Source organism: Pseudomonas sp. ok266, from assembly GCF_900110195.1.
Classification (GTDB): domain Bacteria; phylum Pseudomonadota; class Gammaproteobacteria; order Pseudomonadales; family Pseudomonadaceae; genus Aquipseudomonas; species Aquipseudomonas neuropathica.
Window position 1 is genome coordinate 1 of sequence record NZ_FOCU01000007.1, and the last position, 57,671, is coordinate 57,671.

General features: G+C 59.1%; 45 protein-coding genes and 1 rRNA gene. 26 read left to right on the forward strand and 20 right to left on the reverse strand.

The genetic code is table 11. From position 1 onward, the window contains the following. Positions 1 to 88: ribosomal RNA gene (gene rrf / locus BMY54_RS14030) — 5S ribosomal RNA — on the forward strand; the annotation flags it as partial. A 223-nt stretch (positions 89 to 311) separates the two neighbouring features. Further along, positions 312 to 2,204 (forward strand): penicillin-binding protein 2, encoded by a 1,893-nt coding sequence (mrdA, locus tag BMY54_RS14035; RefSeq protein WP_034156458.1) that lies wholly within the window; start codon positions 312 to 314, stop codon positions 2,202 to 2,204. 65 nt (positions 2,205 to 2,269) lie between these two features. Here the strand turns inward: mrdA and BMY54_RS14040 are convergent, their stop codons facing one another. The 5 genes from BMY54_RS14040 to BMY54_RS14065 all read right to left on the reverse strand — a co-directional run bounded on the left by BMY54_RS14040 (position 2,270) and on the right by BMY54_RS14065 (position 5,835). Next, entirely contained in the window at positions 2,270 to 2,941 is a 672-nt protein-coding gene (locus BMY54_RS14040) for a hypothetical protein (RefSeq protein WP_093433620.1), read from the reverse strand. Positions 2,942 to 3,026: 85 nt separating this feature from the next. Continuing rightward, a complete protein-coding gene (locus BMY54_RS14045) occupies positions 3,027 to 3,233 on the reverse strand; it encodes a helix-turn-helix domain-containing protein (RefSeq protein WP_007910409.1) in 207 nt (68 codons plus the stop codon). Between the two features lie 9 nt (positions 3,234 to 3,242). After that, on the reverse strand, positions 3,243 to 3,848 hold the full coding sequence (locus BMY54_RS14050) for a hypothetical protein (protein WP_093433623.1): 606 nt from the start codon (positions 3,846 to 3,848) through the stop codon (positions 3,243 to 3,245). A gap of 604 nt (positions 3,849 to 4,452) precedes the next feature. Continuing rightward, entirely contained in the window at positions 4,453 to 4,857 is a 405-nt protein-coding gene (locus tag BMY54_RS14060; protein ID WP_093433626.1) for a lysozyme inhibitor LprI family protein, read from the reverse strand. A 57-nt stretch (positions 4,858 to 4,914) separates the two neighbouring features. After that, positions 4,915 to 5,835, reverse strand: a complete 921-nt coding sequence (locus tag BMY54_RS14065) for an ADP-ribosylglycohydrolase family protein (RefSeq protein ID WP_093433629.1) — start codon at positions 5,833 to 5,835, stop codon at positions 4,915 to 4,917. Positions 5,836 to 6,031: 196 nt separating this feature from the next. Between BMY54_RS14065 and BMY54_RS14070 the strand changes: the two genes are divergently transcribed. Beyond that, entirely contained in the window at positions 6,032 to 6,520 is a 489-nt protein-coding gene (locus tag BMY54_RS14070) for an SRPBCC family protein (RefSeq protein ID WP_093433632.1), read from the forward strand. 443 nt (positions 6,521 to 6,963) lie between these two features. On the opposite strand, the gene acnA is transcribed toward BMY54_RS14070, so the two are convergent. After that, complete coding sequence (gene acnA, locus BMY54_RS14080) at positions 6,964 to 9,705, reverse strand: aconitate hydratase AcnA (protein WP_093433638.1); 2,742 nt, start codon at positions 9,703 to 9,705, stop codon at positions 6,964 to 6,966. A 222-nt stretch (positions 9,706 to 9,927) separates the two neighbouring features. On the opposite strand from acnA, the gene rlmM reads away from it, so the two are divergent. Both rlmM and tusA read left to right on the forward strand, forming a co-directional pair. After that, positions 9,928 to 11,001, forward strand: coding sequence for a 23S rRNA (cytidine(2498)-2'-O)-methyltransferase RlmM (gene rlmM / locus BMY54_RS14085; protein WP_093433641.1), 1,074 nt, complete (start codon positions 9,928 to 9,930; stop codon positions 10,999 to 11,001). Positions 11,002 to 11,182: 181 nt separating this feature from the next. Further along, complete coding sequence (gene tusA / locus BMY54_RS14090; protein WP_093433644.1) at positions 11,183 to 11,431, forward strand: sulfurtransferase TusA; 249 nt, start codon at positions 11,183 to 11,185, stop codon at positions 11,429 to 11,431. 49 nt (positions 11,432 to 11,480) lie between these two features. On the opposite strand, the gene BMY54_RS14095 is transcribed toward tusA, so the two are convergent. Beyond that, entirely contained in the window at positions 11,481 to 12,890 is a 1,410-nt protein-coding gene (locus BMY54_RS14095) for an MATE family efflux transporter (RefSeq protein WP_093433647.1), read from the reverse strand. Positions 12,891 to 13,049: 159 nt separating this feature from the next. On the opposite strand from BMY54_RS14095, the gene pdxB reads away from it, so the two are divergent. Next, entirely contained in the window at positions 13,050 to 14,192 is a 1,143-nt protein-coding gene (pdxB, locus tag BMY54_RS14100; protein WP_093433649.1) for a 4-phosphoerythronate dehydrogenase PdxB, read from the forward strand. Positions 14,193 to 14,361: 169 nt separating this feature from the next. On the opposite strand, the gene BMY54_RS14105 is transcribed toward pdxB, so the two are convergent. Continuing rightward, positions 14,362 to 14,541 (reverse strand): PA1571 family protein, encoded by a 180-nt coding sequence (locus BMY54_RS14105; protein ID WP_093433652.1) that lies wholly within the window; start codon positions 14,539 to 14,541, stop codon positions 14,362 to 14,364. A 256-nt stretch (positions 14,542 to 14,797) separates the two neighbouring features. Here BMY54_RS14105 and BMY54_RS14110 point away from each other — a divergent pair, with 256 nt between their 5' ends. After that, positions 14,798 to 16,603 carry an ABC transporter transmembrane domain-containing protein gene (locus BMY54_RS14110; protein ID WP_093433655.1) on the forward strand — a complete coding sequence of 602 codons (1,806 nt, stop codon included), beginning with the start codon at positions 14,798 to 14,800 and terminating at the stop codon, positions 16,601 to 16,603. Positions 16,604 to 16,685: 82 nt separating this feature from the next. Here the strand turns inward: BMY54_RS14110 and BMY54_RS14115 are convergent, their stop codons facing one another. Beyond that, positions 16,686 to 18,614: a transglycosylase SLT domain-containing protein gene (locus BMY54_RS14115; protein WP_093433658.1), complete on the reverse strand. Its 1,929-nt coding sequence runs from the start codon at positions 18,612 to 18,614 to the stop codon at positions 16,686 to 16,688. A 214-nt stretch (positions 18,615 to 18,828) separates the two neighbouring features. Here BMY54_RS14115 and BMY54_RS14120 point away from each other — a divergent pair, with 214 nt between their 5' ends. Beyond that, positions 18,829 to 20,751 carry an ATP-binding cassette domain-containing protein gene (locus BMY54_RS14120; RefSeq protein WP_093433660.1) on the forward strand — a complete coding sequence of 641 codons (1,923 nt, stop codon included), beginning with the start codon at positions 18,829 to 18,831 and terminating at the stop codon, positions 20,749 to 20,751. A 174-nt stretch (positions 20,752 to 20,925) separates the two neighbouring features. Here BMY54_RS14120 and BMY54_RS14125 read toward each other — a convergent pair whose 3' ends face one another. Further along, entirely contained in the window at positions 20,926 to 21,363 is a 438-nt protein-coding gene (locus tag BMY54_RS14125; RefSeq protein ID WP_093433662.1) for a universal stress protein, read from the reverse strand. Positions 21,364 to 21,465: 102 nt separating this feature from the next. Between BMY54_RS14125 and BMY54_RS14130 the strand changes: the two genes are divergently transcribed. The 7 genes from BMY54_RS14130 (at position 21,466) to BMY54_RS14165 (ending at position 29,865) form a co-directional block, all read left to right on the forward strand. Continuing rightward, on the forward strand, positions 21,466 to 21,903 hold the full coding sequence (locus BMY54_RS14130) for a hypothetical protein (protein WP_093433664.1): 438 nt from the start codon (positions 21,466 to 21,468) through the stop codon (positions 21,901 to 21,903). A 518-nt stretch (positions 21,904 to 22,421) separates the two neighbouring features. Continuing rightward, positions 22,422 to 24,569, forward strand: coding sequence for a fatty acid oxidation complex subunit alpha FadB (gene fadB, locus BMY54_RS14140; protein WP_093433666.1), 2,148 nt, complete (start codon positions 22,422 to 22,424; stop codon positions 24,567 to 24,569). 29 nt (positions 24,570 to 24,598) lie between these two features. Beyond that, positions 24,599 to 25,774 carry an acetyl-CoA C-acyltransferase FadA gene (gene fadA / locus BMY54_RS14145; RefSeq protein ID WP_007910465.1) on the forward strand — a complete coding sequence of 392 codons (1,176 nt, stop codon included), beginning with the start codon at positions 24,599 to 24,601 and terminating at the stop codon, positions 25,772 to 25,774. Positions 25,775 to 25,873: 99 nt separating this feature from the next. Next, positions 25,874 to 26,110, forward strand: coding sequence for a DUF1653 domain-containing protein (locus tag BMY54_RS14150; protein ID WP_007910467.1), 237 nt, complete (start codon positions 25,874 to 25,876; stop codon positions 26,108 to 26,110). Positions 26,111 to 26,224: 114 nt separating this feature from the next. Further along, complete coding sequence (gene topA, locus BMY54_RS14155) at positions 26,225 to 28,855, forward strand: type I DNA topoisomerase (protein WP_093433668.1); 2,631 nt, start codon at positions 26,225 to 26,227, stop codon at positions 28,853 to 28,855. Between the two features lie 145 nt (positions 28,856 to 29,000). Next, entirely contained in the window at positions 29,001 to 29,525 is a 525-nt protein-coding gene (locus BMY54_RS14160; protein WP_093433670.1) for a DUF6586 family protein, read from the forward strand. Between the two features lie 106 nt (positions 29,526 to 29,631). Next, positions 29,632 to 29,865 carry a hypothetical protein gene (locus BMY54_RS14165; protein WP_007910471.1) on the forward strand — a complete coding sequence of 78 codons (234 nt, stop codon included), beginning with the start codon at positions 29,632 to 29,634 and terminating at the stop codon, positions 29,863 to 29,865. A gap of 92 nt (positions 29,866 to 29,957) precedes the next feature. On the opposite strand, the gene sulA is transcribed toward BMY54_RS14165, so the two are convergent. Together sulA and lexA are read right to left on the reverse strand one after the other, a co-directional pair. Beyond that, a complete protein-coding gene (gene sulA, locus BMY54_RS14170; protein WP_093433672.1) occupies positions 29,958 to 30,431 on the reverse strand; it encodes an SOS-induced cell division inhibitor SulA in 474 nt (157 codons plus the stop codon). A 10-nt stretch (positions 30,432 to 30,441) separates the two neighbouring features. Further along, positions 30,442 to 31,050, reverse strand: a complete 609-nt coding sequence (lexA, locus tag BMY54_RS14175) for a transcriptional repressor LexA (protein ID WP_003226590.1) — start codon at positions 31,048 to 31,050, stop codon at positions 30,442 to 30,444. A 229-nt stretch (positions 31,051 to 31,279) separates the two neighbouring features. On the opposite strand from lexA, the gene BMY54_RS14180 reads away from it, so the two are divergent. The 4 genes from BMY54_RS14180 to BMY54_RS14195 all read left to right on the forward strand — a co-directional run bounded on the left by BMY54_RS14180 (position 31,280) and on the right by BMY54_RS14195 (position 37,208). Next, entirely contained in the window at positions 31,280 to 31,987 is a 708-nt protein-coding gene (locus tag BMY54_RS14180; protein ID WP_007910473.1) for a TetR/AcrR family transcriptional regulator, read from the forward strand. 158 nt (positions 31,988 to 32,145) lie between these two features. Then, positions 32,146 to 33,156 carry a beta-N-acetylhexosaminidase gene (gene nagZ, locus BMY54_RS14185; protein WP_093433674.1) on the forward strand — a complete coding sequence of 337 codons (1,011 nt, stop codon included), beginning with the start codon at positions 32,146 to 32,148 and terminating at the stop codon, positions 33,154 to 33,156. Between the two features lie 11 nt (positions 33,157 to 33,167). Then, positions 33,168 to 33,905, forward strand: a complete 738-nt coding sequence (locus BMY54_RS14190) for an S-methyl-5'-thioinosine phosphorylase (RefSeq protein ID WP_093433676.1) — start codon at positions 33,168 to 33,170, stop codon at positions 33,903 to 33,905. A gap of 9 nt (positions 33,906 to 33,914) precedes the next feature. Then, positions 33,915 to 37,208: a DEAD/DEAH box helicase gene (locus BMY54_RS14195; protein ID WP_093433681.1), complete on the forward strand. Its 3,294-nt coding sequence runs from the start codon at positions 33,915 to 33,917 to the stop codon at positions 37,206 to 37,208. 169 nt (positions 37,209 to 37,377) lie between these two features. On the opposite strand, the gene BMY54_RS14200 is transcribed toward BMY54_RS14195, so the two are convergent. The 3 genes from BMY54_RS14200 to mfd are packed head-to-tail and all read right to left on the reverse strand — an operon-like array spanning position 37,378 to position 44,106. Beyond that, positions 37,378 to 40,068: a DEAD/DEAH box helicase gene (locus tag BMY54_RS14200; RefSeq protein ID WP_093433684.1), complete on the reverse strand. Its 2,691-nt coding sequence runs from the start codon at positions 40,066 to 40,068 to the stop codon at positions 37,378 to 37,380. Positions 40,069 to 40,079: 11 nt separating this feature from the next. Continuing rightward, the gene (locus BMY54_RS14205) at positions 40,080 to 40,646 is read right to left on the reverse strand and encodes a CsiV family protein (protein ID WP_093433687.1); all 567 of its coding nucleotides are present in this window, start codon (positions 40,644 to 40,646) and stop codon (positions 40,080 to 40,082) included. A 10-nt stretch (positions 40,647 to 40,656) separates the two neighbouring features. Beyond that, positions 40,657 to 44,106 (reverse strand): transcription-repair coupling factor, encoded by a 3,450-nt coding sequence (gene mfd, locus BMY54_RS14210; protein ID WP_093433689.1) that lies wholly within the window; start codon positions 44,104 to 44,106, stop codon positions 40,657 to 40,659. A 354-nt stretch (positions 44,107 to 44,460) separates the two neighbouring features. Here mfd and BMY54_RS14215 point away from each other — a divergent pair, with 354 nt between their 5' ends. Beyond that, the gene (locus BMY54_RS14215) at positions 44,461 to 45,924 is read left to right on the forward strand and encodes a glyceraldehyde-3-phosphate dehydrogenase (protein WP_093433692.1); all 1,464 of its coding nucleotides are present in this window, start codon (positions 44,461 to 44,463) and stop codon (positions 45,922 to 45,924) included. A gap of 170 nt (positions 45,925 to 46,094) precedes the next feature. Here BMY54_RS14215 and BMY54_RS14220 read toward each other — a convergent pair whose 3' ends face one another. Beyond that, positions 46,095 to 47,396: an MFS transporter gene (locus BMY54_RS14220; RefSeq protein ID WP_093433694.1), complete on the reverse strand. Its 1,302-nt coding sequence runs from the start codon at positions 47,394 to 47,396 to the stop codon at positions 46,095 to 46,097. A 123-nt stretch (positions 47,397 to 47,519) separates the two neighbouring features. On the opposite strand from BMY54_RS14220, the gene BMY54_RS14225 reads away from it, so the two are divergent. Together BMY54_RS14225 and sthA are read left to right on the forward strand one after the other, a co-directional pair. Then, a complete protein-coding gene (locus tag BMY54_RS14225; RefSeq protein WP_175559609.1) occupies positions 47,520 to 48,503 on the forward strand; it encodes an FAD:protein FMN transferase in 984 nt (327 codons plus the stop codon). A gap of 197 nt (positions 48,504 to 48,700) precedes the next feature. Next, positions 48,701 to 50,095 carry a Si-specific NAD(P)(+) transhydrogenase gene (gene sthA / locus BMY54_RS14230; protein ID WP_064117858.1) on the forward strand — a complete coding sequence of 465 codons (1,395 nt, stop codon included), beginning with the start codon at positions 48,701 to 48,703 and terminating at the stop codon, positions 50,093 to 50,095. A gap of 42 nt (positions 50,096 to 50,137) precedes the next feature. On the opposite strand, the gene BMY54_RS14235 is transcribed toward sthA, so the two are convergent. Next, positions 50,138 to 50,860, reverse strand: a complete 723-nt coding sequence (locus BMY54_RS14235; RefSeq protein WP_007910500.1) for a glycerophosphodiester phosphodiesterase — start codon at positions 50,858 to 50,860, stop codon at positions 50,138 to 50,140. Between the two features lie 14 nt (positions 50,861 to 50,874). Further along, positions 50,875 to 51,456 carry a PilZ domain-containing protein gene (locus tag BMY54_RS14240; RefSeq protein ID WP_007910502.1) on the reverse strand — a complete coding sequence of 194 codons (582 nt, stop codon included), beginning with the start codon at positions 51,454 to 51,456 and terminating at the stop codon, positions 50,875 to 50,877. Positions 51,457 to 51,550: 94 nt separating this feature from the next. Here BMY54_RS14240 and BMY54_RS14245 point away from each other — a divergent pair, with 94 nt between their 5' ends. The 3 genes from BMY54_RS14245 to BMY54_RS14255 all read left to right on the forward strand — a co-directional run bounded on the left by BMY54_RS14245 (position 51,551) and on the right by BMY54_RS14255 (position 54,800). Next, the gene (locus tag BMY54_RS14245) at positions 51,551 to 52,801 is read left to right on the forward strand and encodes a lipoprotein-releasing ABC transporter permease subunit (protein WP_034156426.1); all 1,251 of its coding nucleotides are present in this window, start codon (positions 51,551 to 51,553) and stop codon (positions 52,799 to 52,801) included. After that, the gene (lolD, locus tag BMY54_RS14250; RefSeq protein WP_007910506.1) at positions 52,794 to 53,492 is read left to right on the forward strand and encodes a lipoprotein-releasing ABC transporter ATP-binding protein LolD; all 699 of its coding nucleotides are present in this window, start codon (positions 52,794 to 52,796) and stop codon (positions 53,490 to 53,492) included. Before BMY54_RS14245 ends, lolD begins: the two co-directional genes overlap by 8 nt. 63 nt (positions 53,493 to 53,555) lie before the next feature. Further along, on the forward strand, positions 53,556 to 54,800 hold the full coding sequence (locus tag BMY54_RS14255; RefSeq protein WP_093433700.1) for a lipoprotein-releasing ABC transporter permease subunit: 1,245 nt from the start codon (positions 53,556 to 53,558) through the stop codon (positions 54,798 to 54,800). Positions 54,801 to 54,908: 108 nt separating this feature from the next. On the opposite strand, the gene BMY54_RS14260 is transcribed toward BMY54_RS14255, so the two are convergent. Both BMY54_RS14260 and BMY54_RS14265 read right to left on the reverse strand, forming a co-directional pair. Continuing rightward, positions 54,909 to 56,258 (reverse strand): heavy metal sensor histidine kinase, encoded by a 1,350-nt coding sequence (locus BMY54_RS14260; protein ID WP_093433703.1) that lies wholly within the window; start codon positions 56,256 to 56,258, stop codon positions 54,909 to 54,911. Beyond that, positions 56,258 to 56,938 carry a heavy metal response regulator transcription factor gene (locus BMY54_RS14265; RefSeq protein ID WP_093433705.1) on the reverse strand — a complete coding sequence of 227 codons (681 nt, stop codon included), beginning with the start codon at positions 56,936 to 56,938 and terminating at the stop codon, positions 56,258 to 56,260. Before BMY54_RS14265 ends, BMY54_RS14260 begins: the two co-directional genes overlap by 1 nt. Positions 56,939 to 57,102: 164 nt before the next feature. Between BMY54_RS14265 and BMY54_RS14270 the strand changes: the two genes are divergently transcribed. Beyond that, positions 57,103 to 57,636: a copper-resistant cuproprotein CopI gene (locus tag BMY54_RS14270; RefSeq protein WP_093433708.1), complete on the forward strand. Its 534-nt coding sequence runs from the start codon at positions 57,103 to 57,105 to the stop codon at positions 57,634 to 57,636. Positions 57,637 to 57,671: the final 35 nt, after the last annotated feature.

Below are 57,671 nucleotides of genomic sequence, written 5' to 3' on the forward strand. Positions count from 1 at the left end.
CTGATCCCATCCCGAACTCAGCAGTGAAACGATGCATCGCCGATGGTAGTGTGGGGTTTCCCCATGTGAGAGTAGGTCATCGTCAAGATTAAATTCCGAAACCCCAATTGCGAAAGCAGTTGGGGTTTTGTTTTGCCCGCAGGAAAGTTTTCACAAGACAACGCTGTCCCAGCCGTCGCAAGAAATGGCCATTGGGGAAATTCCTTCTGAAATGACCGGGCAGTTTTTGGTATGGTGCAGCTCGTTTTTTTAACGGACTGATGTCATGCCCACGGATCGGTACTCATTTATGTCGAAGAGTTGCTGTAGAAATGCCTGAACCGATCCCGATCAAAGATCACGAAAAAGAGACGCGCCTGGTCAACAAACGTTTGATCGCCTGCGCCTTGTTCGTTTTCGCCATCAGCTGCGCCCTTGTCGTGCGCCTGTACATCCTCCAGGTGGTGGAGTTCGACTACCACTCCACGATCTCCGAAAACAACCGCGTCCACGTATTGCCGATCCCGCCGACACGCGGCTTGATCTACGACCGCAACGGCGTCTTGCTCGCCGATAACCGCCCCAGTTTCAACCTGACTATCACCCGCGAGCGCGCCACCGACGTCAATCAAGAACTGGACGAGGTCATCAACCTCCTGCACTTGCCTGCAGAAGATCGTACAGTCTTCGATAAAGCCATGAAGCAGTCCCGTCACCCGTTTACGCCGGTCACGCTGTTCTATGAGCTGACGGAAGAGCAAATTGCTGTATTGGCCGTCAATGAGTTCCGCCTCCCGGGCCTCGATGTCGAACCCCAGTTCGTCCGGCATTACCCGCTCGGCGCGCATTTCGCCCACTCGATCGGCTACGTCGGGCGGATCAATGAAAAAGAGTCGAAGAGCCTCGACTCGGTCGAATATCGCGGTACGCAATCCATCGGCAAAACCGGCATCGAACGCTTCTACGAGGCGCAACTACACGGCCACGTCGGTTACGAAGAAGTGGAGACCAACGCTCAAGGTCGCGTACTGCGTGTGCTCAAACATACCGACCCGGTCCCGGGCCAGAACATCGTCCTGAGCCTCGACATCAAACTGCAGGAAGCCGCCGAAGCCGCGCTGGGTGATCGTCGTGGTTCAGTGGTAGCGCTCGATCCGTCGACGGGCGAGGTATTGGCCATGGTCAGCAATCCGAGCTTCGATCCGAATCTGTTCGTCACCGGTATCAGCTCCAAGGAATACTCGGCACTGCGAGATTCGATCGACAGGCCGCTGTTCAACCGTGTGCTGCGCGGGCTCTACGCACCGGGCTCGACGATCAAGCCAGAAGTGGCAATCGCCGGCCTCGACGCCGGCGTCGTGACACCGCAGACGCGCGTCTTCGACCCCGGTTATTACCAACTCCCGGACTTCGATCACAAGTACCGCAACTGGAACCACAGTGGCGACGGCTGGGTGGACATGGACGCGGCGATCATGCGTTCCAATGACACCTATTTCTACGACCTTGCGCATAAGCTCGGCATCGATCGCCTGCACGATTACATGGCAATGTTCGGCTTGGGTGAGAAGGTCTCGCTGGACATGTTTGAAGAGTCGCCCGGCCTGATGCCATCGCAAGCGTGGAAGCGCGCGACCCGCCGTCAAGCCTGGTTCCCGGGCGAAACGGTCATCCTTGGCATCGGCCAGGGCTATATGCAGGTCACACCGCTGCAACTGGCTCAGGCCACGGCATTGATCGCCAACAAAGGTGTCTGGAACCGGCCGCACCTGGCCAAGACCGTCGACGGTGTCGCTCCTGTCGACGAACATCCGATGCCGAACATCCTGCTCAAGGATCCGCGAGACTGGGAGCAGGTCAATCACGGCATGCAGATGGTCATGCACGATGCGCGAGGCATTGCTCGTGCGGCCGCGGCCGGTGCGCAATATCGCATCGCTGGCAAGAGTGGTACCGCGCAAGTGGTGGCGATCAAGCAGGGCGAGCGCTACAACCGCGAGAAAACCCTGGAGCGCCACCGCGATAACGCCTTGTTCGTTGGCTTTGCGCCGGCCGAGCATCCGAAGATTGCGATTTCGGTGATGATCGAGAACGGCGAGGCCGGTGGTCGTGTTGCCGGCCCTGTGGTGCGGCAGATCATGGACGCCTGGCTGCTTGATCAGGACGGTCATCTCAAGCCGCAATACGCCGCGCCGACGAAAGCGCCGGGTGACCCGCACGTTTAACCTTCAACAGTTCACAATAGCGGCTCATGCGAGCTGAGCCGTTACTGTGATCTGTCTTGCAAAGCCTATTTGCAGCGGTAACCCTCGGGCATCGTGACGGTGTAGTTGCGCTGCACGCGATCCTCGAAGTTCAGGTTCTGCAAGCCCTGTTCTACCAGAAAGGCTTCAACCTTGGTGGATTGGCAGTCTTCGTTATAGGACGACGCGCGAAGCAGGTAGACCGGGCGCTTGCTGACTTCGTCGCGGGCAGTGGCAACGAAGGTGCTGAGCGTGGTGTAACCGGTGCGCTCCGAGGTCCCTACCGGTCCATAGGTGGTGTTCGGTTTACTTGTACAGGTCAGTCGGTCGTCTTTTTTCTTGCTGGTCTTGCACACGGTAGAGGTGCTGGTCGGCACTTGCCCATAGTCGGTGGCGGTATAGCGGTAAGTCACCTGTCGACTGCCAATATCGAGGCTGACAGTCATTTTTATCGGCGCGTGGTTCTTTGGCAGACTGGCGTCGGTATAGACCTCATGGAAACCCCTGTCTTTCAGCGCGTTAACCATGTCGCGAAGATAATAGCGGGCATTAAGAGCGTTTTCGTCGCTGCCACTCGCAGACGTCACCAGCACAGTCGCCTTTCGGTCAAAATGATAGTCCGGATCGGGTGTGGCATTTAGCGCGACGTCCATTTGCGTGGCGCAGCCGCTGATCAACGCTGTCAGTAAAAACAGCGCGCAAAGTAAAAACCGGGTCATGAGAAAGCCGCCTTACAAACTAAGGATTGAATAAGAGTTAAACGGTGTGGACTGGCGACAATTAACTTGCACGCCTGCGCAAGGCTCAGTCTTTCTGGTATTCCAGCAAATCGCCTGGCTGGCAATCGAGTGCTGCGCAGAGCTTGTCCAGAGTGGCCATCTTCACGCCCTTGACCTTGCCATTCTTCAGTAATGACAGATTGGCCTCGGTGATGCCCAGCAGGCTGGCCAACTCTTTCGAGCGAATTTTTTGCGTGGCCATGACAACGTCAAGGCGGACGATAATGGTCATTGTATTGTTCTATATGTATTGGCTTTGCTCATCGCTGAGTACTTTTGCATCGCGCATGATAATTGAAAACAAACAGAGCAATACGCCTTTGACAATCTCGTAGGCAGAAGTGGAAGACAGGCCGATCGAGAACTGAAAAATACGATCCCCTGGCGGCAGATCAATAGACAGGGCCAAACCTTGCAAGGTCTCTATCAGGGGGTAGGCGGCCGGAGAAATGATGCACAGAATCCCCACTCGCCATAACACCTTGATGTTGCGCTCGGTCCAGGTTTCGCCGCGGGACAAGCGCAGGAAAAACAACCCTGTCAGCCAGAGCACGTAGGTCGAAAGCAGGACGGGCAGGAAATCCAAAACGACGAGCAGCGCAGTGACCAGTGGCGAGAGCCATGTATCGGGGGCAAGCAGGGCACCTTCGACAAACGGGTCAAGTAATTGCGGCGAGTTTTCGGCGAAGGCGTAGAGCAGAGCCGCGAGCATTTCATCCGTTTGGAAGAACCAGATCGAAGCGTTGCCACCGACCTCGGTCACCGCTAAGACCCAGACAAGAATCGCTGCCAGTAATCCCACCCAATGCATGCGCTGCAGTGCCAATCCGTTGTTACGAGTACTCATGAAAAATCCTTGCGGTGTCATTGGGAATGACTAATTCTCGATGTTAAATTATCGAATGGCAATAATAAATTGTTCTTGTTTTGTGAAGGGCGTTGTTGGCATCGGACGCAGTGGTCATAGAGTGAACCTCAGTTCAATCGATTTGCGGGGATTTCTATGTCGATAGATTTTCGAGTTCGAAGCAAGTCGAGAGCAGGGGAGGGCCGCGACCTACGCGGTGGCCGCTGATATCGATGACGGGTTCTGCGAATGATTGGAGCGGGGGGCATGCGCCACAAGCATGCTTCAGTCCCCGCTCTAACCGGTCTTACTTGATCTCGGTAATGAAGTTTTCCCGCGAGCGCCGAACCTTTTTCAAGTTGACCAACCACTCTCCCTCAGTGGCTCTATGCCCTAGCGGCAGAATCACTACACTGCACAAGTTGCGGGCCGTGAGTCCGAGGATTTCATCGATGGCTGCCGGGTCGAAACCTTAGGTCTGATCAGTGTGCTCGTCATCAAATTCCGTAAAGGTGAAAGATGTTCTCCGCCCCCACATTTGAAATGCATTCCAATGTGGGAGCGAGCCTGCTCGCGAAGGATCCTCAAAGCCGCCGCAAAAAAATCAGGCCCCAGGCACCGGGCAGCTCATGTCACCTTCTTCACACTTCAAATACTGTTTCAGCGACTCAACCCGCAGCTTGGTCACCCCCGTCAGACAACTGCTGTAAACCCACGGATAAACGCTCCCGCCAGTAACTCCCGACGATGAAAACTTGCACTCGGCATCCCGAAACCCGAGCCACGCCCGCTGCGCGCTGACCAACAGCTTCTTGCCATCCGGGTTGTCCTTCAATCGCCCGATGATCTGTTGATACACGGTGTTCAACTCTTTGTCCGCCGCTTTGAAATCCTGCCCGGCGCACTGATTCATCGTCGCCTGATCGCTGGCATTGGCGCAGTCGACGGCGGCGTGGGCGAGGGGAGTGAACAGAAAGGGGGTGAGGGCCAGAAGCAGGCGTGGGGACATGGTCAAGTCTCGCTGTATCGAAGATAAGTGCCGAGCAGTGTAGCGGCTGCTTCGCACTTATTCAGGCAGGCGCATTCGGGAGGCGTCGAGCAAACGGTCGGCGATGGCCGCAATCTCTTCACCATCGTGCAGCCTTTCCAGCCAATGTGCAGGAATGCCCCGCACGCCGTAATAGGCGCCGGCCAACTGACCGGTGATCGCGGCGGTGGTATCGGCGTCATCACCCAGGTTGGCCGCTCGCAAAATGGCCGCTTCGAAGCTGTCCGTCTGGTGAAAGCACCACAGCGCCGCTTCCAGGGACTGCACGCTGTAGCCATTGCCTTTGATGTCCGTCTCGGACTGAACGAGGTATTCGCCACGCGCAATGGCGGCGACCTTGGATTGCGAGAAGCTGGCGGAAGGCAACTGACGCAGTTCTGCTTTGCTTGCGCCTTCAAGCGCTCTGGCAATCAACCCGGCCAACAATTGGCAGCATTCGATGGCTTCAGGTGCTGCGTGGGTGGTTCGCGAACTGTCGGCGGCAAAGCTCTGGATTTTCCGGGCATCGGGAAAGTAGAACAGCACCACCGGCACCAGACGCATCAGCGAACCGTTGCCGGCGCTGTACGGATCGGTCGAGCCGGCGAAGGGATCAGCGGTTTGTTGATACTGCGCGAGCGCCTGGCTGACGGTCATGCCGACATCGAAACATTCACCGGTCGAACTGAGGTAACCCCATTGCCACCAGTTGAGGTAGCGGCCCATCTGGTCGGCAGCGTTGAATCCATTCTTGTTCAGCAGGCTTTCTGCCAGACAGAGGGCCATGGAAGTGTCATCGGTCCACTGTCCTGGCTTGAGGTGGAACGGGCCACCGCCGACCATATCGGTCAATTGTGGGAATGATCCCCGTGGTTTGAACTCAACCGTAGTACCGACAGCGTCGCCGCACGCAAGACCGAGCAGGGCTCCGCGGTAACGTTCAGCGAGGGATGGCGGCATGATTCGTCCTTGTAGATTCAAATTCGCTGGAGAAGGTAACAGTTTCGTTGGGCAGAGGGTGCCTGGATCCATCACAGCAACGGTCAAAAAGTGCAGCTTGATGTGTCCTTGCCGATGAATGACTGCACCGCCTTGATACAACTTCACATTGGACATGTGGTCATACAGGCCTAGTGTTCAAAACAGGAGGTGACGTATGAAACCAGTACCCAATAGTTTCGAACGCAAAATCACGCTCAAGGCGCCGCGTTCGCATGTCTGGCGTGCATTGGTCGATGCCGAGGCGTTTGGCCAGTGGTTTGGGGTGGCGCTGGAGGGCAGGCGTTTTATTGCCGGTGAATGGACGCAAGGGCAGGTCACGTATCCGGGTTATGAACACGTGTTGTGGAACGTGCTGATCGAGCGGGTCGAGCCGCAGCAGTTGTTTTCGTTTCGCTGGCATCCGTATGCGGTCAATCCGAAGATCGACTACTCCCAGGAGCCGACTACGCTGGTCAGGTTCGAGCTGGAAGACTTCGAGAGCGGTACGTTGCTGAAAGTGTCCGAATCCGGCTTCGCGCACATTCCTGACATTCGCCAGAAAGAGGCGTATTACATGGACAGCCGTGGCTGGGAGGAGCAGTTGAGCCGGCTCGAACAGTTTCTTGCCGAGAGCGCCAAGGCCCGCGAGCGTGACGGTGGCTGAGACCTTCGAATCTTGCCTGAACGACAGCGACAGCCGGCCATGTGCACGGTGGTGCTGGAAACAGGCCCCAGGACAGCTGAACGTCGCGTAGATCGTGGCTTCCATGCTTGCTGCCTGACACGGCTAGGGGTTTTCGGAAGGGTTGCTATGGCGAATGTCCTACACGCGCTGGTAGCTTTTACGACTATTGGCGATTGGATCCACCGCGTAATCTACACACATCAACTGAGACACAGGGAGTGTTTCAGGATCAAGGATGATCGACCATTTGCAAGGATCGCTGCCGACAGGGAGTCGATAATGGTCTTGGGAAAAACCCGCTTCGGCGGGTTTTTTTTCGCCTGTATGTAGGAACTGCCGCAGGCTGCGATCTTTTGACTTTGGCTTTTAAAAGCAAGATCAAAAGATCGCAGCCTGCGGCAGCTCCTACTTTGGTTTGTGCGTTACGAGGCGATCAATTGGCGCAGGACGTAATGCAGGATCCCGCCCGATTTGAAGTACTCCACCTCATTCAACGTATCGATCCGGCACAACACCTCGATCTTCTCCTGGCGCCCGTCCTCACGGGTGATCAGCAGCGGCAGATTCATCCGCGGTGTCAGCTCGACGCCGGTCAGACCCTGGATTTCAAAGGTTTCCTTGCCGGTGAGATTGAGGCTCTTGCGGTTCTGATCAAGCTTGAACTGCAGCGGCAACACGCCCATGCCCACCAGATTGGAACGGTGAATTCGCTCGAAGCTTTCCGCGATCACCGCTTTGACCCCCAGCAGATTGGTGCCTTTGGCCGCCCAGTCACGGCTGGACCCGGTGCCATATTCTTGCCCGGCAACCACCACCAGCGGCGTTCCCGAAGCCTGATACTTCATCGCCGCGTCGTAGATCGCCAGTTTTTCGCCGGTCGGAATGTAGATCGTGTTGCCACCTTCTTCACCGCCGAGCATTTCGTTGCGAATACGGATGTTGGCGAAGGTGCCGCGCATCATCACTTCATGGTTGCCGCGCCGTGAACCGTAAGAATTGAAGTCCCGCGGCTCCACGCCTTTTTCGCGCAAATAACGCCCGGCCGGGCTGTCGGCCTTGATGTTGCCGGCGGGGGAGATATGGTCGGTGGTCACCGAATCACCCAGCAGGGCCAGCACCCGTGCACCTTTGACATCCTTGATTTCAGGCAACGGGCCGGAAATGTCGTCGAAAAATGGCGGATGCTGGATGTAAGTCGAATCGTCCTGCCACACATACGTCGCCGCTTGCGGCACTTCGATGGCTTGCCACTGTTCATCACCGGCGAACACTGCGGCGTATTCCTTGTGGAACATTGCCGTACTGACCTGATTGACCGCGTCGGCGATCTCTTTACTGGTCGGCCAGATATCGCGCAGGTACACCGGATTGCCTTGCTGATCTTCGCCCAGCGGTTCGCTGCTGATGTCGCTGCGCACGCTGCCGGCCAAGGCGTAGGCGACCACCAGCGGCGGTGAGGCCAGCCAGTTGGTTTTCACCAATGGATGCACGCGGCCTTCGAAGTTGCGGTTGCCGGAGAGCACCGAAGCGACGGTGAGGTCAGCTTTCTGGATGGCTTTCTCGATCGGCTCCGGCAGTGGCCCAGAGTTGCCGATGCAAGTGGTGCAGCCATAGCCGACCAGGGAAAAGCCGAGCTGATCGAGGTATTGCGTCAACCCCGCAGCCTTGTAGTAGTCGGTGACCACTTTCGAACCCGGTGCCAGCGAACTCTTCACCCAAGGTTTGCGGCTCAGGCCTTTCTCCACCGCTTTTTTCGCCAGCAGGCCGGCGGCCATCATCACGCTCGGGTTCGAGGTGTTGGTGCAGGACGTGATCGCGGCGATGACCACGGCGCCGTTTTTCAGGCGATAAGTGTGGCCTTCATATTCATATTCGGTTTCGCCGACCAGATCGGCATTGCCCACCGCGACACCGCCACCGCCTTCACTTTCCAGACGTCCTTCTTCTTTACTGGTGGGTTTGAATTGCAGATCCATGAAGTCGCTGAACGCTTGTGCGACATTCGGCAGCGAAACGCGATCCTGCGGGCGTTTTGGCCCTGCGAGGCTTGCTTCGACGCTGCCCATGTCCAACGCCAGGCTGTCGGTGAACACCGGCTCTTGACCGGGCAGACGCCACAGGCCTTGAGCCTTGGTGTACGCCTCGACCAGTTTCACCACTTCCGGTGGCCGCCCGGACAGGCGCAGGTATTCCAGCGTTACGTCGTCAACGGGGAAGAAACCGCACGTCGCGCCATATTCCGGGGCCATGTTGGCGATGGTCGCGCGGTCGGCCAGCGGCAGGTCGGCGAGGCCGTCACCGTAGAACTCGACGAATTTGCCGACCACGCCTTTCTTGCGCAGCATTTGCGTGACGGTCAGCACCAGGTCGGTGGCCGTGATGCCTTCCTTGAGCTTGCCGGTCAGTTTGAAACCGATCACTTCCGGAATCAGCATCGACACCGGTTGCCCGAGCATCGCCGCTTCGGCTTCGATCCCGCCGACGCCCCAGCCGAGTACGCCGAGACCATTGATCATGGTGGTGTGCGAGTCGGTGCCGACCAGCGTGTCGGGGAACGCGTAGGTGCGGCCGTCCTCATCCTTGGTCCACACGGTGCGGCCGAGGTATTCGAGGTTGACCTGGTGACAGATACCGGTACCCGGCGGCACCACGCTGAAATTGTCGAAAGCGCTCTGGCCCCAACGCAGGAAGGCGTAACGTTCGCCATTGCGCTGCATTTCGATGTCAACGTTCTGCTCGAACGCGCTGGCGGTGGCGAACTTGTCGACCATCACCGAGTGGTCGATCACCAGATCCACCGGCGACAATGGATTGATTCGCTGCGGATCGCCACCGGCCTTGGCCATCGCCGCACGCATGGCGGCAAGGTCGACCACGGCGGGCACGCCGGTAAAGTCCTGCATCAACACCCGGGCAGGGCGGTATTGAATCTCGCGGTCGGAGCGGCGCTCCTTGAGCCAGGCGGCAATCGCCTTGAGGTCGGCGCCGGTGACCGTTTTTTCATCTTCCCAGCGCAGCAGGTTTTCCAGCAGGACTTTCAGCGACATGGGCAGCTTGTCGAGGTCGCCCAGGCTTTTGGCGGCATCCGGCAAACTGAAATAGTGGTAGATCTTGTCATCGATTTGCAGGGTTTTGAGCGTTTTCAGACTATCGAGGGACGGCATTACGATCACTCCTTTGAATCCGCACGGCTACGGATTGAGGGGACGAATAGAGCTTTAAACCTAGCCCTGTTTTAGGTAGCTGGCTAATAACTGGACTCTATGAGCGGAACCAAGGTTCCGACATCGGCTATCATGCGCCGGTTTTCGTGACAGGCTTTGCTTCAACGCAAGGCCTGAGCATCGCGCGGCGGCCGAATGATCGCCCGCTGCCCAGGAGTAAGAATGAACACCCTATTCATGCATTGCCGGCCAGGCTTCGAAGGCGAAGTCTGTTCGGAGATTTCCGACCTCGCCGCGCAACTCAACGTGGCCGGCTACGCCAAGGCCAAAGCGGCTACCGCCTGCGCCGAGTTTGTCTGCACCGAAGAAGACGGCGCCGAGCGCCTGATGCGCGGTCAGCGTTTCGCTGAATTGATCTTCCCGCGCCAGTGGGCGCGCGGGGTTTTCATCGATTTGCCGGAAACCGACCGCATCAGCGTGATCCTCGCGCACATGGCCGGATTCCCGGTGTGCGGCAGCCTGTGGCTGGAAGTCGTCGACACCAACGACGGCAAGGAACTGTCGAATTTCTGCAAGAAATTCGAAGGCCCGCTGCGCAAGGCCCTGACCGGCGCCGGCAAACTGGTGGATGACGCCAGCAAACCGCGTCTGCTGCTGACCTTCAAGAGCGGTCGTGAAGTGTTTCTCGGCATGGCCGATGCCGGCAATTCGGCGATGTGGCCGATGGGCATTCCGCGGCTGAAGTTCCCGCGTGAAGCACCGAGCCGTTCGACGCTGAAGCTGGAAGAGGCATGGCACCACTTTATCCCGCGTGATCAGTGGGAGGATCGTCTGCACAGCGACATGACCGGCGTTGACCTCGGCGCCGCGCCGGGCGGCTGGACCTGGCAACTGGTCAATCGCGGCATGCTGGTGACCGCGATCGACAACGGCCCAATGGCTGAAAGTCTGATGGATACCGGACTGGTTCAGCATTTGATGGCAGACGGTTTCACCTTCAAGCCCAAGCAACCGGTGGACTGGATGGTCTGCGACATCGTCGAGAAACCGGCGCGCAATGCCGCCATGCTGGAAGAGTGGATCGGCGAAGGGCATTGCCGCGAGGCGGTGGTCAACCTGAAGTTGCCGATGAAGCAGCGTTACGCCGAAGTGAAGCGCTTGCTCGAACGCATTGCCGATGGTTTCAAGGCACGCGGGATCAAGGTCGATATCGGCTGCAAACAGCTGTATCACGACCGCGAAGAAGTGACCTGCCATTTGCGCCGTCACGACACCAAGAAAGCCAAATCCCGCTGACACAACACATAACCCTGTAGGAGTGAGCCTGCTCGCGAAAGCGCTGGGTCATTCAGCATTGATGTTGGCTGACACTACGCCATCGCGAGCAGGCTCACTCCTACAGGGGTGTGGCGTAACGCCACAGATGACCGAATACCCGGCAATGCGCGACAATGCCGGCCAGTTTCAGGAGTGAATCATGAGTGAAATGATCGATACCCCGGTCGACGGCACCCTCGACGCCACCGGCCTCAATTGCCCGGAGCCGGTGATGATGCTGCATCAACACATTCGTGATCTGGCGCCCGGCGGCCTGCTCAAAGTGATCGCCACCGACCCGTCGACCAAACGCGATATCCCCAAGTTCTGCGTGTTTCTCGACCATGAACTGGTGAGCCAGCACGAAGAGGCCGGTACTTATCTGTACTGGATCCGCAAAAAGTCCTGATCAAAGGCAAAAAAAAGACCTGCATCTGCAGGTCTTTTTTTATGGGCGATCAACCCGCCGAGCGACTGATCCGAATACGCTTGCGCGCACTGCGCGTCAGGCGAATCGACAGCATCAACGCCGCACAGCTCAAGCCCACGATCAAACCCTGCCACAAACCACTCGGGCCGCGTGGCTCGCCGAGCCAGTCGGTCAGACCAAGGGCGTAACCCACCGGCAAACCAATGCCCCAGTAGGCGAACAGGGTCAGGATCATGGTCACGCGCGTGTCCTGATAGCCACGCAGCGCGCCGGCGGCGGTGACCTGGATCGCGTCGGAAAACTGGAACAGCGCCGAATACACAATCAGCATCGCCGCGATGTGAATCACCGTCGGGTCAGCGGTGTAGATTGCCGCAATCGGCTCGCGCAGCAACAGCATCATGCTCGCCGACAGGCAGGCGTAAGCCAGCGCGGTGCCCATGCCGACACCAGCGGCAAAACGCGCTTCGCGTGGCTCTTCGCGGCCCAGTGCCTGACCGACGCGCACGGTCACCGCCATGCCAAGCGAATACGGAATCATGAACACCAGCGAACTGACATTGAGGGCAATCTGGTGCCCGGCCACCACGGTGGCGCCAAGACTGCCGATCAGCAGGGCGATCACGGCAAAAATGCTCGACTCGGCAAACACGGCGATACCGATTGGCAGACCAATCGCCAGCAGACGCTTGATCACTGTCCATTGTGGCCAGTCGAAACGGCTGAAGATTTCGCTCGAACGATAGGCCGGTGCCCAGCGCTCATAACCGGCCAGCCCCAGCGCCATCACCCACATCACGATGGCCGTGGCCCAACCGCAACCGACGCCGCCCATCGCCGGCACACCGAAATGGCCATAGATGAAGATGTAGTTCAGCGGAATGTTCAGCGCCAGACCGCACAGGCCCAGCACCATGGCAGGACGCGTACGGCCGATGCCGTCACTGGTGCAGCGCAGTACGTGATAGAAAGCCACCGCCGGCAGACCACTGGCGATGCCGTGCAGGTATTGCATGCACGGGCCGATCAACTCGGGATCGACCTTCATCAGGTGCAGCACCGGCTCGGCGGCTACCAGCATGGCGGTGGCGATCAGTCCGACCACCAGCGCCAGCCACAACGCCTGACGGACGATAGGGCCGATTTCGCTGTGGGTACCGGCGCCGAAGCGCTGAGCGACTTTCGGCGTGGTTGCCAGCAGAGTGCCGGTCATCAGCAGAAACACCGGCACCCAGATCGAGTTGCCCAGCGCCACCGCTGCCAGATCCTTTGGCCCGACGCGGCCAGCCATCACCGCGTCGACGAAGCCCATGGCCGTAGTCGCCAGTTGCGCGATGATGATCGGCAATGCCAGGGCGAGCAGGTTCTTGAACTCCAGGCGAATCCGCGCGGGGCGAGTGAGGGAGACGGCGACAGGTTGATCAATTACAGAATTCACGGGAAAAACGTCCACAGGTGTTGATGCGCAAGGCGCCGCATTCTACGCCGCTGACGCCTTGGTCAGGAAAAATCCTCTGTTGCGGATTTGTAAGCGCAAAGCCCGCTGGCCCGGCGACCGATCTGCACCTAAACTGCCGATCCGCCTAAGGAGCCCGCCATGCTGATTGTTGCCGACGAAAATATCCCGCTGCTCGATGCCTTTTTTGCCGGTTTCGGCGAGATCCGCCGGGTACCGGGCCGTTCCATCGACCGTGCGACGGTCGCGCAGGCCGACGTGTTACTCGTGCGCTCGGTGACCAACGTCAACCGCACGTTGCTTGAGGGCAGCAAGGTGCGCTTTGTCGGCACCTGCACGATCGGCACCGATCATCTGGATCTCGACTACTTCAATGAGGCCGGCATCACCTGGTCGAGTGCACCCGGCTGCAATGCCCGAGGCGTGGTCGATTATGTGCTGGGCAGTCTGATGACCCTCGCCGAAATCGAAGGTGTCGATCTCACTCAGCGGACTTATGGTGTCGTCGGCGCCGGTGAGGTGGGAGGGCGTCTGATCAAGGTTCTGAAAGGGTTGGGCTGGAACGTCAAAGTCTGCGATCCGCCGCGTCAGTCTGCCGAGGGCGGCGATTACGTGAGCCTTGAGCAAATCATCGAGCAGTGTGACGTAATCAGTCTGCACACACCGCTGACACGCAGCGGCGTTGGTGCGACCTGGCATCTGTTCGATCAGCAGCGTCTGCAGCAGCTCAAGCCCGGTGCATGGCTGATCAACGCGGCGCGTGGTCCGGTGGTGGATAACGCCGCGCTGCGCGAAGTGCTGCTGGAGCGTGAAGACCTGCAAGCCGTTCTCGATGTCTGGGAGGCCGAGCCTGAGGTTGATGTTGCATTGGCCGAGCTTTGCGTACTCGCCACTCCGCACATTGCCGGTTACAGCCTTGATGGCAAACAGCGCGGAACGGCGCAGATCTATCAGGCTTACTGCCAATTCATCGGCCAGCCAGCAAGCATTCAACTCAGTGAGCTGCTACCGGCGCCGTGGTTGTCGCAAGTGACCTTGCATGGCGACAGCGAGCCGGCCTGGGCGCTGGCGATGTTGTGCCGGGGCGTGTACGACCCGCGCCGTGATGATGCGGATTTTCGCCGCAGCCTCGTAGGTAATGTCGGCGAGCAGCGGGCGGCGTTCGATGTGTTGCGTAAACAGTATCCGGTGCGGCGCGAGATTGAAGGGCTGAAGGTGCGGATTGAAGGGGATTCGCCGGTGTTGGCGAAAATAGTCGCGGCGCTGGGGGCGGTGACGGTCTAGAAACCGGGTCGGCCCTTTCGCGAGCAGGCTCGCTCCCACATGGATCTCGCACTCACTGACGATCTCCTGTGGGAGCGAGCCTGCTCGCGAAGGTCGCGCCAAAAGTCCCCGGATCTGCAGGCAGAAAAAACCCGGCCAAAGGGGCCGGGTCAGGAAGACGGTGGCTATATCACTTTTGTTTGGCAGGCTTGACCAATCGCTTGTCCAGTTCGCGGCACGCGTCCTGGATCATGTCTTCGGTGATCGGTACTTCACGCCCATCCTTATCGATAATCGAGCAACCCAGAGGTTGGCCGGGCTTGGTGCGGATCACTTCAATCTTGTCATCGCTGCTGTGTTGCAAGGACATGGCCTGTCTCCTCATCAGGTTGTTTACCCAGATTAAAACCGCCACGTGACCAGGCTGTGACAGCGCCTTTCGATCCGTCATGAGCGGCCATTCCAGTCCAACAGAAATGACCGTTCGTCTCAACCTTGACGTTAGACCGATAGCAACTATGGCCTAGTCTTTGGGGGCATATTTAACCTGACTCATTGTGATTTACAGAGTTCCACCCCAAAGAAGGTTTACGCTAGCCCTTTCATCAACACGGATGTACACCTGAATGACCCCGAAGCTTTCTTCACGACACCGTCGCGCGCTGCGTCTGACCAGTCGATTTCTGGCCCCTTACCGCTGGCAGGTCATCGCTGCGCTGCTGGCGTTGATCGTTACGGCCGCCGTCACTTTGTCGATGGGGCAGGGGATCAAACTGTTGGTCGACCGGGGCTTCATGACTCAGTCGCCGCACCAGCTCAACCAGAGCATCGGCATCTTCATGTTGATGGTGCTGGGTCTGGCGGTGGGCACGTTTGCCCGGTTCTACTGGGTGTCGTGGATCGGCGAGCGCTGCGTGGCCGACATCCGCCGCGAGGTGTTCAACCATCTGGTCTATCTGCACCCCGGGTTCTACGAGAACAACCGCAGTTCCGAGATCCAGTCGCGGCTGACGGCCGACACGACGCTGTTGCAATCGGTGATCGGCTCGTCGTTGTCGATGTTCCTGCGCAACCTGTTGATGGTTATCGGTGGCGTCATCCTGCTGTTCGTGACCAATGCGAAACTCACCAGCATTGTGGTGATTGCCTTGCCGTTCGTGGTTGCGCCAATCCTGATTTTCGGCCGGCGCGTGCGCAATCTGTCGCGGCTGAGCCAGGACCGGGTCGCCGATATCGGCAGCTATGTGTCGGAAACCCTCGGCCAGATCAAAACCGTGCAGGCCTACAACCACCAGGTCCAGGATGAGCGGCGTTTCGCGACGACGGTCGAGGACGCATTTGACACCGCGCGAAAACGCATCTTTCAGCGTTCGTGGATGATCACCATGGTAATCGTGCTGGTGCTCGGCGCCGTGGCGGTGATGTTGTGGGTCGGAGGCATGGACGTGATCGCCGGGCGCATCACCGGGGGCGAACTGGCGGCGTTTGTCTTTTACAGCCTGATCGTCGGCAGTGCGATTGGCACGTTGAGTGAGGTGATCGGCGAACTGCAGCGCGCGGCGGGGGCCGCCGAACGTATCGCTGAACTGCTGGGTTCGGAAAACATAATCCAGCCGCCCGTCAGCGGGCTGGTGACCTTGCCGGAGCGCGTGCGGGGTGAATTGCAATTGCAGGACGTGCGTTTTTCCTACCCTTCGCGTCCGGAAAGCTACGCCGTCAACGGTTTGAATCTGACCATTCGCGCTGGCGAGACGTTGGCGCTGGTGGGGCCGTCTGGCGCTGGCAAGTCCACCGTGTACGACTTGCTGTTGCGTTTTTATGATCCGCTGGAAGGGCAGATCCTGATTGATGGCGTGCCGTTGACCAGCCTCGATCCGCTGGACCTGCGCCGTCACTTCGCCCTGGTATCACAATCGCCGGCGCTGTTTTTCGGCAGTGTTGAAGAGAATATTCGTTACGGCAATCCTGGGGCGACGCTGGAGCAGGTCAAGGACGCGGCGAAAATTGCTCATGCCCACGACTTCATCGAGAAAATGCCCAACGGTTACCAGACCCATCTCGGCGATGGTGGCCTCGGCCTGTCCGGCGGCCAACGTCAGCGCTTGGCGATCGCCCGGGCGTTGCTGGTCGACGCACCGATCCTGCTGCTGGACGAAGCCACCAGCGCCCTTGATGCGCAGAGCGAACACCTGATTCAGGAAGCCCTGCCGAGCCTGATGCAAAACCGCACCACGCTGGTGATCGCGCATCGACTGGCCACGGTGAAAAACGCTGACCGGATTGCGGTAATGGATCAGGGCAAGCTTGTGGCCATTGGCACCCATCAGGAACTGATTGCCAGCAATCCACTGTATGCGCGGTTGGCGGCTTTGCAGTTCAATGATGGCAAGAGTGCTTCAACGAATCCTGTCACCGATCCTGCCATTCACTAAATAGCCGCTCAGGTTGTGCCCATAAAAAATGCCCGTATCTCGCGATACGGGCATTTTTCTTTAGTCGGCGTCAGTCGGGTGATCACTGATCGTCGAAGTAGCGCTCATGCCAGTCCACCAGCGGCTGCGGCGAGTTGAGCTTCTGGCCGTAGATCACCGAGTACGACAACACGTTCTGCACATACTGACGGGTTTCGTCGAACGGAATGCTTTCCACCCACACGTCGAAGCTCAGGTGATCGGCGCCGCGCAGCCATTGGCGTACGCGACCAGGACCTGCGTTGTAGGCGGCGGAGGCGAGGACGCGGTTGCCGTTGAACTGGCTGTGCACCTGGCTCAGATACGCGGCGCCGAGCTGGATGTTCTTGTCCGGGTCCAGAACTTGCTGCGGCGAGGCCAGCGGAATGCTGAATTTGCGCGCGGTTTCCTTGGCGGTGCCCGGCATCAATTGCATCAGGCCGCTGGCGCCGACGCCGGAGCGGGCGTCGTCCATGAAAGCGCTTTCCTGGCGGGTGATGGCAAACACCCAGCTCGAATGCAGGCCACGTACCTTGGCTTCACGCACGAGCGTTTCGCGGTGGGCCATCGGGAAGCGGATATCCAGATCGTCCCAGTACTGCGCCTGACTGATGGTGCGGATCGCCGGGAAATACCATTTCAAGTCGTAAGCGAGTTTCGCCTGGGCAACCATTTCATCGCGATTGAAATGGCGGCTGACGTGATACCACTCGCGACGACCGTCGACGATTTGCCCACGGGCATGGAATTCCAGCGCGCGACGTACACCCGGCGTGTTGCGCACCTTGTTGATCAGCGCCTGGCTGAGGACCAATGGCTTGTTGTTCAGCGAGTACGGCGATTGCGAGCGGTCGGCGGCGAGGAAACCGTAGAAGTCACGTTCGCGCGCAAGGTTTTTGTACAGGGTCTGCGCTTCCGGGTTTTGCGGCTGGGCCAGTTCCAGGCTGCGTGCCTGCCAGTAGCGCCAGCGGTTGGTGGTGGCCAGATCCTGCGGCAGACGGCGGGTCAGCTGGTAGGCGTCGTCCCAACGGGCCAGACGCAGGAGAAGGCGCAAGCGCCATTCCGAGACGGTGTTGTCGCGCAGCTCCGGGTCGTATTTGGTCATCACGTCCAGCGCGCGGCTGTCGAAACGACGGGCAAGGGTCAGGCCGATTTCCCGGGCAATCGCGACTTTTTCATCGCGGGAGAAATGCATGCTGCTGGCGTAGCCGTCGAGCAACGCCATGGCCTTGTCCGGATCCTGACGGGCCAGTCGGCGCAAGCCGAGGCTGACCACATCGGACATCGGTTCATCGGCCGGGGTGAAGCGCGAAGGCTGATTGAGCAACTCCGGTTTTTGCGCCACATCCACCAGCAAACGACCGCGCGGGGCGAGGGTAGTCAGGCCGTTGACCAGACTGTTGGCCAGTGGATAGTTGCGTGCCTGAGCGGCGAGCTTGGTGCGCTCCCAGCGTTTTTGTTCGGTGAGCTGGCCGTCGGCGGCCCAGATGCCGAACAGCGCGTCACACGCCGCAGGTTGCGATTTACCGGTCAGCCAAAGCTTGTCGGCGTTGGCGTAACCTTCGGCCTTATGGTTGCTGCTGATCTGGTACTGCGCATTCAGGCAGTCCAGTTCAGTGAAGTTGAGTTTCGGGTCGTAATACTTGACGAAGGTCGCCCAGTCGCCACGGTCGGCGAGCCAGCGCAACCAGCGCAGTTTCATCCAGTTGGCCTGGGGCAGGTCACCGTGTTCGGCGAGGAACTTCTCGATTTCCGCGTTGCTCGCGGTTTTCAGCCGCGCGGTCAGTTCGTCGTAGGCCAGATACGGTTCCAGCGGGTAATCGGCCAGCGCCTGGCTGTAACGGAAATACGGGCCGGTATCACCCTTGGCCAGGGCGCGCTTGGCTTCATCGTAATACTGGCGTTGGGTGGACAGGTCCACCGCCTGGGCGGATTGAGCGGCAGCGGCGGTAAGTAGCAAACAGGACAAGACACTGAAAAGGCGACTGCGCATGAGACATCCGGGCAGAGAAATCATGACAAGTGCCGACCTCGGTCAGCACTGAATTGTCTGTAGCTTAGCCTTTTGCCAGCAAGCGGCGAAAGCTTTGCCGGCCTCGGAGCACAAGTTCGCAACAAATGTTGTGCAGAGTGCTTCGACAGACAAATTGCCGGCCTGTTGAAGCCCTAACTCAGGTAGAATGCGCGCCCGGTTTTTGGAGAAGCTCATGACCCTGCTCAAATTCAGCGATGTGTCCCTTGCGTTCGGCGCTATGCCGTTGTTGGACAAGGTGTCCTGGCAGATCGCCCGTGGTGAGCGGGTGTGCATCATCGGCCGCAACGGCACTGGCAAGTCCAGCATGATGAAACTGGTCAAGGGCGACCAGAAGCCCGATGAAGGCTCGGTGTGGCGTGCCCCCGGTCTGAAAATCGGCGAATTGCCGCAAGAATTGCCGGTGGCCGACGATCGGACGGTGTTCGACGTGGTCGCTGAAGGCCTTGATGGCGTGGGCGCGTTGCTCGCCGAATACCATCACCTTGCGCAGAACTGCGTTACTGAAGATGACCTGAACAAGCTGATGCACGTTCAGCAAGACCTCGAAGCCCGTGATGGCTGGCGCTTGCAGACTCTGGTCGAAAGCACTTTGAGCCGTCTGCAACTGCCGGCCGACAAGACCCTCGCCCAGTTGTCCGGAGGCTGGCGTCGTCGCGTGCTGCTGGCGCAGGCGCTGGTGTCCGAGCCCGATCTGCTGCTGCTCGACGAACCGACCAACCACCTGGACATCGGTGCGATTGCCTGGCTCGAAGAAGCCCTGAAAGATTTCCAGGGCGCCGTGCTGTTCATCACGCACGACCGTTCCTTCCTGCAAAACCTTGCCACGCGCATCCTCGAACTGGATCGCGGCGGCCTGATCGACTGGAACGGCGACTACGCCAGTTTCCTTGTGCACAAAGAAGCCGCGCTGGCCGCCGAAGAGACCGCCAACGCGCTGTTCGACAAGAAACTGGCCCAGGAAGAAGTCTGGATCCGCCAGGGTATCAAGGCGCGCCGCACCCGTAACGAAGGCCGCGTCCGCGCCCTGAAAGCGTTGCGCGTGGAGCGTAGCGAGCGTCGTGAGCGCACCGGCAAGGCCAACATTCAGTTGGACACGGCCGACAAGTCCGGCAAGCAGGTGATGGTCCTCGAGAACGTGAGTTTCGCTCACCCGGGCGGCCCGTTCCTGATCAAGGATTTCTCGATGGTGCTCACGCGCGGCGACCGTATCGGTCTGCTCGGCGCCAACGGTACCGGCAAGACCACCCTGCTGAAACTGATGCTCAGCGGTCTGCAACCGACCAGCGGCAAAGTGGAAGAGGGCACGCGGATCGACGTGGCGTACTTCGACCAGTTGCGTCATCAACTGGATCTGGAAAAGACCGTGATCGACAACGTCGCCGAAGGTCGCGACTTCATCGATATCGACGGTCAGAGCCGTCACGTGCTGAGCTACCTAGGCGATTTCCTGTTCAGCCCGCAGCGTGCCCGCACGCCGGTCAAGGCGCTGTCGGGTGGCGAGCGTGCGCGTCTGTTGCTGGCCAAACTGTTCAGCAAACCGGCGAACCTGCTGGTGCTCGACGAACCGACCAACGACCTCGACGTGGAAACCCTCGAGCTGCTCGAAGAAGTGCTGCTGACCTTTAATGGCACTGTGCTGATGGTCAGCCACGACCGGGCATTCCTCGACAACGTGGTCACCAGTACTCTGGTCTTCGAAGGTGAAGGCAAGGTGCGCGAATACGTCGGTGGTTATCAGGACTGGATCCGTCAGGGCGGTTCGCCGCGTCTGCTGGGCGTAACCGAAAGCAAATCCGGCAAGGCTGACTTGAATTCGGCGGTGGTCACTGCCGAACCTGCTGTAGTTGCCGCGCCTGTGGCCGCTGCCCCTGCCGCCAAGAAGAAGCTCAGCTACAAGCTGCAACGCGAGCTGGAAGCGTTGCCGGGCGATATCGACGCCAAGGAACAGCAGATTGCTGCCGTGGAAGCTGAAATGGCTGAAGCCGGTTTCTATCAGCGTCCTGCGGCTGAAACGGCCAAGGTGATTGCTTCGCTGGAGCAGTTGCAGGCTGAGCTGGATGCGTTGCTGGAGCGTTGGGCCGAGCTGGACGCCTGAATGATCCTGATGTGAAAAAGCCCGGCGCTCAGTGATGAACGCCGGGCTTTTCACATGTAAGCGCAGTCCCAATGTGGGAGCGAGCCTGCTCGCGAATGCGGTGTGTCAGGCGGCATTAATGCTGAATGTGCCGACGCCTTCGCGAGCAGGCTCGCTCCCACAATGATCAGTGTTTCAACGTTTGACCAGGTGGACGGCGAGGACGTCGCATGGTGCGCCGTGCAGCACGTCATTGGCGGTAGAGCCGAGCAACAGCGCCAGGCCGTGACGACCATGACTACCGACCACGATCAGATCGCACTGCTGTTCTTTGGCGAAGTGATGGATTTCCTGGCGTGGCTGGCCGTAGGTCAGGTGGCAGTTGGCGCCTTCGAGTTCGGAATACTTGAGTTTCAGACGCTCAAGACGCTCCTTGGCCTGATCGAACTGCTGTTGTTGCAGTTGTGACAGATCCATCGGCACGTCGCCGCCGAATGCCATCGCCATTGGTTCGACGATATGCACCAGCGACAGTTTGGCGCCATTGCTCACCGACAGCTCGCGGGCGCGGTGAATCACTGGGTCGCACTCTTCGGTCAGATCTACGGCGACCAGGATGTGGTGGTAGGGCATGAGGTGCTCCTCGTGAGGTTTCAATATTGTTAAGTATGGCTGGTTTCAAGCGCATTGGTTCCAAAGTGACACAATGCGCTCACCAAGAATGGGAATAGAGATATGACGGTCTGGTTGGTGGTGTCAATCCTGCTGGTGGTTTTGAGTCCGTTGGCGTGGTTGCGCCCATCGCGCGCGCAAAGCGGTCGCATCGCCTTGCGCATGGAGGCGCGGCGCATGGGTCTGGCCATGCAACTGGCGCCTCAGGAGTGGCCGCACTGGCTGGCGCAAGAGCCGCCGAATCCTTGTGCGCAGTATCATCGGCCGCGCCGTGGCAAGTCGCCTGCCTGCTGGACTTACTGGCAAAAATCGCCGGGTGTGTGGGTCAATCAATGGCAGGAAGTCTGCGAAGATCGGGCGCTGCTCAATCATTTCGAAAAGTTGCCAGGCAACGTTTTCAAAGTCGAAGCAGACAAGCAGATGATCGCCTTGTACTGGGGCGAGAAGGGCGAAGCGTCGGTGTTGCAGGACATCGACGTCACTCTGAAAGCACTGGCGTGACGCGCGGACTTTTCCCACTGCAACGGTGGGGAACGTCCGGCAGACGCGCAATAAAAAGCCCGACATGATTCATCGGGCGGGGTTGGCCAGGCAGGCCGGAAATCTTTTTTGATGCAGGTTCTGTCAACGCATTTCCCTGTCGCCCACCCAGCGTAGCCCTTTAAACAAGGGCTGCTGCGAATTAGGGCGACTTTTCTAACTATTGATTCTATGAATGGCTTCACATGCAGACGCGTGTTGCGGGTCTTCGTCTTACAGAAATGACCGCAAAGTCGCATTTCAACCCGTATTTTGGGCGATTGACAATTGTCGGAAATTCCGTGAAGGTGACGTACCCAAATCAAACGGGCGTATGAATTGAGCGTTTGTCTTACAGACTGCTCCTACAGAATCCCGACTATCGCGTTGGCGGGTGTGCCGGGTGGATTGGCGTTAGCATCGACGAAAAAGCGTCCTGCCGAGCCATTCGCCTGCGTCCGACGTGTACTGTTCAGCTTCCATATCGTGGAGATCAGTTGATGATTTACGAAGGTAAAGCCATCACGGTTAAAGCTCTTGAAAGTGGCATCGTCGAATTGAAATTCGACCTCAAGGGTGAGTCCGTCAACAAGTTCAACCGTCTAACCCTGAACGAACTGCGTCAGGCCGTAGACACCATCAAGGCAGATGCTTCGATCAAGGGCGTGATCGTCAGCAGTGGCAAGGACGTGTTCATCGTCGGCGCCGACATCACCGAATTTGTCGACAACTTCAAGCTGCCGGATGCCGAGCTGGTTGCTGGCAATCTCGAAGCCAACAAGATCTTCAGCGATTTCGAAGACCTCAACGTCCCAACCGTAGTGGCCATCAATGGCATCGCCCTGGGCGGTGGTCTGGAAATGTGCCTGGCGGCTGACTATCGCGTCATGTCGACCAAAGCCAAGATCGGCCTGCCGGAAGTCAAGCTGGGTATCTACCCAGGCTTCGGTGGCACCGTGCGTCTGCCGCGCTTGATCGGTGTCGATAACGCCATCGAGTGGATTGCCTCCGGTAAGGAAAACCGCCCTGAAGACGCCCTGAAAGTCAGCGCCGTCGACGCCGTGGTTGCTCCTGAAAAACTGCAGGAAGCTGCCCTTGAACTGATCAAGCGCGCCATCTCCGGCGAGTTCGATTTCAAGGCCAAGCGTCAGCCGAAACTTGAAAAACTCAAGCTGAACGCTATTGAACAGATGATGGCTTTCGAAACCGCCAAAGGTTTCGTCGCCGGCCAGGCTGGCCCGAACTACCCGGCGCCGGTTGAAGCGATCAAGACTATCCAGAAAGCCGCGAACTTCGGTCGTGACAAGGCGCTGGAAGTCGAAGCTGCCGGTTTCGTCAAACTGGCCAAGACCTCTGCCGCGCAGAGCTTGATCGGTCTGTTCCTGAACGATCAGGAGCTGAAGAAAAAGGCCAAGGCCTACGACGAAATCGCCAAAGACGTGAAGCAGGCCGCTGTACTCGGCGCCGGCATCATGGGTGGCGGTATCGCTTATCAGTCGGCCTCCAAAGGTACGCCGATCCTGATGAAGGACATCAACGAGCACGGCATCGAGCAGGGTCTGGCTGAAGCCGCCAAACTGCTGGTTGGCCGCGTTGATAAGGGTCGCATGACCGCTGCGAAAATGGCTGAAGTGCTCAACGCCATTCGTCCGACCCTGTCCTACGGCGACTTCGGTCACGTCGATCTGGTTGTCGAAGCTGTGGTCGAGAACCCGAAGGTCAAGCAAGCTGTACTGGCTGAAGTCGAAGGTCAGGTCAAAGAGGACACCATCCTCGCGTCCAACACCTCGACCATTTCCATCAGCCTGCTGGCCAAGGCCCTCAAGCGTCCGGAAAACTTCGTCGGCATGCACTTCTTCAACCCGGTGCACATGATGCCGCTGGTGGAGGTAATCCGTGGCGAGAAGTCCAGCGAGCTGGCTGTTGCCACCACCGTTGCCTACGCCAAGAAAATGGGCAAGAACCCGATCGTCGTCAACGACTGCCCGGGCTTCCTCGTTAACCGCGTGCTGTTCCCGTACTTCGGCGGTTTCGCCAAGCTGGTCAGCGCCGGTGTCGACTTCGTCCGTATCGACAAAGTCATGGAAAAATTTGGCTGGCCGATGGGCCCGGCGTACCTGATGGACGTGGTCGGCATCGACACCGGTCACCATGGTCGTGACGTCATGGCTGAAGGTTTCCCGGATCGCATGAAGGATGACCGTCGTTCGGCCATCGACGTGCTGTACGAAGCCAAGCGCCTGGGCCAGAAGAACGGCAAGGGCTTCTACGCCTACGAGGCCGACAAGAAAGGCAAGCAGAAGAAAGTCGCCGACCCTTCGGTGCTGGAAGTGCTCAAGCCGATCGTTTACGAGCAGCGCGAAGTCACAGACGAAGACATCATCAACTGGATGATGATCCCGCTGTGCCTGGAAACCGTGCGTTGCCTGGAAGACGGCATCGTTGAAACTGCCGCCGAAGCCGACATGGGTCTGGTCTACGGTATCGGTTTCCCTCCATTCCGTGGCGGTGCGCTGCGCTACATCGATTCGATCGGTGTTGCCGAGTTCGTTGCCCTGGCTGACCAGTACGCTGATTTGGGCGCGCTGTACCACCCGACCGCGAAGCTGCGCGAAATGGCCAAAAACGGCCAGAGCTTCTTCGGTTAAGCGCCCCCAACTAGAGTGAGAGTGAACTTATGAGCTTGAATCCTAGAGACGTCGTGATTGTCGACTTCGGTCGTACTCCGATGGGCCGCTCCAAGGGCGGCATGCACCGCAACACCCGCGCCGAAGACATGTCGGCGCACCTGATCAGCAAGTTGCTGGAACGCAACGCCAAGGTCGATCCTGCAGAAGTCGAGGACGTGATCTGGGGCTGCGTCAACCAGACCCTGGAGCAGGGCTGGAACATCGCGCGCATGGCTTCGCTGATGACCCAGATCCCGCACACCTCGGCCGGTCAGACTGTCAGCCGTCTGTGCGGCTCGTCGATGAGTGCGCTGCACACCGCTGCGCAAGCAATCATGACCGGCAACGGTGACGTGTTCGTGGTTGGCGGCGTCGAGCATATGGGCCATGTGAGCATGATGCACGGTGTCGATCCGAACCCGCACATGTCGCTGTACGCGGCGAAAGCCTCGGGCATGATGGGCCTGACCGCTGAAATGCTCGGCAAAATGCACGGCATCACTCGCGAACAACAGGACGCTTTCGGCGTGCGTTCCCACCAGTTGGCCCACAAGGCTACCGTGGAAGGCAAGTTCAAAGACGAAATCATCCCGATGCAGGGCTACGACGAGAACGGTTTCCTGAAACTGTTCGACTACGACGAAACCATTCGTCCGGAAACCACCCTGGAAAGTCTGGCGGCCCTCAAGCCTGCCTTCAATCCAAAGGGCGGCACCGTGACTGCCGGTACTTCGTCGCAGATCACCGATGGTGCTTCGTGCATGATCGTGATGTCGGCGCAGCGTGCGCAGGACCTGGGTATCCAGCCAATGGCGGTGATCCGTTCGATGGCAGTGGCGGGTGTGGATCCGGCAATCATGGGCTATGGTCCAGTTCCGGCGACACAAAAAGCCCTGAAGCGTGCGGGCCTTGGCATCAACGATATCGACTTCTTCGAGCTCAACGAAGCTTTCGCCGCACAGGCCCTGCCAGTGCTGAAAGATCTGAAAGTACTCGACAAGATGAACGAGAAGGTTAACCTGCACGGCGGTGCGATCGCCCTGGGTCACCCGTTCGGTTGCTCCGGTGCCCGTATTTCCGGCACTTTGCTGAACGTGATGAAGCAGAATAGCGGTACCTTCGGGGTGGCCACTATGTGCATTGGTCTCGGCCAAGGCATCTCCACCGTCTTCGAACGCGTTTAAGCGTCTCGTCGATGGAAGCCGGGGCCAAGTGCCCCGGTTTTTGTTTTTGTGGATTTATTTTGTTTTTATTTTTGAAAAAATTTGAGTGAGGGCCGAAGCATGCCGATACAACCTGGGCTCTACCAACATTACAAAGGTCCGCAGTACCGCGTATTCAGTGTTGCGCGGCATTCCGAGACCGAAGAAGAAGTGGTCTTTTACCAAGCCCTGTATGGCGATTACGGCTTTTGGGTACGCCCTCTGAGCATGTTTCTCGAGTCAGTCGAGGTTGACGGCGAGCAGGTGCCACGCTTTGCTTTGGTGCAAGCCGAACCGAGCCTTTTTTCCAAGGCATAAGGCGAGTGCGCACAGAACCCTGTGCTTGACCTCACCTTGTATCAACTATATATAGCGGTGCCGCGTCAGGCGCCAACCGCCTTTCACTTCTAGAATTCAGGAATTTTCTGATCCATGGGCAAATCGCTGGTCATTGTGGAATCCCCGGCTAAGGCCAAGACCATCAACAAGTATCTGGGTAACCAATACGTGGTGAAGTCGAGTATCGGCCATATCCGAGACCTGCCCACCAGCGGTTCGGCTAGCGCCAGCAAAGAGCCAGCCGCCAAGCGCGGCAAGGCTGCTGCGGGCGAAGGTCCGGTGCTCTCGCCGAAAGAGAAAGCGCGCAAGCAGCTGGTCTCGCGTATGGGTGTCGATCCTGATCATGGCTGGAAAGCCCAGTACGAGATCCTTCCGGGTAAAGAGAAGGTCATCGAAGAGCTGCGCCGGCTCGCCAAAGATGCTGACACCATCTATCTCGCAACCGACTTGGATCGCGAGGGGGAAGCCATTGCCTGGCACCTGCGCGAAGCCATCGGTGGTGACGACAGCCGCTACAAGCGTGTGGTGTTCAACGAAATCACCAAGAAAGCGATTCAGGAAGCTTTCTCGGAACCGGGTGAGCTGGACATTGATCGTGTCAACGCTCAACAGGCGCGTCGCTTCCTCGACCGCGTTGTCGGTTACATGGTCTCGCCGCTGCTGTGGGCGAAGATCGCTCGTGGCTTGTCCGCCGGTCGCGTGCAATCGGTTGCCGTGAAGCTGGTGGTTGAGCGTGAACGTGAAATTCGCGCGTTCAACCCGGAAGAGTACTGGGAAGTGCATGCCGATCTCGGCACCACCAAAGGCTCCACCGTGCGTTTCGAAGTGGCTCGCGAAAAAGGCGAAGCGTTCAAGCCGCTCAACGAAGCTCAGGCCATGGCCGCGCTGGAGAAACTCAAATCTTCCAGCTACAGCATCGTCAAGCGCGAAGACAAACCGACCAGCAGCAAGCCGTCGGCGCCGTTCATCACATCGACCCTGCAACAGGCAGCGAGCAATCGCCTGGGCTTCGGCGTGAAGAAAACCATGATGATGGCCCAGCGTCTGTACGAAGCCGGCTACATCACCTACATGCGTACCGACTCGACCAACCTCTCGGCTGATGCCGTGACGATGGCGCGTACTTACATCGAAGACGAGTTCGGCAAGAAGTACCTGCCGGAAACGCCGAACGTCTACAGCAGCAAGGAAGGCGCACAAGAGGCTCACGAAGCGATTCGTCCTTCTGACGCCAACACCACGCCAAGCAAGCTGGCGGGTATGGAGCGTGACGCTGAGCGTCTCTACGAGCTGATCTGGCGCCAGTTCCTCGCTTGCCAGATGCTGCCGGCGCAATACCTGTCGACCACCGTCAGCGTAGGCGCTGGTGACTTCGAGCTGCGCGCCAAGGGCCGTATCCTCAAGTTTGACGGTTACACCCGTGTCATGCCGCAGATTGCCAAACCGGGTGATGACGACGTTCTGCCTGATATGGCGCAGGGCGACGTGATGAAGCTGATCAAGCTCGATCCATCGCAGCACTTCACCAAACCGCCGGCCCGCTACTCGGAAGCCAGTCTGGTGAAAGAAATGGAAAAGCGCGGTATCGGTCGTCCTTCGACTTACGCTGCGATCATTTCGACCATTCAGGATCGCGGTTACGTGACTCTGCACAACCGTCGTTTCTACTCGGAAAAGATGGGCGACATCGTCACCGAGCGTCTGTCGGAAAGCTTCTCGAACCTCATGGACTACGGCTTCACCGCAGGCATGGAAGAGAACCTCGATGACGTGGCGCAGGGCGAGCGCGACTGGAAAAACGTACTGGACGAGTTCTACGGCGACTTCAAAAAGAAACTCGAAGTAGCCGAAAACCCGGACAGCGGCATGCGTGCCAACCAGCCGGTCATGACCGATATTCCGTGCACGACTTGTGGTCGTCCGATGCAGATTCGTACCGCGTCGACAGGCGTTTTCCTCGGTTGTTCAGGCTACAGCCTGCCGCCGAAAGAGCGCTGCAAGGCCACCGTCAACCTGGTGCCGGGCGATGAAATCGCTGCGGACGACGAGGGTGAGTCGGAATCGCTGGTACTGCGTGGCAAGCACCGCTGCCCGATCTGCAGCACGGCGATGGACGCGTACCTGCTCGACGAAAAACGCAAGCTGCACATCTGTGGTAACAACCCGGATTGCGCAGGCTACGAAATCGAAGAGGGCAGCTATCGCATCAAGGGCTACGAAGGTCCGAGCCTGGAATGCGACAAGTGCGGCAGCGAGATGCAACTCAAGACCGGACGTTTCGGCAAGTTCTTCGGTTGCACCAACCCGACCTGCAAGAACACCCGCAAACTGCTCAAGAGCGGTGATGCGGCGCCGCCGAAGATGGACCCGGTGAAGATGCCTGAGCTGAAATGCGAAAAGGTCAACGACACCTACATCCTGCGTGACGGTGCGTCCGGTCTGTTCCTGGCTGCCAGTCAGTTCCCGAAAAACCGTGAGACCCGTGCTCCGCTGGTGATCGAGATTCTCCCGCACAAGGACGAGATCGATCCGAAGTACCACTTCCTCTGCGACGCTCCACAGAAAGATCCTGATGGTCTGCCGGCGGTGATTCGCTACAGCCGCAAGACCAAGGAGCAATACGTACAGACCGAAGTCGATGGCAAGCCTACCGGTTGGAAGGCGTACTTCGATGGCGGCAAGTGGACGGTTGAAGACAAACGTACGAAGGCCAAAGCTGAGTAAGCGTTAGCCTGATACTGAAAGGCCGCATGATGACCCCTCCGGGTTTTCATGCGGCCTTTTTGTTTTGTGCTTGCGGTGGGATCGGCTGATCCACGACACTGTCCGGCCTGTGTGAAGCAAATATTTCGTTGTGGAGAGCGCCGTCATGGCTCACGAACTCTATACCCGCACCAATCAGAAGATCTATTTCGCCGGACTGTCGCTCGAAGCTCTGGCTCGCGCCGAAGAGGGGCGAGCGATGAATTCGCTGGCGTTGATTCAGGCGGGGCGTGAATCGGCGTTGTTTCACCTTTACGGCGCTTTGCTCGGTCTTTGTCACGAGATCGCTGGTTTCTATCGTCTACCGCAGGCCAATGCACCACGCGCCGAGATGCTGCTGACACGTGAGGTGCTGGAGTCGATCGCGATTCCCGAGTTGGCCGAGATGGTCGAACTCGCGGGAAACTCTGAAACCTGGCTGGCAAAACTGCTGGCTGCGCATTCGGCGCTGTTCCAGCCGCCACGGGTGCCACACAAGCCCAAAGGGGACGTGACTCAGCCGCTGATTCAGGCGATTAATCTGGATGGAGAACAAGCGCCAGAAGAGTTGAGTCGAGAGGAGCTGGAGAGCTGGCGGCAAAATCTGAAAGGCTTGGCGATTCGCTTTCGCGAAGGCTTGAACGAGTGCTGAGGGTGATTGACACGGTGGCAATCTGAAACATGCTGCTGGTCAAGATCCCGAGCGAAGCCTGAATGATGTCTATATAATCCCTGCCTTTCGTGGAGAACAGACCTATATGCCAACGTCCTTTCTAGAAATTGTCGAGTTACCAGACGGCCGAATCGAACTGCGCAGGGCTGAGGACGAGGGTTCTCTGGTGACGCTGGATTTCTCCGACGATGCCAAGGCGTTCCTTCAAGGTCAGCATGTAGAAATCGCCAAGGCGATGCTAAGCGTCGGCGTGCAGATGGCCGGTCGTATGGTCGAAGGCGAGTTTGATAAGGAAGAGGGGCCGCGGGTTCTTCATTGATCCGCGCCTTTGCTTTTTAACGTTACCGCTTCAGATCGGCTTCTCTGTCCCTGGAGAAGCCCTGCGCTTCACACAGCGCGTAGTCGCAACCCTCAACCCAAACGAATATTCAAGCTCTGAGCTTCGCCCGTGCGTGCGGCGCTGATCAGTTGTTGCCGCGAGTGGGTGTTTAGCGAATTGAGCCAGGTGACCACAGTGTGGCTGCGCCCCAACCGCAGAGCTTCGCACGCCAGTTGCTGGGCGCTTTGAGCACCCCGTGGTTGCAGTAGCAGAATACGTTCGCGGTTCAGGCCGGCATCCCGCAGCCAGGTTTGAGTCAGGCTGGCAGGTGGTGCGATCAATGTCAGCCAGCGTGCGTCCTGATCTTCGCTGAGTTCGCGAAGAATCGGGGCGAGCAGGTTCAGGCAGTTCCCGGCCGCACCACGCAGTGACAGCTCACTGAATACTTCGGGTTCGGCATTCCAGGGGCGTTCGACCACGTCTTTCAGGATCGGCGCCATCGGTTGCGCCAGAAACGCTTCGAATAAAGGCAGTTGTGTTTGCTGAGGGGTGTGTGGGAACTGCATAAAGCCTCCTTTAGCGGCGGATTACGCCGACACTCAAGCCTTCGATCACCAGTTCCTGATCTTTCAGGTCGACTTCGATAGGGGCGAACTCGGGGTTTTCGGCAATCAGCCAGACCTTGCTACCTTCACGCTTGAAACGTTTGACCGTCACTTCGTCGCCGATACGGGCAACGACGACCTGGCCATTACGTGCTTCGCGGGTGGTGTGCACGGCAAGAAGGTCACCGTCGAAAATACCGATGTCCTTCATGCTCATGCCGTGTACGCGCAGCAGATAGTCGGCGCGCGGATGAAAGAAGGCCGGGTTGATGTTGCAGGATTCTTCGATGTGCTGCTGGGCGAGGATCGGCGCGCCGGCAGCGACCCGGCCTATGATTGGCAGGGTAGAGTCGTCGGCCTTGGCTTCAAAGCCGGGTATGCGAATACCGCGAGAAGCGCCCGGTGTCATCTCGATGGCGCCTTTTCGGGCCAGTGCCTTGAGATGTTCTTCAGCCGCGTTCGGCGACTTGAAGCCCAGTTCCTGAGCGATTTCCGCACGGGTCGGCGGATAGCCGTTGTCTTCGAGGCAGCGTTTGATAAAGGCCAGAATCTCGGCTTGGCGTGGCGTCAGCTTTAGCATATTGATCGCTCTGTCTTTTTATACAGTGACTGGGATTATATACAGTGAAGCGTCCTTGGCAATGCCCGTTTTTTTGCAGGCCGCCAGACGGTCGGCATTCGTGCTTATTAATGAGTTGGGCTTGTGTGGTTAAATAGCTGACTGATCATTCCCAAAACGAACCGGCAGGCTTGACAAGGCACAGGCTGAAACGTATGTTTCAAACAAGTGTTTGTCAGGCGGAGTAGCCATGGCCCAGTCGGAAACCGTTGAACGCATTCTTGATGCTGCCGAGCAGTTGTTCGCGGAGAAAGGTTTCGCCGAAACCTCATTGCGTTTGATCACCAGCAAGGCCGGCGTCAACCTGGCAGCGGTGAACTATCACTTCGGCTCGAAAAAAGCGCTGATTCAAGCGGTTTTCTCGCGCTTCCTCGGGCCGTTCTGCATCAGCCTCGATAAAGAGCTGGAGCGCCGTCAGGCCAAGCCTGAAAACAAGCCGACGCTTGAAGAGCTGCTCGAAATCCTCGTCGAGCAGGCCCTTGTGGTACAACCACGCAGCGGCAATGACCTGTCGATCTTCATGCGCCTGCTCGGCCTCGCGTTCAGCCAGAGCCAGGGCCACTTGCGCCGTTATCTGGAAGACATGTACGGCAAGGTATTCCGTCGCTACATGTTGCTGGTCAACGAAGCCGCACCACGCATTCCGCCGATCGAGCTGTTCTGGCGCGTGCACTTCATGCTCGGCGCCGCGGCGTTCAGCATGTCTGGCATCAAGGCGTTGCGCGCAATTGCCGAGACCGATTTCGGCGTCAACACCTCCATTGAGCAAGTGATGCGCCTGATGGTGCCGTTCCTCGCTGCGGGCATGCGTGCCGAAACCGGCGTCACTGACGCCGCGATGGCCACCGCGCAACTGCGTCCGCGCAGTAAATCAACGCCGGTCGCCGCCAAGGTTTAACCGCGCACGGGTGGGCGCGGCAGCTTGTATCCGCTAAGCTAGCCGCCCATGCCGACTCTCGTTCTGAACCCGAAATCCATAGAAATTGCCGACCTGCCGAGCATTGCTCAGGGTAGCGATTTGCTGCGGATCGGGTTTTTCGTTTTCAAGGAATCTCTATGACTGCTGGCCTGCAAGGCTCGTTGATGGTGGACGTCGCCGGTACCTGGCTGACGGCCGAAGATCGCCAATTGTTGCGTCAGCCCGAAGTGGGCGGCCTGATCATTTTCGCGCGCAACATCGAGCATCCGCGTCAGGTGCGTGAGCTCAGCGCGGCGATTCGGGCGATTCGTCCGGATCTGCTGCTGGCGGTGGATCAAGAGGGCGGTCGCGTGCAGCGCCTGCGTCAGGGCTTCGTGCGCCTGCCGGCCATGCGTGCCATCGCCGACAATCCGAACGCCGAATACCTCGCCGAGCAATGCGGCTGGATCATGGCCACTGAAGTGCTGGCGGTCGGTCTCGACCTGAGTTTCGCCCCGGTGCTGGATCTGGATTACCAGCGCAGCGCTGTTGTCGGCACCCGTTCATTTGAGGGCGATCCGGAGCGCGCCGCAGTGCTTGCCGGAGCGTTCATTCGCGGCATGAACAGCGCGGGTATGGCTGCTACTGGCAAGCATTTCCCTGGCCACGGCTGGGCCGAAGCTGATTCCCACGTGGCGATCCCGAACGACGAGCGCAGCCTGGACGAGATCCGCGCCAACGATCTCGTGCCCTTCGCCAGGCTCAGCAAACAATTGGCCGCTGTGATGCCGGCCCACGTTATCTACCCGCAAGTCGACTCGCAGCCTGCCGGCTTCTCCCGGCGCTGGTTGCAGGACATCCTGCGCGGCGAATTGCAGTTCGACGGTGTGATCTTCAGCGACGACCTGTCGATGGCCGGCGCCCACGTGGTTGGCGATGCCGCCAGTCGTATTGAGGCCGCACTCACGGCCGGTTGCGACATGGGCCTGGTATGCAACGATCGCGCCGCTGCCGAACTGGCCCTGAGCGCCGCGCAGCGCATGAAGGTCAAGCCTTCAGACCGCATCGCGCGCATGCGCGGTCAGGCATTCGCCAGCACCGATTACCGTCAGGATCCGCGCTGGCTCACCGCCGTTGGCGCCCTCAAAGATGCTCAACTGATCGATTAAGGATTTTCGCTATGACGGTTTACGCAATCATCGGTGGCACCGGCCTGACCCAGCTCGAAGGCTTGACCATTCGCCAGTCACTGGCGGTGGACACTCCCTACGGCACGCCATCGGCCGACGTGCAGATCGGTGAATACGCCGGCAAGGAAGTGCTGTTCCTCGCCCGTCACGGCCATCCGCATCGTTTCCCGCCGCACAAGGTCAACTACCGCGCCAACCTGTGGGCGCTGAAGCAGGCCGGTGCCGAAGCAATCATTGCCGTTAACGCGGTGGGCGGTATTCATCCAGCGATGGGCACCGGTCATTTCTGCGTGCCGCACCAGATCGTCGACTACACCAGTGGGCGCGAGCACACTTTCTTCGCCGATGATCTGGAGCACGTCACCCATATCGACTTCAGCTTCCCCTACAGCGAGCCGCTGCGTCAGCAGTTGATTGCTGCGGTGGCTGCCGAAGGCTGCGAATACAGCGATCAAGGCGTGTATGCCTGCACTCAGGGCCCGCGTCTGGAAACCGTGGCGGAGATCGTGCGTCTGGAGCGCGATGGCTGTGACATCGTTGGCATGACCGGCATGCCGGAAGCGGCGCTGGCGCGTGAGCTGGATCTGGATTACGCCTGTCTGGCGCTGGTGGTGAACCCGGCGGCGGGCAAGACCACCGAAGTGATCACCATGGCCGAGATCGAGCAGGCGTTGCATGACGGCATGGGCAAGGTGAAATCGGCGTTGGCGCGGGTGTTGGCCGGCTAAGGACTGCCCATGAGCATTTTCATCGAAAGGCTAAAGTCGTTGGCCTGGACTCAGGCATTCAGTAGCAAGGCGCTGGCCAAGGCTCGGGCTTATGCCGCCGAAGATCGGGTAGAGATCATCGAGATCGATGACAGAAAGGTCGAGGCGTTCTGCGTCGGTTCGGAAGATCAGGCGTATGAACAAACCATTTACCTGTCCGAAGATCGGCTGGGTTCCGTCAACGTGCGTTGCCTGTGCAGCTGTCCTGTCACAATTGACTGCAAACACTGCGCTGCGGTGCTCTATCACCTGCAGGGCAGTGATCATAATGCGTCTGAAAGTGACGCACAGATCCCGTTGGGTCGGGCGCTGGAACATTGGCTTTCGACCATTCCCGTGCCGGCCAAGCCCACCGAAGAAGGCGCGCAAACCGCAGGCACGCGCCTGTTTTACAAGCTCAAGCCAACGTCAGTGAGCGGCAAGTGGCTGCTCGATATTTTCAAGGTCTCCCAGCTTAAGAGCGGCGAGTTGCGCGAAGTCAAACCGATGTATTCGCTGGCGGAAATGCTCATGCGTCAGCCCGGCTACCTGTCCGAGCTGGATCTGCGCGTCGCCAGGCTGCTGGTTGCCATGCACTCCCATCACGCCTATTACAGCGGCTATCCGCTGGAAGGCAGCAGCGGCGCCGAACTGCTGGAAATGCTCCTGCGCACCTCGCGGCTGTTCCTCGATTTCGAGGATCTGCAACCGTTGATGTCTGGCGCGAAACGCATCGGCCAGTTCGCCTGGGCCGAGCAGGCCGACGGCGGGTTCCGCGCGCAGTGGAGCAGTGCCGAGGCTGCGCAGGAAACCGTGCTGGCGCTGGAGCCGCTTTATTACCTGGATCGTGAACAGCGGCAGATTGGCCCTCTGTTCAATGAACTGGATGAAAAACTGGCCAGTCATTTGACTCTGGCGCCGGACATTCCGGCGCGTCAGGCCATGCAGTTCAGTCATCGCATGAGTGCGGCAACGAGAATCCCGCCGCCACACCAACTGACCGAACGAATCATTGACGACGTACTACCGCAGCCGCAACTCACCCTCGTCAGCGGTCGGGAGCGCTCGCGCTGGGAATACGTTCTTGAGCACCGCGCCGCCCTGGTGTTTACCTACAACGGCCAGCCGACGGTGGATCGCAACCCGGAAGTAATGATCCTCAACGGCACCGAAACCCAGCGCATTCAGCGCCAGCCTGCGATGGAAAAGAAACTGCGTCAGATCCTGCAAAAGTTCGGCTTCAAGAAAGCCACGCGCAAGAGCTCGCTGGATCGTCCCGGCGAGATGTTCACGTTGCCGGATGATTCCGCCTGGCTCGGGTTTATGCACGAAGGGCTTGCCACGTTGCGCGCCTCGAACTGGGAAGTCGAGATGAGTCCCGGCTTTCATTTCAATGTGCAGCCAGTCGAGCATTGGTACGCGGAGGTCGAGGAAGAGGCCGGGCATCAGTGGTTTGATTTGCAGTTGGGTATCGTCGTCAATGGTCAGCGCTATAGTTTGCTACCAATCCTTCTGCACTTGTTGCGCACCCAGCCGCGCTTGCTTGACCCGGTCAATCTGGCACAACGCAGCGATGACGAAAAACTCCTGATCGAACTCAAGCCCAGCGGTTTTGGCGACCCTTCGGGCGCCAAGGTCGCGCTGCCGCTGAGTCGGATCAAACCGCTGATGGCCACGCTGGGCGAGTTGTACCTGGGCGGTCATCAGGGCGATGCACTGCGCTTGAGTGTCCCGGATGCCGCGCGCTTGAGTATGCTCGATGGCGTGCCGCTGGATTGGCAGGGTGGCGAGCGGCTGCGCACCTTCGCCAAGCGCTTGCAGAATTCCAGTCACACCCAGGTCGCTGCGCCGGCCGGCCTTAACGCGCAACTGCGCCCCTATCAGCTCGAAGGCCTGAACTGGATGCAAACCCTGCGCGAGCTTGAAGTAGGCGGCATTCTGGGCGATGACATGGGGCTGGGCAAAACGCTGCAAACCTTGGCGCATCTGCTCACGGAAAAACACGCCGGACGCCTCGATTGCCCGGCTCTGGCGGTGATGCCGACCAGCCTGATTCCCAACTGGCTCGACGAGGCCGAGCGCTTCACCCCCCAGTTGAAAGTGTTGGCGCTGCACGGCTCGGGGCGGCAAAAGGATTTCGCTGATCTGGCTGAATACGATCTGGTACTGACCACTTACGCTTTGCTGCCGAGGGATCTCGAGGTTCTACAGCCGCAGTTGTGGAGCGTGCTGATTCTCGACGAAGCGCAGAACATCAAGAACCCGCTCAGCAAAGCCGCGCAGGCCGCACGCGATTTGCAGGCCCGCCAGCGCTTGTGCCTGAGCGGCACGCCATTGGAAAACCACTTGGGCGAGCTTTGGTCGCAGTTTCATTTCCTCATGCCCGGTTGGCTCGGCGACAGCAAGTCCTTCAATCGCGATTACCGCACGCCAATCGAGAAGCACGGCAATGTTCAGCGCATGCAGCACCTGACAGCGCGCATCAAGCCGTTTTTGCTGCGCCGCAAAAAGGATCAGGTGGCCACCGAACTGCCGCCGAAAACCGAGATTGTCCATTGGGTCGATCTCAGCGACGGCCAGCGGGATGTCTATGAAACGGTTCGCGTGGCGATGGACAAAAAAGTCCGCGACGAAATTGCCCGCAGTGGCGTGGCGCGCAGTCAGATCATCATTCTGGATGCCTTGCTCAAGCTGCGGCAGGTCTGTTGCGATCTGCGCCTGATCAACATGCCGCTGACAGCGAAGGCGCTGCGCTCCGGCAGTGGCAAGTTGGTCAGCTTGATGGAGATGCTCGAAGAGTTGCTCGGCGAAGGTCGAAGAATCCTGCTGTTTTCGCAGTTCACCTCGATGCTCGCCTTGATCGAGGAAGAATTGCAGCAACGTGACATTGCCTATTCGCTGCTGACCGGGGACACCACGGATCGACGCACACCGGTGAAGGATTTTCAGGGCGGCAAGGTGCCGCTGTTTCTCATCAGTCTCAAAGCGGGCGGTACCGGGTTGAACCTGACCGCTGCGGACACGGTGATTCACTTCGACCCTTGGTGGAACCCGGCGGTGGAGAACCAGGCGACGGATCGTGCGTATCGAATCGGGCAAAACAACCCGGTGTTCGTTTACAAGCTGATCGCTCGTGGCACGGTAGAGGAAAAAATACAGGCGTTGCAGCAGGAGAAAGCGGCGTTGGCCGGAGCGGTGCTTGAGGGCGGGACGACAGGTGGCTGGAAGCTGGAGCAGAGTGACATTGAGGCGCTGTTTGCACCGTTGCCGGTTTCCAAGGATTGAGCCTGGGTTTTAAACGTTATACCGAGGTGAGCCATTCGCGAGCAGGCTCGCTCCCACATTAGATTTGTGTGATTCACAAGATCCCTGTGAACACTGGATTGGTGAATGCCACCGATCCAGTGTGGGAGCGAGCCTGCTCGCGAAAGCTATCTAACAGGCGACGCAGATATCAACGCTTGTCGGACTTATCCGGCAACGGCGCAAACAACGCCTCGATATCATCACTCTGCAACTTCCAGTCCCCGGCCTTGCGCCCATCCAGCACGCCCGCTGCCAAGTCGGATTTTTCCTTTTGCAGGTGCTGAATCTTCTCTTCCACGGTGCCCCGGGCAATCATCTTGTAGACGAACACCGGTTTCTCCTGGCCGATCCGATAGGCGCGATCCGTCGCCTGATTCTCGGTGGCCGGGTTCCACCACGGGTCGTAATGAATCACCGTGTCGGCCTCGGTCAGGTTCAAACCGACGCCGCCGGCCTTCAGGCTGATCAGAAAGATCTGACGCTTGCCGCTCTGGAATTCCTTCACCGGCGTGCGCCGATCCCGGGTCTGGCCGGTCAGTAGCGCGTAGGACACGTTACGTTTTTTCAACTCTTCCTCGATCAACGACAGCATCGAAGTGAACTGCGAAAACAGCAGAATCCGCCGGCCTTCCTCGAACAACTCCTCGAGCATTTCCATCAAACTGTCGAGCTTGCCTGACGTGCTGCCGCGAGCGGGCAGGGTGGCGTCATTGACCAGGCGCAGATCGCAGCAGACCTGACGCAGTTTGAGCAGCGCCTCAAGAATGATGATCTGGCTGCGCGCCACGCCTTTGCGGGTGATCTCGTCGCGGACCTTCTTGTCCATCGCCAGGCGCATGGTTTCATACACATCGCGCTGCGCTTCGTTGAGATCGACCCAATGGATGATCTCGGTTTTCGGCGGCAACTCGGTCGCCACTTGTTCCTTGGTGCGGCGCAGCAAGAACGGTTTTATCCGACCGTTGAGGTGCTGAAGCCTGACTTCACTGCCGCGCTTTTCAATCGGCACGCGGTAATCGGCGTTGAAGCTTTTTACGTCGCCGAGCCAGCCGGGCAGCAGGAAGTGAAACAGCGACCACAGCTCGCCCAAGTGATTTTCCAGCGGCGTACCGCTGAGGCACAGGCGCTGACGCGCATTCAGCTCGCGCGCGGCTTGAGCGGCTTTGCTGTTCGGATTCTTGATGTACTGCGCTTCATCCAGCACCAGCACATGCAGCGGCTGTTTGGCCAGACGTTCGACGTCTTTCGGCAGCAGGGCGTAGGTGGTGAGGATCAGGTCGAAGTCGGCCAGGTTATCGAAATGCTTTTTGCGAGTGGCGCCATACAGGGCAACCACTTTCAGTTGCGGCGTAAAGTGCGCCGCCTCATCGAGCCAGTTCGGAATCAGGCTGGTCGGCATCACCACCATGCACGGCCGATCGAGACGTCCGGCGTTTTTCTCGCTGAGAATATGCGCCAGGGTCTGTAGGGTTTTACCCAGCCCCATGTCATCCGCAAGAATCCCGCCGACTTCCAGTTGCCGCAGCGACTGCATCCAGCTCAAGCCTTCGAGCTGATAAGGGCGCAACGTCGCATTCAAGCCTTCAGGCGCCTCTGCGCTGAAATCACGAATATCGCGCAGGCGTTGGGCAAACGTGCGGATCTGCTCGCCGCCCTCCCACAGCAGCGGAAGGCCTTCCAGCGAATTCAGGCGGGTGGCGTCGGCCTTGCTCAGGCGCAGGGTGGTTTCGCCCGGCTCTTGCAAATAGAACTCGCCGAGCGTCATCAATACCGGCTTCAACCGGCCCAACGGCAAAGCCACTTGCAGCGGCCCATGCTCGCTGGTGCGTTGCGGGATGTTGACCAGAATCAGCTCGTCATCGCGACGGCGCGCCAGGCGTTCCGGATTGAGGATTTCCGCGTGCGAGCGCATCAGATTGAGCAAGATAGGCAACAGACTCAGGCGCTCACCATTGACGATGATCCCCAGTTCCAGATCAAACCAATCGCGTTCCGGCACCTGCTCGACGGTGGCGTACCAGTCATCCACAGCGGTCAGATCGAAGCCGAATTCCTCATCGATCTGCAATTCCCAGCCTTGGCTGCGCAGTTTCGGCAGGTCGTTGAGGGTGAACGTCAGCCAAGCGCTGTCATTGACCATCTCGTACAGTTCACCGGCGCTTTCCGGCAGGGCTTTGCTCTGGCGGGTGGCGATGCGAAAGCCGAGGATGCGCAACTGTTCGCGGTACGACTGCTCGACATCCGGATGGCGTTTGACGCGCAGCGTCTGGCTTTCCTGGCGAATCAGGATATCGCTGTTCTTCTGCCCGCTGACGTACTCGTCAAGGTAGCTGAACGAAAGCGCCGCGCGATGCTGAATGTAGCGCTGCATCTTGCCGTTGCGCGGTTCGAAGGCACTGAACTCGACACTGGCCAGCCATAGGCGTGGCAGTGGCTGCACATTGTCGACCAGCACTTGCGGTGGCGCCTTCGGGCTGCGATTTTCCAGCACGGCTTGCAGCTTTTCCAAGAGTTCGGCGTCTTTGGCGGCGGCCGGGTAATCGAGGGTTTCCTGCACTTTCAGCAGCACCGCTGCGCAGTGTTTGCAGTTGCTGCGAACCGGGCACGTGCAGCTGGCATCGACCAGCAGCAAGGTGTTTTTGGCGGATTCGCGCAGCTGGATGGTCTGGCGGTAAACGTTACCGCCAGAGCCTTCGCAACTGGCGGTGATGGTCGCATCGCCGACCTGGGCGATGCGTACCCGGTTTTCCAGGGCATAGCGGCGGCCACGCTCCAGGCTCTGTTCCTTGAATCGGCTGACCCAGGAGGGTGCCAACGGTTTACTCAGGGGCGGGGACATAAGGACTTCGATCAGTCCGGAATCGCTTCAGGCGCTTCCCGTGGCGCTGGCGCGGTCAGGGAAGTGATCTTGATCAGCAAGGCCAGATGGCCGTTGTCCAGGTAGTTGAGTTGGCCATTTTTGGTGTGGCTGTCCTGCTTCAGGCGCTCGCTGGCGGTGACCAGGCCATTGGCGTCGATCTGATTGACCCAGAAATCGGCGTTCACATCGGTGAAGCGTCCCAGTTTCATTTCCAGCGTGCCCTCGATCGGGAATTGACCGAACTGCTCCTGACCGTCGCTGACCGCCACTTTTGCCGGTGCTTCGCCAAGGGTTTGCTGCCAGGCCTTGTGCATCAGCACGCTGTAGTCGCCGCTGGCGGTGAGTTTGCTGACAACGTCGTTCAACGCCGGTGTGCGTTTGCTGTCGTCGCTCAAACGCTGGGCCCCAGCGGCCCAGTCTTCCGGCGCGGCGCGGCTGACGATTGCCGGTACGGCGTTCTGGCGCACCAGAATCATTTCGACCTGATACAGGTCATCGGCGAAAGCCGAAGGGGCTACCAAAGCAAGTAGCAAAGTCACTGAGCGGAACAGGCGCATTGGGCGTCCTTCAAACAGATTTCGGGAGGAGGCGCTCAAACAGCGCCTCTACAGTATTAAAGCGCTCTTCCGGACGTTCCATCGGTACCTGGAATTTGAACATCGTCGCGCCTTCGAATTTGTAGCGTTTTGGCTGGCTCTGGATCAGCTTGATCAGCGTCATCGGGTCGACCGGCGTCTGCGCTTCGAACTCGATGCGCCCACCTTGCGGCCCGCCATCGACCTTCTTGATACCCAGTTGCTCAGCCTGCAATTTCAACGCCGTGATGCGCACCAGATTCTTCGTCGGTTCCGGCAACAAGCCGAAACGGTCGATCATCTCGACTTGCAGATCCTTGAGGCCTTCCTCGTCGGTGGCCGAAGCGATGCGTTTGTACAGAATCAGACGCGCGTGAACATCCGGCAGGTAGTCTTCCGGAATCAGCGCCGGCACTCGCAAGTTGACTTCCGGGCCACCGCCCAGCGGCTGATCGAGGTTCGGTTGTTCGCCCTTACGGATCGATTTCACCGCGCGTTCGAGCATCTCCATATACAGCGTGAAGCCCACGGCCTGAATCTGCCCGCTCTGGCCATCGCCGAGCAGTTCGCCGGCGCCACGGATTTCCAGGTCATTGGTCGCCAGGACGAAACCGGCACCGAGATCCTGAGTGTTGGCGATCGCTTCCAGACGCTTTTCCGCATCCGAGGTAATTTGCTGGCGCGGCGGCGTCAGCAGGTAGGCGTAAGCCTGGTGGTGACTACGGCCGACACGACCACGCAACTGGTGCAGTTGTGCCAGGCCGAACTTGTCGGCGCGCTCGATGATGATGGTGTTGGCGCTCGGCACGTCGATGCCGGTCTCGATGATGGTCGAGGCGATCAGCACGTTGAAGCGCTTGTGATAGAAGTCGCTCATCACCTGTTCGAGTTCGCGCTCGCGCATCTGTCCGTGACCGATGCCGATGCGGGCTTCCGGCACCAGTTCGGCGAGATCGGCGGCGCACTTCTCGATGGTTTTCACATCGTTGTGCAGGTAGTACACCTGACCGCCGCGCAGCAGTTCGCGGAGCAGGGCCTCTTTGACCGTGCTCTTGTTCTGCTCCATGACGAAAGTGCGCACCGACAGGCGTCGCGCTGGCGGCGTAGCGATGATCGACAGGTCGCGCATGCCCGACACCGCCATGTTCAGCGTGCGCGGAATCGGCGTGGCGGTCAGGGTAAGAATGTCGACTTCGCTGCGCAGGGCCTTGAGCTGTTCTTTCTGACGGACACCGAAACGGTGTTCTTCGTCGATGATCACCAGCCCGAGGTTTTTGATTTTCACATCGTCGGACAGCAGTTTGTGCGTGCCAATGACGATGTCGATTTTGCCTTCAGCCAGATCGGCGATCGCCGCGTTCACTTCCTTGGCCGATTTGAAGCGGCTCATTACTTCTACTGTCACGGGCCAGTCGGCGAAGCGGTCGCGGAAGCTGTTGTAGTGCTGCTGGGCGAGCAGGGTGGTCGGCACCAGAATCGCCACCTGACGACCGCCGTGCACGGCGATGAATGCCGCACGCATGGCCACTTCGGTCTTGCCGAAACCGACGTCGCCGCAGACCAGGCGATCCATTGGTTTCGGCGCGAGCATGTCTTCGCGCACGGCTTCGATGGTCGATTGCTGGTCAGGGGTTTCTTCGAACGGGAACCCGGCGCTGAACGTCGCATAATCGGCTTTCGGGTCGGCAAATGCGTAACCCTCGCGAGCGGCGCGACGGGCGTAAATATCGAGCAGTTCAGCGGCAACATCGCGCACCTGTTCGGCGGCTTTGCGCTTGGCCTTCTGCCAGGTTTCCGAGCCGAGGCGGTGCAGCGGGGCCAGCGCATCGTCGCTGCCGGTGTAACGCGCGATCAAGTGCAGGTTGGCTACGGGCACGTAAAGCTTGGCGTTCTCGGCGTATTCGAGGGTGAGGAATTCGGCGGCCTGATTGTCGATCTCCAGAATCGTCAGGCCCAGATAGCGGCCGACACCGTGATCGATGTGCACCACCGGCGCGCCTTCGCGCAGCTCGGTGAGGTTCTTGATCACCGCGTCATTGCTGACGTCACTGCGTTTCTCGCGACGACGACGTTGCATAACGCGTTGGCCGAACAGCGGACTTTCCGCGACGAGTGCCAGCGCCGGCTCATCCAGCATCAGGCCTTCGTCGAGCGGGGCAATGGTGATCGCCAGACGATCCTTGCTCGCGACGAAATCAGGCCAGCTGTCGACATTTTTCGGTCGCAGCTTCAGGCGCTCAAGCAACTCCAGCAGGACTTCACGACGGCCCGCTGATTCGGCGGTGAACAGCACGCGACCGGGGAACTCATCGAGGAACGCCGACAGCGCCGCCAGCGGTTGCGTGGCTTTGGCCTCGATTGCCAGATTCGGCAGTGCTTGCGCGGGGAAGCGCTCGCGGCCGACGCCGGTTTCCACGTCTTGTTGACTGGCGACCACACGTGGCCAGCTCTTCAAACGGGCGAAACAGTCTTCCACCGGCAGGAACAATTCTGCCGGCGGCAATAAAGGACGCGATGGATCAACGCGGCGCTCTTCGTAACGATTGCGCACGTCGTTCCAGAAATTCTCCGCAGCTTGTTCGATGCCGGGCAGCGAGAACACTTGCGTGTCTTGCGGCAGGTAATCGAACAGTGTCGAGGTTTCGTCAAAAAACAGCGGCAGGTAATACTCGATCCCGGCCGGGGTGATGCCGCTGCTCAGATCCTGAAAGATCGGGCAGCGACGGAAGTCGACGTCGAAACGCTCGCGGAAACGCGCCTTGAAGCGGGTGACTGCGTCTTTCTGCAGCGGAAACTCACGGGCCGGCAGCAGCTTGACCGAATCGACCTTGTCGATGGAGCGCTGGTTTTCCGGGTCGAAGGTACGCAGGGTTTCGATTTCGTCGTCGAACAGGTCGATGCGATAGGGCAGTTTGCTGCCCATCGGGAATAGATCGATCAGTGCGCCGCGAACGGTGAACTCGCCGTGCTCATAAACCGTGTCGACGTAGCGATAGCCACTGGCTTCGAGTCGCGCACGCATCTGTTCAACATCGAGCTTCTGGCCGACGTCCAGCACCAGGCTGCTGCCGAGCAGGAATTTGGTCGGCGCCAACCGGTGCAACGCTGTGGTGATCGGCACCACCAGCACGCCATGCGCCAGCTCTGGCAGCCTATATAAGCTGGCAATGCGCTGGGAAATGATGTCCTGGTGCGGCGAGAACAGGTCGTACGGCAGAGTTTCCCAGTCAGGGAAATGCAGCACGGGCAAATCCGGGGCGAAGAAACTCAGCTCCTGTTCCAGTCGTTCAGCACTCTGGCTGTCGGCGGTCAGTAGCAGGGTGAAGCGCTTGGCAGCGCTGGCAGCCTCGGCAATCGCGAGACTGAGGGCAGCACCGGGCAGATTGCCCCAATGCTGTTTACCTGCCTCGGCAGGGAGTAGCGGTAGACGCAGAACGGGCACGGAAGGTTGAGCTCCAGGCTTTGCGACAAAGTCGGTAATTGTAGCGGCGTCCGGTGCCGCCTGTCAGTTGCAGACTACGTCTATCTTCGATGTTTGCGCGAAATGTAGTGGTAACCATAAAAACCAGCGGTTTTTTAGCGATTATGTAGTGCCGAAAGTGGCTGGTGTTACGGAGGGTTACAGACATCGTCTAACAGTCGTCGAAAAATTGACTGCGCTGAAAGCCCCGGTTTTACTGGGCTGGCGCGAGGCGTAATTTTTTTGAACGGGATTTTGTTACCGATTTCGCGACAAGCGCGCATTGCTGAATGAGGTTGTCGGCGGCATAATGTAGCCCCTTTTTTCTGCCCCTACATGTGGAAGGTTACCGTGACTCAGAAGCCCGACCAGTGTCTTGGTGAATGGATCGACCGTGAAGCACTCGCAGAAGCGATGATTCCGCTTATCGGTCAGCTCTACCGCAATAACAACGTGGTGAGCTCGATCTATGGCCGCAGCCTGATCAACCAGTCTGTCATCGCGATTCTCAAAGCTCACCGCTTTGCGCGCCACCGTTCTTCCGACGACAGCGAACTCTCCGTCCACGAAACATTCCCACTGCTCAAGGCCATGAGCGAGCTCAAGCTCGGCGCGGCTTCGGTAGATCTGGGCAAGTTGGCGTTCAAATTCCGTAACGAAGGCAATGGCCGCAGCGCCGAGCAATTCGTTCGTGAAGAAATGGCTGACGTGGTTGGCCAGCAAAACGCTTCCGCACGTAAAGGCACCGACGTTGTGCTGTACGGCTTCGGTCGTATCGGCCGTTTGCTGGCGCGCATCCTGATCGAGAAAACCGGTGGTGGCGACGGTCTGCGTCTGCGTGCCATCGTCGTGCGCAAAGGCGCCGACAACGACCTGACCAAGCGCGCCAGCCTGCTGCGTCGCGATTCGGTCCATGGTTCGTTCAACGGCACCATTACCATCGACGAAGAAAACAACACCATCACCGCCAACGGTAACCTGATCCAGGTGATCTACGCGAAGAACCCGACCGAGGTGGATTACACCCAGTACGGCATCAAAGATGCGCTGCTGGTGGACAACACCGGTGTATGGCGTGACGCCGATGGTCTGGGCCAGCACCTGCAATGCCCGGGTGTCGCCCGCGTTGTTCTGACCGCGCCTGGCAAAGGCAAGCTGAAGAACATCGTTCACGGCATCAACCACAACGAAATCACCGCTGACGACAAGATCGTGTCCGCCGCTTCCTGCACCACCAACGCCATCGTGCCGGTGCTGAAAGCTGTGAATGACAAGTTCGGCATCATCAACGGTCACGTCGAAACCGTTCACTCGTACACCAACGACCAGAACCTGATCGACAACTTCCACAAGGGCGATCGCCGTGGCCGTAGCGCCGCGCTGAACATGGTGATCACCGAGACCGGTGCTGCCACCGCTGCTGCCAAGGCCCTGCCTGAGCTGGCCGGCAAGCTGACCGGTAACGCGATCCGCGTTCCGACGCCAAACGTGTCGATGGCCATTCTCAACCTCAACCTTGAGAAAGCCGCTACCCGTGAAGAGATGAACGAGTACCTGCGCTACATGGCGCTGCACTCCGATCTGCACAAGCAAATCGACTTCGTCAACTCGCAGGAAGTGGTTTCGACTGACTTCGTGGGCTCGCGCCACGCCGGTGTGGTCGACGCTGAAGCGACCATCGTTCAGGACAACCGCGTTGTTCTGTACGTCTGGTACGACAACGAGTTCGGCTACAGCTGCCAGGTGGTTCGCGTGATGGAAGACATGGCCGGTGTAAACCCGCCAGCGTTCCCGCGCTAAGCACTCGTTGCAAATGAAAACGCCCCGACTTTGGTCGGGGCGTTTTTGTTTGTGTGCCTTTTATAGCTGTGTTGTCAGTACCGGCCTCTTCGCGAGCAAGCTCGCTCCCACACTGGATCTGTGTCGCTCAGAAAATCCCCTGTGGGAGCGAGCTTGCTCGCGAAAGCGTTCTATCGAGTGCCGCCGGGTATGGCCGCTTGCGCGGTGCGCAGTTCATGCTTATTGCCGCGGAACAACACCAGCGTTGCAATCAATCCCAATACCGCCGCACCACTGAGCCAGATCCCCGGCGCAGCCTTGTTATCCAGCACATGAATCAGATACGTACACGCCGCCGGGGTAAACCCGCCGAACGTCGCGGTTGCCAGGCTGTAAGCCAGCGAGAAACCGGTCGTGCGCACCTCCACCGGCATGATCTCGGTCAGCGCCACCACCATCGCGCCGTTGTACGAACCGTAGAGGAACGACAGCCACAACTCGACAATCAGCAAATGGCTGAAGCTCGGGTTCGCCACGAGCCACGACAGCGCCGGGTAGGCGGTCAGGATCGCCAGAATCGTCGCCGCCAGCAGTAAGGGTTTACGGCCGATCTTGTCAGACACCGAGCCCATCACCGGCAACCAGAAGAAGTTCGACAGGCCGATGCACACCGTCACCAGCAACGCGTCGAAATCCGACAGGTGCAGCTCAGCCTTGCCGAACGTCGGGGTGTAGGCGGTGATCAGGTAAAAAGAAACCGTGGTCATCACCACCAGCGCCATGCCGGCGATGACGATGCCGAAGTTCTGACCGATCGAGCGGACGATTTCCCGCAGGGTAGGGCGGTGTTTTCTGGCCTGGAACTCCGGCGTCTCCTCCAGCGAGCGGCGAATGACGAAGATTACCGGCACAATCATGCAGCCGATCAGGAACGGCACGCGCCAGCCCCAGTCGCCCATTTGTTCCGGGCTCAGCCAGTGATTGAGGCCGACCCCGAGCAGGCCGGCGAAAACCACTGCTGCTTGCTGACTGGCGGATTGCCAACTGACAAAGAAGCCCTTGCGGCCCGGGGTGGCGATCTCTGCCAGATAGACAGATACACCGCCCAGTTCTACGCCAGCGGAAAAGCCTTGCAGCAAGCGACCGAACAGCACGATCAGTGGCGCGGCAACGCCGAGGGTCGCGTAGCCTGGCACACAGGCAATCAGCACCGTACCGGCAGCCATCAACGCCAGCGTGATGATCAGCCCTTGGCGACGGCCATGGCGGTCGATATAGGCGCCGAGGAAAATCGCCCCGAGCGGTCGCATCAGGAAGCCGGCACCAAAGGTTGCCAGTGAAAGCATCAGCGAAGCGAAGGCGCTGTCGGTGGGGAAGAAGGTCTTGGCAATGGCTGTGGCGTAAAAGCCGTAGACCATGAAATCGAACATTTCGAGGAAGTTGCCGCTGACAACGCGAAAAATCGCTTTGCCTTTGCCCGTGGTGGAGGACATGTTCAGGTACTCACTATTGGATTTTGTATAAAGATGTTGCAGATCCTTTAATTCATAATGGCCGTCGCGGTTTTACGGAGAGATGAATAATTGTTCACTGGACGGTTGCTGGGGCTTGTGATTATGGCTGGCTTATTGGCTGGCTGCGGCAATGGCGACTCCATGGAAGGCTTTGGTGGGCCGACCATGGGCAGCACGTATTCAATCAAGTATGTGCGCCGCGCCGGCTTGCCCGAGCCGAAGCAAGTTCGCGGTGAAGTGGAGGGGATCCTCGGCGAAGTCGATCGGCAGCTATCCACCTATCGCAACGATTCGGACATCGAGCGCTTCAATGCTTTGCCCGCCAACAGCTGTCAGAAAATGCCTGCAGCGGTACTTGAACTGGTCCGCACGGGCGAACAGCTGTCAGCGCAAAGCGAAGGCTCCTACGACCTGACTGTCGAACCGCTGATGAATCTCTGGGGGTTCGGCCCGCAGGGGCGCGAAGAGAAAGTCCCTGGCGCCGCCGCACTCGCCGAGGTGATGTCGCGTGTCGGTTATCAGCACTTGCGCATCAATGGCGATCAGTTGTGCAAGGACGCCGCCGTCGAGGTCGATTTCAACAGCATCGCCGCCGGTTATGCCGTCGACACCATCGCGGCACGGCTCGATGCCATGGGCATCCACGATTACCTCGCTGAAGCCACGGGTGAGCTAAAGGCAAAGGGGCGAAAGCTTGACGGCTCATCGTGGCGCATCGCGCTGGAAGAGCCTCGTGACGATCAACAGGTGACCGAGCGCATTATCGATGTCGACGGCTACGGCGTTTCCACCTCCGGCGACTACCGCAACTATTTCCTGCAGAACGGCCGGCGTTATTCCCACACCTTTGATGCGCGCACCGGCGCACCGGTCCTACACGACCTGGCGTCCGTCACGGTGATTCATCCTTCAGCGCTGATGGCCGATGGCCTATCGACGCTGTTGCTGATTCTTGGCCCGGAAAGGGCGTGGGACTATGCGGAAAAACATGACATTGGTGCATTCTTTGTGATTCGTGCCGATACAGGTTTTGTCGTTCGTACCAATACGGCTTTCGAGCGCCTCACTGGCAAGAAAACTGACTGAGAACAATACGAAAGCTGGCGTTGTAGTGCAGGCAAAAGTAGCCTACGACGCGACCAAGGGTTAATGTGCGCGGCGTTGACGCTTCTATAGACTGTGTCCGGGTTCTTGATTGACCCCCAATTGTTCCTTCGCGCCGCCGTTCGGCGTGATTTAGCCGCCGGTGCTGCTGGCACCGCGGCCTGTTCTGAGGAGTACGCATGGCTGTCTACAACTACGACGTGGTGGTGCTGGGTTCCGGCCCGGCGGGAGAAGGCGCGGCAATGAACGCCGCCAAAGCAGGGCGCAAGGTCGCGATGGTCGACAGCCGTCGTCAGGTCGGCGGCAACTGCACCCACCTCGGCACCATCCCGTCCAAGGCACTGCGTCACTCGGTGCGGCAGATCATGCAGTTCAACACTAACCCGATGTTCCGGGCGATCGGCGAACCACGCTGGTTCTCCTTCCCGGACGTGTTGAAAAGCGCCGAGAAAGTCATTTCCAAACAAGTCGCTTCACGCACCGGCTACTACGCCCGTAACCGCGTCGACGTGTTCTTCGGCACCGGCAGCTTCGCCGATGAGCAAACCATCGAAGTGGTCTGCGCCAACGGCGTGGTCGAGAAACTGGTGGCCAAGCACATCATCATCGCCACCGGTTCGCGCCCGTATCGCCCGGCGGACATCGATTTCCACCACCCGCGTATCTACGATAGCGACACCATCCTCAGCCTCGGCCACACCCCGCGCAAACTGATCGTTTACGGCGCCGGCGTGATCGGTTGCGAATACGCATCGATCTTCAGCGGTCTGGGTGTGTTGGTTGAACTGGTCGATAACCGTGGTCAGTTGCTGAGCTTCCTCGACTCGGAAATCTCCCAGGCGTTGAGCTATCACTTCAGCAACAACAACATCACCGTGCGCCACAACGAAGATTACGATCGCGTTGAAGGCGTCGACAACGGCGTGATCCTGCACCTCAAGTCCGGCAAGAAGATCAAGGCCGATGCCTTGCTCTGGTGCAACGGCCGGACCGGAAACACCGACCAGTTGGGCCTGGAAAACATCGGCGTCAAGGTCAATAGCCGTGGCCAGATCGAGGTCGACGAGGCTTACCGCACCTGCGTACCGAACATCTACGGTGCCGGTGACGTGATCGGCTGGCCGAGCCTGGCCAGTGCCGCCCACGACCAGGGTCGTTCGGCTGCTGGCAGCATCGTCGATAACGGTAGCTGGCGCTTTGTGAATGACGTGCCGACCGGCATTTACACCATTCCGGAGATCAGCTCGATCGGCAAGAACGAACAGGAACTGACCCAGGCCAAAGTGCCGTACGAAGTCGGCAAGGCGTTCTTCAAGAGCATGGCGCGTGCGCAGATCGCCGGCGAGCCGCAAGGCATGCTGAAGATCCTGTTCCACCGTGAAACCCTGGAAGTGCTGGGCGTTCACTGCTTCGGTTATCAGGCGTCGGAGATCGTTCACATCGGCCAGGCGATCATGAGCCAGCCGGGCGAGCTGAACACCCTGAAGTACTTCGTCAACACCACGTTCAACTACCCGACCATGGCCGAAGCCTATCGGGTAGCGGCGTACGATGGCCTCAACCGGCTTTTTTGACGGGCTCCGGCCGGTGGCCTGAGCCGGCCGGGGAGACCGATTTCAGCAATTCTCGAGGGTGGCAGTGGCCAAACCGGGAAAGTCTGTAATCAGGCTGTCAACGCCGAAGTCGGCGAGTCTGCGCATCAGCGCAGGCTCGTTGACGGTCCACACCGACACATGCAGCCCCTGACGCTGCGCCTTCTGCAGGCGTTCCGGCGTACACAACGTCCAGTTCAACGCGAGAATCTCACAGCCATAGCTGGCCGCGACTTTCAATGGGTCGAGCCAGGCGTATTCGGCGACCAATCCGCGTGACACATCCGGCACCAGATCCAGCGCCGCTTTCAGCACTTCCCGCGAACTCGAGGTGATCGTCACCTTGTCGAGCAGGCCATGCCGTTGCGCCATTTCACGAATCGCCAGCACCGTGGTTGCGGCGCGAGTACGTGAAGCGCTTTTGACCTCCAGTTGCCAATGCTCGAAATCACACTTCTCGAACAACTCTTCCAGGGTCGGAATCGGGCACGGCTTGATCCAGCCCGGGCCACCCTTGCGCGCGTCGTAGGTCACCAGCTCGGCGGCGGTGTGTTCGACGACTTTGCCGCGCCGCTCCGTAGTGCGTTTGAGGGTCGGGTCGTGGATGACCATCAACTCGCCGTCCTTGGACAGGTGCAGATCGAGTTCGCAACGGCGCACGCCGTGCTTGAGACATTCCTGAAAGCTGCTCAGGGTGTTTTCCGGTGCTTCGCCCTTGGCGCCGCGGTGGCCGTAGATGAGGGTCACGGTGCTTCCTTAAATTAAATGCCTGATTCGTTCTGTTCGCGGGCCAGACGTCGTTCCTGGGCCTGCTTCTGCAAGATATAGCGGGCGAGCAACTGGCGCTGGGCATCGGTCAGGTGTTCGAACTCGGTACCGATGTCATAACCTTCGCCCTTGCGGTCGCAATGGGTGACGCGGGCACGCAGCAACAGGCCCAGCGCTTGCGGCATCAGCACCAGTTTCACTGACAGGTGAGCGCCGGTGGCAATCGGTGTCGGGTGCTGAAAGTCGATTCCGCCCTCGGAGATGATCACCGGTTGCGGCTCGCCGATATGGCCGAGCACGGTCAGGGCGACCACCTGGCTGAGCAGGTCGATGCGCTTGTTCTGGGATTTCAGGAACGCGGCAATGGCCCGGTCGCGCTCGCTGATCTGCCGCAACAGGTGTTGCGACTCGAATTCACTCAGGTGCAGTTCGCTGAGCAGGTTGAACAGTGGGGAAGCATCCTGCAACACTTCCTGGCCTGCAGCTTCGGGAGCAGACAGGGGCCGAATTTCCAGTGCGATCGTGTCCTCGATACGGTAGTATTCGCGGCGATCTTCTTCATCTAATGTCGACATGGCGAACCCATGGTAGCGGCGGTGGTCTGAGTGTAAAGCTGGTTATCGACCCCCGCCACAAGGACGTTCCTTTTCCCTCCGAACAAGCCCCGACATGTTCAGACCTCTCTTCGTATTTATCGGCACGCGTTATACCCGTGCAAAGCGTCGCAATCATTTTGTGTCATTCATTTCCCTGACTTCGATGATCGGGCTCGCCCTTGGCGTGGTCGTGATGATCGTCGTGTTGTCGGTGATGAACGGCTTCGATCATGAGATGCGCACCCGTGTGCTGGGCATGGTGCCCCACGCGACCATTGAATCCACTGAACCGATCAACGATTGGCAAAGCCTGGCCACCCAGGTCAAGCAGAACCCGCAGGTGACGGCGGTTGCGCCGTTTACGCAGATGCAGGGCCTGCTGACCAATAACGGTCAGGTGTCCAAGGTGTTGCTCAACGCCATCGACCCTGCGCTCGAGCGCAATGTGTCGATCATCGACAACTTCATGAAACAGGGCAAACTCGACGATCTGACGCCGGGCAGTTTCGGCATCGTCATCGGCGACAAGGCTGCGACCAAGCTCGGCGTCGGCATCGGTGACAAGGTCACCTTTGTCGCGCCGGAGGTCAGCGTGACCCCGGCCGGGATGTTCCCGCGCATGAAGCGCTTCACCGTGGTCGGCATTTTCCATGTCGGCGCTGGCGAACTCGATGGCTATCTGGGCGTGACCAACCTGCAGGATCTGGCGAAGATGCACCGCTGGAAACCGGATCAGGTGCAGGGCATTCGCCTGAAGTTCGACGACCTGTTCCAGGCGCCGCGTGTGGCATGGAACATCGCCCAGCAGCTTGGCGAAGACCATTACTACGCCCGCGACTGGACCCGCACCCACGGCAATCTGTATCAGGCGATCCGTATGGAAAAAGCCATGATCGGCCTGCTGTTGTTGCTGATCGTTGCCGTCGCTGCGTTCAACATCATTTCCACGCTGGTGATGGTGGTCAACGACAAGAAGGGCGACATCGCCATTCTGCGCACGTTGGGCGCGACGCCGGGCACGATCATGCGCACGTTCATGGTGCAGGGCACGGTGATCGGTGTGGTCGGCACGGCGATTGGCGCGGTGGTGGGTATTTTCGCCGCGCTTAATGTCAGCGCCGCGATCTCGGCACTGGAAGGCCTGATCGGCCACAAATTCCTTAATGCTGACGTGTATTTCATTGATTATCTTCCGTCGCAGGTGCAGAGCCAGGATGTGGTCATGGTCTGCGCCGCTGCGTTGGTCCTGAGTTTCCTCGCCACCCTGTATCCCGCCTGGCGTGCCGCGCGCACCCAGCCGGCGGAGGCGCTACGTTATGAGTGAGTCGGGCATGAGTGAACAAGCAATCCTGAGCTGCCGCAACCTGGGCAAATCTTACGAGGAAGGCCCGGAATCGGTAGAAGTACTGGCCGGCCTGCAACTGGAGTTACACCCGGGCGAGCGCGTCGCGATCGTCGGCACCTCGGGTTCGGGCAAAAGTACCTTGCTCAACCTGCTCGGCGGCCTCGATACGCCGACCAAGGGCAGCGTCTGGCTCGACGGTGAAGAACTGTCGGCGCTGAGCGAGAAGAAGCGTGGCCTGCTGCGTAACCGTGCGCTCGGTTTCGTTTACCAGTTCCACCACTTGCTGCCGGAATTCACCGCACTGGAAAACGTCTGCATGCCGCTGCTGATCGGCAAGACGCCGATCCCGGAAGCGCGTCAGCGCGCCACGGCGTTGCTGGAGCGCGTCGGCCTCGGTCATCGCCTGGAGCACAAACCGGCGGAACTGTCCGGCGGTGAACGTCAGCGTGTGGCCATCGCCCGCGCCTTGGTGAACAAGCCGGGCCTGGTGATGCTCGACGAGCCAACCGGCAACCTCGACTCCCACACCGCCCAAGGCATTCAGGATTTGATGCTGGAACTCAGCACCTCCATGCGCACGGCGTTCCTGGTGGTGACCCACGACATGAACCTGGCCCGCCAGATGGATCGCGTACTGCACCTGCAAGAAGGTTGCCTCACGCCTATCTGACTGGCTGAAACCCGACGTCTGTAAAGGCGTCGGGTCTTTTATTTTTATACGGTGCCCCAGCGAATGTTCAGACCGTTATCGATCTTTATCGGCACGCGCTATACCCGCGCCAAGCGCCGCAATCGCTTTGTTTCGTTCATTTCGATGACCTCGATGATCGGCCTCGCCCTCGGCGTGCTGGCGATGATCGTGGTGTTGTCGGTGATGAATGGCTTCCAGCGCGAAATGAGCTCGCGCATCCTCGGCATGGTGCCCCACGCGACCATCGTTGGCGTCAAGCCGATCGATGACTGGCAGCCGGTGGCCGCCGCCGCGATGAAAAATCCTGAAGTGACTGCCGCCGTGCCGTTCACTGAGATGGAAGGCATGCTCTCCTACAAGGGCTTGATGCAGCCGATCCAGATCAGCGGCGTCGATCCTGCGCAGGAAGGCAAGGTGTCGATTGTTGCCCAGCACATTGTGCAGGGCCGTCTGGATGCCTTGAAGCCCGGCGAGTTCGGCGTGGTGATTGGCGAAATCACCGCCCGCCGTTTCCGTCTCAATGTTGGCGACAAGATCACCCTGATCGTCCCGGAAGTCAGCACTGCGCCGGGTGGCATCACCCCGCGCATGCAGCGTTTGAACGTTGTTGGCGTGTTCAAGGTTGGCGCCGAACTGGATGGCTCGATGGGCCTGATCCATGTGGCTGACGCCGCGACCATGCAGCATTGGCAGCCGAATCAGGTGCAGAGCGTGCGTCTGGCGGTGAAAGACCTCTACGCCGCGCCGAAAGTCTCTTCGGACATCGCCGCCGGCTTGGGCGCCGAGTTCAAGGCTGATGACTGGACTCACACCCAGGGCAGCCTGTTCAGCGCGATGAAAATGGAAAAAACCATGATCGGCCTGCTGTTGCTGATGATCGTCGCGGTGGCGGCGTTCAACATCATCGCAACGCTGATCATGGTGGTGAACGACAAAGGCGCGGACATCGCTATTTTGCGTACCATCGGCGCCACGCCACGGCAGATCATGGCGATCTTCATGGTGCAAGGCACGGTGATCGGTATTGTCGGCACGATCATTGGCGGCGTGTTGGGCGTGATCGCCGCGCTGAATGTCAGTCAGATCGTGGGCTGGATCGAGCGAGTCAGCGGGCAGCACATCTTCAGTTCGGATGTGTATTTCGTCAGCAATTTGCCGTCGGAATTGCAGGGTGGGGACGTGCTGTTGATCTGCTCGGCGGGCTTTATTCTGAGCTTTCTGGCTACGGTGTATCCGGCCTGGCGGGCGGCGAAGATCGAGCCGGCTCACGCCCTGAGATATTCGTAAGCAGACAGGCCGCTTTCGCGAGCAGGCTCGCTCCCACAGGGGATTTGTGAACGACGCAAATCCAATGTGGGAGCGAGCTTGCTCGCGAAGGGGCCGGAACTGCTGGCCTCAATCTCCCTTGGGCAACTCAATCACAAACCGCGTCCATCCTGCTTCAGATTCGCAATGAATCTGCCCACCATGGGCGCGGACGATCGACTGAGTAATCGCCAGCCCCAATCCCGCATGCTCACTGCTGCCTTCCTGCCGCGCCGGATCGGCCCGATAAAACCGGTCGAACAAGCGTGGCAGCAGCTCCGCAGAAATCCCCTCGCCGCTGTTTTCTATTGAAACGCGCACAGCGTTCGGTAGCTCAACGATCCGCAAGCTCACATAGCCCTCAGCCGGGGTAAACCGCAGTGCGTTATCCAGCAAATTCGACAGCGCCCGGCGTAACATGCTGCGATCACCTTCGATCCGCGCATTGCCCTCGCGCGTCAGCTTGACCCCGGCGTCCTCCGCCAGCGGCGCAAAAAACTCTAGTAGCACATCAGTTTCATCCGCCAGTTCCAGCGGTTCACGCTTGGGCATCAGCAAGCCGTGGTCCGCTTTGGCCAGGTACAACATGTCGTTGACCAGTTGCGCCATCCATTGCAGCTCTTCGAGGTTGCTGTGCAGCGCTTCGCGGTAATCCTCGATCGGCCGGGGGCGGGTGAGGGTGACCTGGGTGTGGGTCAGCAGGTTCGACAGCGGTGTGCGCAGTTCATGGGCGATGTCGGCGGAAAACGCCGAGAGCCGCTGAAACGAGTCGTCGAGGCGTGCGAGCATGGCGTTGAAGCTGTGGGCCATTTCCGCAAGCTCGGGCGGCATTTGCGCTTCCGGCAGTCGGGCATTCAGCGATTGTGCGGAAATCCCACGGGCAACGGTGCTCATGCGCCGCAACGGACGCAAGCCGCTGCGGGCCGCCCAGGCGCCGAGCAAGGCAGTGGCCAGCGCCGAGAGACCGACCGTCAGCCAGATCAGGTGCTGCATGCGTTGCAGGAAGTGTTGGTGATGGGTGATGTCGAGCAACAAGGACAATTGCGGTGAATCGGCTTTGTCCGGGTAGAGCGGGGCGTTGAGCACGCGGTAATCTGTGCCGTCGTTGCTAACAGTCGACAGGCCGGATTGTTGCGGTAAATCCTTGGGGATTAGCGTCGAACTGTCGTACCAGCGTTGGCCGTCGCCGCCAGTGATGCGCAGCGACAGATCGGCTTGACGACTCAACTCATCCGCCAGCCGTGCTTCACGTTGGCCAGGTTGAAGATCCTGCAAGGCGCGACGCAGGCCGATCAGCTTGCCGTCCAGTTGTTGCTGGTCGAGTTCGATGAAGTGCGCTTCGCTGGCACGGTTGAACAACACCCCGGCGAACAGCGAAACCACCGCGGTGCAGGCGGCAAACAACAAGGCCAGGCGTGAACTCAGAGACAAACGACGCATCAGGCGCCACGCTCTTCGAGCACGTAACCCATGCCGCGCACGGTGTGGATCAGTTTGTTGGGGAATTCATCGTCGATTTTCAGACGCAAACGGCGGATCGCCACTTCGATGACATTGGTGTCGCTGTCGAAATTCATGTCCCAGACCTGTGAGGCGATCAGCGATTTCGGCAGCACCTCACCCTGACGACGCAGAAGCATTTCCAATAGCGCGAATTCCTTGGCGGTGAGATCAATGCGTTGGCCACTGCGTTCGACCCGACGGCGAATCAGGTCCAGACGCAGATCGGCCAATTGCAGGCTGGTTTCTTGCGGTGTAGCACTGCCGCGACGCAACAGGCTGCGCACCCGCGCCAGCAGTTCGGAGAAGGCGAACGGTTTGACCAGATAGTCGTCGGCGCCCAGTTCCAGGCCATGCACCCTGTCTTCCACGGCGTCTTTGGCCGTCAGAAAAAGTACCGGCGTATCCAGCCCGGCGCTGCGCACCGCTTGCAGAATCTGCCAGCCGTTGCGGCCCGGCAGCATCACGTCGAGGATCAGCAGCGCAAAATCACCGCTCAGTGCCAGTTGCTGACCGCTGTTGCCATCGGCCACCAGCTCCGTATTGAACCCGGCCTCGGTCAGGCCCTGGCGCAGGTATTGGCCGGTTTTCGCTTGGTCTTCGACGATCAACAGTTTCATGGGCAACTCGGTTTTGTTCGGGGTGTAGAAACGAAAGCTTTATACCTTGAGAGCAGGCGACAGGCGCCAACCTGACAAAGTTGTAATCTGCCTGTCAGGTAGATGCCAGCGCAGGCCGGCTAAAGTTTCCCACAGGCTGAACCTTATCTTGTTGGAGAACGACCATGTTTTTACGCCAATCCCTGACGTTGGCTGCCTGTCTGTTGGCGCTGAGTTCGCCAGTGTGGGCCGCGCCAGCTCACACCTACGATTTTGGCCAGCCAGCAGCTGCCGCCAACGCCACGCGTAGCATTGAAGTGGTGTTGAACGACATGTCGTTCGACCCCAAGGCGATTCAGATCAAGGCCGGTGAGACCGTTCGTTTTGTGCTGGTGAATAAAGGCCAGTTGTTGCACGAATTCAACCTCGGTGACGCAGCGATGCACGCCAAACACCAGCAGGAAATGTTGCAAATGCAGCAAAGCGGCATGCTTACGCCTACCGGTATGAAGGAAATGTCCCACGATATGGCTGGCATGGATCACGCAGCGATGGGCCACGGCATGAAGCACGATGACCCCAATAGCGTGTTGGTCGAGCCGGGCAAAACTGCCGAGCTGACCTGGACCTTCAGCAAGGCCACGAGCCTGGAATTCGCCTGCAATATTCCCGGGCATTATCAGGCGGGCATGGTCGGCAAACTGACGGTCAGTCAGTAAGCACTCAAAGGCGCGGGCAAAGACTGGTAGAATCC

Coding starts and splice junctions, on each gene's coding strand:
- mrdA (WP_034156458.1), top strand. CDS start 312: ATGCCTGAACCGATCCCGATCAAAGATCACGAAAAAGAGACGCGCCTG.
- BMY54_RS14040 (WP_093433620.1), bottom strand. CDS start 2,941: ATGACCCGGTTTTTACTTTGCGCGCTGTTTTTACTGACAGCGTTGATC.
- BMY54_RS14045 (WP_007910409.1), bottom strand. CDS start 3,233: ATGACCATTATCGTCCGCCTTGACGTTGTCATGGCCACGCAAAAAATT.
- BMY54_RS14050 (WP_093433623.1), bottom strand. CDS start 3,848: ATGAGTACTCGTAACAACGGATTGGCACTGCAGCGCATGCATTGGGTG.
- BMY54_RS14060 (WP_093433626.1), bottom strand. CDS start 4,857: ATGTCCCCACGCCTGCTTCTGGCCCTCACCCCCTTTCTGTTCACTCCC.
- BMY54_RS14065 (WP_093433629.1), bottom strand. CDS start 5,835: ATGCCGCCATCCCTCGCTGAACGTTACCGCGGAGCCCTGCTCGGTCTT.
- BMY54_RS14070 (WP_093433632.1), top strand. CDS start 6,032: ATGAAACCAGTACCCAATAGTTTCGAACGCAAAATCACGCTCAAGGCG.
- acnA (WP_093433638.1), bottom strand. CDS start 9,705: ATGCCGTCCCTCGATAGTCTGAAAACGCTCAAAACCCTGCAAATCGAT.
- rlmM (WP_093433641.1), top strand. CDS start 9,928: ATGAACACCCTATTCATGCATTGCCGGCCAGGCTTCGAAGGCGAAGTC.
- tusA (WP_093433644.1), top strand. CDS start 11,183: ATGAGTGAAATGATCGATACCCCGGTCGACGGCACCCTCGACGCCACC.
- pdxB (WP_093433649.1), top strand. CDS start 13,050: ATGCTGATTGTTGCCGACGAAAATATCCCGCTGCTCGATGCCTTTTTT.
- BMY54_RS14105 (WP_093433652.1), bottom strand. CDS start 14,541: ATGTCCTTGCAACACAGCAGCGATGACAAGATTGAAGTGATCCGCACC.
- BMY54_RS14110 (WP_093433655.1), top strand. CDS start 14,798: ATGACCCCGAAGCTTTCTTCACGACACCGTCGCGCGCTGCGTCTGACC.
- BMY54_RS14115 (WP_093433658.1), bottom strand. CDS start 18,614: ATGCGCAGTCGCCTTTTCAGTGTCTTGTCCTGTTTGCTACTTACCGCC.
- BMY54_RS14120 (WP_093433660.1), top strand. CDS start 18,829: ATGACCCTGCTCAAATTCAGCGATGTGTCCCTTGCGTTCGGCGCTATG.
- BMY54_RS14125 (WP_093433662.1), bottom strand. CDS start 21,363: ATGCCCTACCACCACATCCTGGTCGCCGTAGATCTGACCGAAGAGTGC.
- BMY54_RS14130 (WP_093433664.1), top strand. CDS start 21,466: ATGACGGTCTGGTTGGTGGTGTCAATCCTGCTGGTGGTTTTGAGTCCG.
- fadB (WP_093433666.1), top strand. CDS start 22,422: ATGATTTACGAAGGTAAAGCCATCACGGTTAAAGCTCTTGAAAGTGGC.
- fadA (WP_007910465.1), top strand. CDS start 24,599: ATGAGCTTGAATCCTAGAGACGTCGTGATTGTCGACTTCGGTCGTACT.
- BMY54_RS14150 (WP_007910467.1), top strand. CDS start 25,874: ATGCCGATACAACCTGGGCTCTACCAACATTACAAAGGTCCGCAGTAC.
- topA (WP_093433668.1), top strand. CDS start 26,225: ATGGGCAAATCGCTGGTCATTGTGGAATCCCCGGCTAAGGCCAAGACC.
- BMY54_RS14160 (WP_093433670.1), top strand. CDS start 29,001: ATGGCTCACGAACTCTATACCCGCACCAATCAGAAGATCTATTTCGCC.
- BMY54_RS14165 (WP_007910471.1), top strand. CDS start 29,632: ATGCCAACGTCCTTTCTAGAAATTGTCGAGTTACCAGACGGCCGAATC.
- sulA (WP_093433672.1), bottom strand. CDS start 30,431: ATGCAGTTCCCACACACCCCTCAGCAAACACAACTGCCTTTATTCGAA.
- lexA (WP_003226590.1), bottom strand. CDS start 31,050: ATGCTAAAGCTGACGCCACGCCAAGCCGAGATTCTGGCCTTTATCAAA.
- BMY54_RS14180 (WP_007910473.1), top strand. CDS start 31,280: ATGGCCCAGTCGGAAACCGTTGAACGCATTCTTGATGCTGCCGAGCAG.
- nagZ (WP_093433674.1), top strand. CDS start 32,146: ATGACTGCTGGCCTGCAAGGCTCGTTGATGGTGGACGTCGCCGGTACC.
- BMY54_RS14190 (WP_093433676.1), top strand. CDS start 33,168: ATGACGGTTTACGCAATCATCGGTGGCACCGGCCTGACCCAGCTCGAA.
- BMY54_RS14195 (WP_093433681.1), top strand. CDS start 33,915: ATGAGCATTTTCATCGAAAGGCTAAAGTCGTTGGCCTGGACTCAGGCA.
- BMY54_RS14200 (WP_093433684.1), bottom strand. CDS start 40,068: ATGTCCCCGCCCCTGAGTAAACCGTTGGCACCCTCCTGGGTCAGCCGA.
- BMY54_RS14205 (WP_093433687.1), bottom strand. CDS start 40,646: ATGCGCCTGTTCCGCTCAGTGACTTTGCTACTTGCTTTGGTAGCCCCT.
- BMY54_RS14215 (WP_093433692.1), top strand. CDS start 44,461: ATGTGGAAGGTTACCGTGACTCAGAAGCCCGACCAGTGTCTTGGTGAA.
- BMY54_RS14220 (WP_093433694.1), bottom strand. CDS start 47,396: ATGTCCTCCACCACGGGCAAAGGCAAAGCGATTTTTCGCGTTGTCAGC.
- BMY54_RS14225 (WP_175559609.1), top strand. CDS start 47,520: ATGGCTGGCTTATTGGCTGGCTGCGGCAATGGCGACTCCATGGAAGGC.
- sthA (WP_064117858.1), top strand. CDS start 48,701: ATGGCTGTCTACAACTACGACGTGGTGGTGCTGGGTTCCGGCCCGGCG.
- BMY54_RS14240 (WP_007910502.1), bottom strand. CDS start 51,456: ATGTCGACATTAGATGAAGAAGATCGCCGCGAATACTACCGTATCGAG.
- BMY54_RS14245 (WP_034156426.1), top strand. CDS start 51,551: ATGTTCAGACCTCTCTTCGTATTTATCGGCACGCGTTATACCCGTGCA.
- lolD (WP_007910506.1), top strand. CDS start 52,794: ATGAGTGAGTCGGGCATGAGTGAACAAGCAATCCTGAGCTGCCGCAAC.
- BMY54_RS14255 (WP_093433700.1), top strand. CDS start 53,556: ATGTTCAGACCGTTATCGATCTTTATCGGCACGCGCTATACCCGCGCC.
- BMY54_RS14260 (WP_093433703.1), bottom strand. CDS start 56,258: ATGCGTCGTTTGTCTCTGAGTTCACGCCTGGCCTTGTTGTTTGCCGCC.
- BMY54_RS14265 (WP_093433705.1), bottom strand. CDS start 56,938: ATGAAACTGTTGATCGTCGAAGACCAAGCGAAAACCGGCCAATACCTG.
- BMY54_RS14270 (WP_093433708.1), top strand. CDS start 57,103: ATGTTTTTACGCCAATCCCTGACGTTGGCTGCCTGTCTGTTGGCGCTG.